Below are 43,243 nucleotides of genomic sequence, written 5' to 3' on the forward strand. Positions count from 1 at the left end.
GTATGTAAAAAAGTTCTTATAATCATTCGAATAAAAATAGTTTGCAAGTACTGTATTTACAAGTCTAATGATGCATTGGAAAGTCTACTATAGAACATGTGGTTGATAAGAGTATGTGTTATATATCTTAATTTTATGTTGTCTTTAAAAACATATATTCTATTTGTGTGTATAAGAAAGTCCTGCTCATGATGCAAAGACAAGTAATTTTCATTAACTATGTTTGCAAAATCTAGATTTTATACATTAATGTAGTCATACTATGAACATTTGAAATATATACTGTATGTGTTTGTATTATGATGAAATGTTTGCAAAGATAATAGTTCTTACTTTACATATATGAAAGAGAGTATTTCTAATGTAATTGTAATAATAAATAATTTTCAGAAACTAAGAGTGGTCTAGTATTGATGTAGTAAGATAATAATATTTAACATGTGTATTAATGTGGATATGTTCTGTTGTGTTTTTTATATTTTGTATTATATAAAATACATATGTTTATGAAAAAGTTGTCTTTCTAGTATTAATATGTGTTGGAAGAGCACTTTTAATGTAATTGCAAACACGTAGTTTCTATAAGCAATATTTAGAAAATTTTTTATATTAATATTATAAATATTACGTTGATAGATATATGCTGTATGTATTTGTATTGTAATGGAATATTTACAAAAGTAATTGTACTCTTTTAGCATATATAGAAAAATACTCCTAATATATTGCAGTAATAGGTAATTTTCATGAGCTATTTAGGGTGGTATAATGTTTATATAGTAAAATAATATTATATTAGCAGTTGCAAATTGATATATATTTACTTATCTTTATTATGTATTGCTAGTGCATGTATTTACAAAATAATCATCTAGTTTCTGTGCATTGAAAAAATAACTTCTAGTAGTTACATTTATAAAAGCTGCTGCTATGTAAATTGAAATTGTTGCAGCAGCTAAATATAATTGCACTGTAGGTTTTTATATTGTCTTACTAGCATTATAGTGTTAAATAACATACTGTCTATCAATGATAAAAATTTCTAATATTAGTAAAGAACATTGCAATTTTTTGATTGTTTGCTTCCTCTATTACTTCCTTATCTTTTAGTGACCCTCCAGGTTGAATGATTGCACTGATGCTGACAGATGCACTTAGTAATATACTGTCTGTAAATGGAAAAAACGCATCAGATGCTAAAACTGCTCCTGTACAATCTTGGGCTTTTTTTATTGCAATTTCAAGACTGTCAACACGGCTCATTTGACCAGCGCCAACTCCTATTGTACGGTGATCTTTTGCGATAACAATTGCATTGGACTTTACATGTTTACATACTTTCCATGCGAAAAGTAAGTTAGAAATAGTATCATCTGATACTGGAAAATTTGTTACTTGTATTAGGTCTTTCTCTGATAATTGATTACTGTTACTTTCTTGTAATAAAAACCCGTTGCTTACGTTTTTAATTATATATTTTGGCGGATTATATTGTGTAGATAATATAACTCGCACGTTTTTCTTTTTTTGTATAATTTCCAATGCTTTATCTGTAATAGATGGGCCAACTATTACTTCAATGAAAATTTTGTTAATTTCTTCTGCTATGTCTTCATTAATTTGTCTATTAAGTGCAACAATTCCACCAAAACTACTTTTTGTATCACAAGAAAAAGCCTTGTTATAGGCACTTGTAATGTCATCAGCGATTGCTGTTCCACAAGGATTACTATGTTTTATGATAGTTGCTGCTGGTTGTGTAAATTCTGATACTATATTTATGGCAGATTCTATGTCTACTATGTTGTTATAACTTAACTCTTTTCCATGTAGTTGTTCTAGTGGATATTTATTTTTTACACTACTATAAAATGCACCTTGTTGATGTGGATTCTCCCCACATCTCAGTGTTTGTATTTTTCTGCCATGTATAATGAATGTTTCTGGTAAAGTTTCGTTGCTATCTTTATTAATCCAACTATATATATTACTATCGTAAGATGAAGTTATAGCAAATACCTTTTTTGCTAGCTGTTTCCTGTATGCTAGAGTTGTAGTGTTTTGGTTATTAGCCATTTCTAATTTTAATGTTTCATAGTCATTGATGTCTGATACTACTGTTACATTATGAAAGTTTTTTGCTGCAGCTCTTAAGAGGGTGATCCCTCCTATGTCTATTTGTTCTATTATTTCACTTTCAGTTGAAGTTTCGAGACTTGCTATTTGGGAAAATGGATATAAATTTACTATAACTAGGTCTATTTCATATATTCCTAAATTTAAACATTCTGTAGCGTGATTATCTCGGTTACTTAATATTCCACCATGAATTTTTGGGTGCAAAGTTTTTACTCTTCCACTCATTATTTCTGGGAAATTTGTGTAATCAGAGACTTCTGTTACTTGTAATCCTGCATCTAGTAAAGTTTGACAAGTACTACTTGTTGCAATAATTTCTACTTTTTGTGCAATAAGAAACTTTGCAAGTTCTATAATATTTGTTTTATTATATACAGATATAATTGCTCTTTTGACTTTCATATTTTTCTGTAATTGACATCTACATAAAATAAATTACGCTTCATTTTGTTTAATCATTGCTAAAATTTGTGCTTCAGCAACCAATATGTTATCTACTTGTGCGTGACATTGGAATTTGCATGTATTTTTCCTTCTGTGTATCACATTTACTTCAATGATTAATGTATCTCCTGGAATGACAGGTTTACGAAATTTCGCAAGCTCTATTGACATGAAATATACTGAGTAATCATGTATATTCTCTTCGGCTTCACTTATAACACATACCATACATGCTTGTGCCATGGCTTCTACGATAAGTACACCAGGCATAATAGGGTTACCAGGAAAGTGACCAATAAAAAAAGGCTCATTAAAAGTCACATTTTTTACTGCTGTTGCAGACTCATTAGGTGTACATGCAATCACTTTATCAATCAGTAAAAAAGGATAGGAATGTGGTATCATTTTTATGATTTCTTGAATATTGAATTGCATATGAACTACCTAATTAACATATCACTTCTTTATTTCTATATTTGGTAACTCTTTATTTAGTCTTTCAAGTACTTCATTAGAAAAATCTATGCCGTCAGTAGCATAAAATACTTGGTTCTTTTTTATTAGAAATAAGATTAAGTTGATATTTTTTTCTTTTGCTATTTTTGTTGAGATATTTTTGATTTTGTTATAGACCATTTCCATGGCATTCATATACATGTTTTCTAGTTCTGCTCCTTTTACAGAGATGTCTTGTTGTAAATTTGATACTTTTGTTTTAAAGTCTGCAACTTTCTTTTCAAAAGCTTCAGAACTTAAAATGGTTTTTTGTTTGCTTAGTTCTTCTTCAACTTTATGCAATTCTTCTTCTCTTGCAGCGAAATCCTGTTGTAGTGCTGCACGTTTGTCATCTAATTGTGTTCTGATGCTTTTTACTGATAATGCTTCTGATATTATTATATCACGGTCAATAAAAGCTACAGGAATATTTTGATCATTTTTTGCTAAAGCCTGCTGATTTAGCACGATGGCTAATATGAAGATAGTTAAGAATAATTTTAATCGCATAGGATACCTCGTTTACTGCATTGAAAATCTTATCATGTCTGTAACATCATAGTCTTCTTTTAAGATAGGGAAACCAAAATCTAATCTCATTGGTCCAAATGGAGAGCGCCATGAAAAACCGAATCCAGCAGAAACCCTTAGTGATTTGTTTTCATAGTATTCTTTATCTGTGTAGTCAAGACCAAATAAGGTTGCTGCATCAATAAATAAAGAGCCTTTGATCCCTAAATCATCTGGTAACCCTATAGGGAAATCGACTTGATTTATCATGCTAAAATAGAACTTTCCACCTAACGCATCTAAAGTCTTTTTATCTCTTGGTCCGATCCCTGATACATGAAATCCTCTAATTTCATTACTACCTATTATGAAGCGTTGATTTATTTTTACTTGTTCATCGCTTTTGTATGAGAAGACATACCCCATAGAGGTTTTAATGCTTAGTAAGATATCATTGCTAATTTTTGGAAAGAGTTCTCTACTGTAATTAATTGAACCTTCAGTTTTAATATAGTGTAATGTACCACCTAACCCAGAGAAATTCTGACGGAGTTTAATGAGGTATCCATCTCTAATTTTGGATAAATTGTCAAACTTGCGGAATTGCAAAGCATAACCAATGGATGAATCAATGCTTTTACCACCTTGTTCTTTAATTAAATCAGATGCGGTATCTTTGATATTAAATATATTGACGTGCTTATAAGCGTAATTTAATGAGAGACCTAGGTCATCTGTTATGTCATGGGATGTGTGTAGCATAAAGCCAGCATTACTGCTACTAAAAGCGCTATCTGAATTACCTATAAATTTATTAGGACTATAGCTTTTTCCTCCTGGCTTATTTTGGTGTGCGTAGAATAAACCAAAACCTATAGCTGAGTCGGTATCTAAAAAATTTGGCATTACAATGTCAATACTGCTGGATAAAGAAGAAGTAGATTTTTCTGCTTGTAAGGATAATACCTTCCCAGTACCTAATAAGTTCCTCTCTTGTATATTTATTTTGCCTACAAGTCCAGTGACACTGGAAAACCCTGCAGATACAGCAAATGTACCAGTACCTCTTTCTTTGACTTGAAATGTCAAATCAACTAAGCTGTCATTTATCTTGTGGTTTTCTACATTGACAGATTCAAAAAAACCTAACCCTAATATATTTTTATAAGACCTATTAATAACACTTGCATTATATATATCACCTTCAGAAATGTTTAACTTCTGTCTAATTACTTGATCCAAAGTAGTCTTATTATTAGTGATATTTATCTTATTAATATAAACTTTGTTTCCTGTGTATATTATGTAATCTATGTCAACTGTGTCATTTTTTATGTTATACTCATATTTGACGTCTGAAAAAAAGTTGCCATTATTGCTTAAATGTTGTGTTATTTTTTCAATTGAATTATTAATGACTTCTCTGTTGAATGTGTCTCCACTTTTTGACATTACAAGTTTCTGGATTTCTTCCTTTAATTGTTGATGATTAGTGACTTGTTTATCTATAATTATATTACTATTGCCAAACTTATATCTTATTCCCTCTTCAACAGAAAAAATTAAGTTGATATTATGATCATCTCTTAGTTCTGGGACTACTGACTTAACTTTAAAATCTATAAAACCTTTGGATATATAGAAATTGTATAAACCTGCTTGGTCAAGCATTAATCTTTCAGAAGCAAATTTTGTGTTACTGCTGAATATTTTATAAATATAATGTTCAGTTGACTGTATGGCTTTTTTTAATATAGCATCTGAAAAAAATTTGTTACCAATAAATTTAATATTTTTTATTCTTGATGTTGGGCCTTCATTTATTTTAATAATGACATCTATTTTGTTATTTTCTAGTTCTTTTACTTCATAAGCAATTTTTGCACCTAACTTGCCCTTACTTTGGTATAGCATTAGTAAATTTGATATATCTTGTTGCAATTTTGATTTTGTAAACACTGCCAATTTTTTTAACTTTAAAATGTCATTTTGCAAATCTTTTTTGTTAAATTCTTTGTTACCATAGAAAGTAATGTTGTTAATAACAGGATTTTCCTTAACATTAATTACTAGGTAATTATCTTTGTTAACGTGTACATCAATATGTGAAAATAATTGTGTTGAGTGTAAGTTTTTAATGATTTGATCAATAGTTTCTTGTGTAACGTTATCTTCTAAGTTGATTTTTGAGTAGAAATATATAGTTTTATAATCCAGTCTATGGTTTCCATTTATTTGTACTTGCTTAACCTTAATATTTAAAACCTCTGCGCAAGCAAAAGAAGAGAAAAATAATATTAAAATAATAGTAATGTATTTCATAAAACTACTTAAACATACTTTTGATATCATTAAAAGTGACAAAAATCATTAAAGATAGAAGAAGCATTAACCCAATAGTGGATACATACCTCTGATATTTAGGGTTAAGTTGCTTACGTCGTAATATGGCTTGAACAAAATATTGAAAAATGTGTCCACCATCTAGCATAGGGATTGGTAGCAAATTCATTACACCTAGATTAATAGAAATCATAGCCATACACAGCAGTATTTCATTATGTTTCACTGATTCTCCAGAATATTGTGCAATGCGTATAGGCCCACCTAGCTCAGAAATACTACGCTTTCCTGTTAACATTTGCCCTAATACTTGAAAAATTGACTTTGACAAGAGGTAAGTATAGCTGATAGATTGAACAAAGGCACTGGGGATACTCAGCTTCTGTAATTCATAATTACTAAGTACATTACTCATTGTTATTCCTAAGAATGCTCTTTTCTTAGTTTGACTAAAACTCCCTTTTTCTTCTTTAATACTTGGTTTGATTTTGACTGTATGAATATGCCCATCTCTTGAATATTCTATAACTAGCTCTTGAGTATCTTTTACATATTTCTCAATATAATGTTTAATTTCTTCAAACCATTTGACATTATGGTCATTGATTTTCAAAATTATGTCTCCAGGTGCTAATCCAGCATGTTCTGCTGCACTGTCTTGTAATACACCACCAATAACAGAATTGTGCTTCATTATTCCTTTAGTAGTAAAGAACATCATAAGTACTATTATAGCAAATATTAAATTTGCTAATGGCCCAGCAAAAACAATAAGGAACTTTTTGAATAAAGGCTTTTCGCAAAATGCTCGTGATTTTTCTTCTGCTGATAAATGACTGGACCCACATTGAGAACTTGATGGATCTTCATCTCCTAACATCTTTACGTATCCGCCTATTGGAATAATACTAAACTTCCATCTTGTTCCAGATTTATCATTAATTCCGAATAATTCAGGACCGAATCCTATGGAAAAGACTTCAATTTTGACATTACATAGCTTTGCAACGATGTAATGACCATACTCATGAACAAAAACAATAACGGACATTATTATAAGAAATGACAGCAAATAGAATGACCCACTATTTAGTATATGATATATATTATCAATAATACTTGCCATAAATAGAACACTAGATGTCTAAAACTAATTGGATAATATAGTATATTTATATAGTTGACAACATAATATGTAATAATTTTAATTAGGCAATTTAGCTATGTTAAGCATAAATGTTATGGATGAATTATTAACGAAACGCAAAAAGTTGTTATATAGAAGTTTGCATAGAGGATGTAAAGAAATGGATATAATACTTGGTAATTTTGCGTCGTATTATATACATCTTTTATCTGACAAAGACATTGAGGCATATGAAAAAATTGTTGATACTAATGATCACCAGCTTTATAAATATATTACAGGAGAAGAATTGATACCACAAGACTTAGATAGTAACATTATGAGAAGTATTATCGCACTTAATGAGTCATTGGTAAAATCAAGGTTAGTATAGTAATTAATATAGATGTAATACATATTGATATTTTAAGTCATATTAATTGGTATTATAAAGTATTATAAAGGGGAGTTTTATTAATTATTGATTTACTATATAAATAATTTAGAATTTAAACCTGATGCGTTTTATATTTATATAGTAATAGGTTTAATACTTTATCATTGATCAATGTGAATTTGTTGTTAATAATTTGTTAGCTATACAAACTTATAGTTGCTATCTCTGGGTTTTTTATAGATTTAAATTTGGTATATTGTATAGTATAATTTATATAAATTATGTTTTTTAGTGTTAATGTGGATTTAATATACATTTTGATATCGGCTTTGCTTGGTGGAATTATTTTAAACTGTATGCCGTGTGTATTTCCAGTGTTATCATTAAAAATAATGTCACTGATTAAAAGTGCAAGATATAAGAAAAAAATGTCAGTGAAAGGTGAGGGTTTGTCATATACACTTGGGGTTATGACAAGTATGTTTGTACTATCTTCAGTGCTTTTGATGTTACGTCATTTTGGTCACTTAGTAAGTTGGGGATATCAAATGCAGTCTCCAATGTTAATTACACTCTTGATGTATATAATGTTTTTAATGGGGTTGTCTTTTTCTGGGTTTTATGATTTTCCGTTTATTTTTCCTAATTTAAATGGCATTAATACTAAGAGAGAAGGACTAATAGGTAGTTTTTTTGTTGGTGTATTGTCAACATTTATAGCTACTCCGTGTACTGTTCCTTTTATGGTATCTGCTGTAACTGTGGCTTTAAATCAACCAAGTGCTTATTCTTTGTTAATTTTTCAAGTTCTTGGTTTTGGGATGGCATTACCTTATTTATTATTATCATTTTTTCCAGGATTATTGAAAATTCTTCCTAAACCAGGTAGGTGGATGGAAATTTTACAGAGGTTTCTTGCTTTTCCACTGTATTTTTCTGCAGCATGGTTATTGTGTATCTTGGTAAAACAGAAGGGAACAGAAATATTATTTACTGTGTTATCGTGTGCTATATTATTTGTCATGGGGATATGGATTATGAAATTAGTAAAATCATGTAAACCTGTAAGTAAATTTGTGATTTGTTTGTGTTTGTTACTTCTTACAACTTCTCCTTTGTATTTTAAATCAGTGAAAGAGTTTGTAATGCAAAATAAAGAACCGAAGCGCATTACCACTATGGAATTTTCTCAAACAAAATTGGATCAACTTCTTAAGGAGAAAAAGACAGTGTTACTGTCTGTAGGTGCAGATTGGTGTTTAACTTGTAAAGTTAATGAACAGGTTTTTCAGTTAAGTACTGTACAAGCTTTATTTGCAAAGAAGAATGTTTATTATATGAAAGGTGATTTAACTACTAAGAATCCTGAAGTAACAGCTTATATTGATCAACTAGATAAGAATAGTATACCACTTTATGTGTTATATGTAGGTGGAGTTAAAGTGAAGGTATTACCGCAGGTTCTCAGTGAAAAGACAGTAATTGATATTATAAAGCAATATGTAGAATAATTTTTTTATTGCTAGTAATAATAATGCTTGTGTAATAGTTAATTGCGTTAATAATGTTTGTTATATTTGAAAGTTTAAAACAATATTGTATTGTTAAAATAAGCGTTTTATGAAAAAGATTTTTGTCAGTGTTCTTAATTTATATTTATCACTTTCAAAAATAATGATGATTAAATAATTATTACTGAGTGTTTAGAACTTGCAATGTTGTAATGTGTTACTCAGTTTATGTATGTTAATGAGTTACGGTAAATTACTAGAAAAATCATACAGATTTTGTAAATAAGGTTTTGATTATTACTACTGTTATATTAATGTTAAAATATTTACTAAATACAGGTTGTGCTGATTATTAGTTAGAGATAGTTTGATTGGTAGTAGGAGGCTGTATTTTATTAAAATGAGGAAGCATTTAAGAAACTTATTTGTGATTTTCTAAATTGTTGTTCGTAAGTACACCTGTTAAGTTCGATAATAGGTTGAAGTATTATTTGTATGGACTACAAGTTACTTTGATTATTGTATTAAATGAAAAACTAAGTTTTTAAAGTGGGAAAGGATATAAAAACTCATTGTCTAATTATTTTTAGTAATTAAACTTGTTATAAATCAAAGTAATTTAAAAACATTATTTACTTAACTGTATTGGATACTTATTGAGCAATAGCTTCATCTGCTTTTTGAAAAAATATGTACCATATTTTTTCGAAAAAACTTATTTTTTTTACAGTATCTGTTGCATATATAGGTATTATTTGTTCTGTAAACCCTGGTATTTGTATATGGAATTTACCAATTTCTTGCCCTTTTTTTATTGGTGCAGAGATTGTATTGTCATGTGAAAAAAAGGTTTTTACTGTGTCATATGAACCTTTGGGATATGAGATGGTGACATCTTTGTTAAAGGCGGCTCCTACATGTTTTGAGTTGCCTCCTCTTACTGCTATTTCCTTTACTTTGTTGTCTTTATTAAATATGGTTTTACTGCTAAAATTATTGAAGGAGTAATCTAGCAATTGTTTTATCTCAGATAAACGTTCTTCTTTAGTTTGTAGACCATTAATAAACATGAATATTTTTCTTCCTTCATGGTTTGCTGAAACTATAGCTCCATATCCTGTATCTGTATATGCTGCAATCATACAGTCAACCCTGTTATCATCTGGCAGTAGCATGTTGAGACTTTCTTGGTATATATTGTTGTACTTAAAATCCTTTTTAGAAAAGAGATGATAATATTCTGGGAAATCTTTAAGAAGATTTACTATTAAGGTTATTAAGTCACGTGCTGACATTACTTGATTTTGGTCTTGAGCTCCTATTACATTAGTGAAATGAGACTTTGTTAAATTAAGTTTTTGTGCGATGCGGTTCATTTCTTTCACAAACTCTTCTTGTGACCCTGATATACCTTCTGCGAGAGTAATACAAGCGTCATTTGCAGATGTTGTGATAATTCCATTGATTAAATCTCTTACTGCAACCAATTGTCCTGCTCTTAAAAAAATAGAATTACCACCTTTTTGCCACGCTTCCTTACTGGCTTTGAATTTGTCTTCCATTTTTACAAATCCAGCTTTTATGTAAGAAAATGTAACATATAAAGTCATTAGATTGCTCATGGAAGAAGATACAAATTGTTCATCAAGGTTATGTTCTAATAGCATTGTTTCAGAAAGAAAATCGAAAACTCCTGCTTGTGATGCTTTTGTTTGTACAGGTAATGCTATTGCACTATTGGCATGTAACTGAATACCAAGGAATAAGCAAGACAACAAAAGAACTACATAACGCAACATTATAAACATCATTAAATCTATGAGCTTTTATATATATCAATCTTTGTGTTATATCAATACATTAATTGATGTATCGATTTTTTTCTAAATTTTAGTCAGAGAACATTTTTGTTGCAACAATTTATACTAACTAATTTATTATTAAACTATTGGTTGAAAATATTTTTCATTTTATATTAAAAAAGTTATACTATTACGCTGTGTATAATGACATTTAATTTTGTGTTGATACAATTTTGTAATAGAGTTTATAACATTGATGTAATCATATATTATATAAACATCCAGTTAGGTTTAATGGTGTTTTATGCATAATATAATTAGTTATAGGAGTTTTGTCCCTAACGTAGATAGTACTGTATTTATTGCATCTACTGCTTCTATTGTAGGCAGTGTTTATATTGGTAGAGATGCTAGTATATGGTATAACTCGGTACTGAGAGGAGATGTTGGCCTAATTAGTATAGGTGAGGGTACTAATATTCAGGATAATACTGTAATACATGTTGATAGAAATAACGGTGATACAGAAGTTGGAAAGATGGTGACAGTTGGTCATGGGTGTGTATTACATGCTTGTCAAATACATGATTATGTATTTGTTGGTATGGGTTCCATTATTATGGATAAAGTGGTGATGGAAGAGAATACAATGTTGGCAGCTGGGTCTCTAGTTACAAAGGGTAAAGTCATTAAATCTGGTGAGCTGTGGGCTGGTAGGCCAGCCAAATTTTTTAGGATGCTTTCTAAGGAAGAGCTAAGTCACATTAAAGAATCTGCTGATAACTATATAAGATTAGCTCAAGAGTATTTAGAATTTAGGTAATCAAACTGTTTGTGCTGTATGTTGTAAAGTAAATCTCTCATCAAATTACTTGAGTGAGAATTAAAGTTTTTTGTTAAATGCTAATTGTTAAACATGAGATAAAAATGTGTTATGGTAACTTATTGTAGTTTTCATATAATAGAAATTCCATGATTTGTTGAATAAGAAGTAGTGAAACTATGGATCTTGTTGCTAGTTAAAATTATGTATTTTAATTCATAAATCATAGCAACTTCTTTTCAGAGGTCAAACATGAATACAGTATAAAAAATGGTACAGTTGATATAGATTGCATAATAAATACAGGAAACAAAGTTTGTATTAACAAGCAAATTTTAAAAGATTTTTTTAGAAGTATTTTACTTAATTAATGTGAATAAAGTGTAGATTTGTTGATGTGGAAGATTTAATAGGTAGTAAATTGTGATAATGTACTGTAGCATTTTGAAAATTGTTTTAAATATTCGAAATATTTATCGATAATGAATATAGTTTTTGTGGTAAAGTTAAGTTTTATTTGTTTTATAATAGAAACTCACGTTAGTAAAAAACTAGATTGCGTACTTTAATTAGTACTTCAATCACAATGGTATCGGTAAAGTTGACATCTGATTATATATTGAGGTTATTTTATAAGGTTTTTTTATCTTTAGTGTGTATGGAAAAACTGACTGTTAATTTACGTGACAAAGTTTATAAATTTTTACGGTGTTAGAGTTTTTATTAAGATTTAATATATGTATTATTTGGTAATTTAAACAGCGATATATTCTTAAATGAAATTAAATTTTTAGGATGTGTGTATAAAAAGTGAAATTTAAATGTTGAATTGCTATGATAATTTAAATCATAATTAGTTGTCGAATTGTATATGATTGCATATATAATCTAAGTCTGTATTGGGAATTTTTAAGGTACATTTTATGAGCGAGATACAAGTAAAGGCTGAGAATCTTGGTGGCGAGTCAATATTGGAGGCTCCTATTAGAGTTTCGGTAAATGTTGGTGATACGGTAAAGCAAGGTGATATGTTGTTTATCATAGAGACTGATAAGACTTCGCTTGAGATTGTCTCTCCTGAGGATGGTGTCGTTGGTGAAATATTTGTTACTGATGAAGCAATGATACAAAGAGGGCAAATATTGTGCACAATAAATACTGTGCAATCAAGTGCTGTTAAGTCATCTGATACTTCTTCTGCACATAATACTACTACTACAGTGGCTGATGACATGCAGCAATTTATACAGAAAAAAGATGCACCATCTGCAACAAAGCTTATGAAAGAAAATTCAATAGATCGAGATCAGATAAGTGGTTCTGGTATTGGTGGTAGAGTTACAAAGTCTGATGTTTTGAATTACATGAAATCTGGTATTTCTGAAGAAAGCAATATTGATCGATTGACTGTTGCTTCTGAAGAAAAAAGGGAAGAACGTGTCAAGATGAGTAAAATTAGACAGGTAATTGCTGCAAGATTAAAAGAATCTCAAAATACAGCTGCAATATTAACCACTTTTAATGAAGTTGATATGAAGAATGTTATGGATCTTCGAGCTAAGTATAGAGAAAATTTTGAGAAAAAATATAGTATAAAACTTGGTTTCATGTCGTTCTTTATAAAAGCAGTAATATTGGCATTAAAAGAGTTACCAGTAATCAATGCTGAAATATCAGGCAATGAAATTGTATATAAGCATTATTATGATATAGGTATTGCTGTAGGGACAGACAAAGGTTTAGTTGTGCCAGTAATACGTGATGCTGATAAAATGTCTTTTGCTGAGCTTGAATTAACGCTTACTGCTTTAGGGAAGAAAGCGAGAGATGGTAAGTTAGAGGTTTCTGATATGGCAGGTGCAACATTTACTATTACCAATGGAGGTGTATATGGATCATTGCTTTCTACTCCTATAATTAATCCTCCTCAATCTGGAATTTTAGGTATGCATTCAATACAGAAGCGTCCTGTTGCAGTTGATGACAAAACTATAGAGATTAGGCCAATGATGTATATTGCTCTATCTTATGATCATAGGATTGTTGATGGGCAAGGTGCTGTGACATTTTTGGTAAGAGTGAAACAATATATTGAAGATCCTAGCAGAATGTTTTTAGAAGTATAATCAGGTAAGGCTTTAGAATGTGTTGTTTAATATGATGATGGTTTATTTGTAGTTATGTGTTGTAATATTTTTAATAGAAGCGTAGCAATTAAAATTAAGAAAGAATATTTTTGCTATAAATTTAGTATAAAACTTTAATGTATTTTGCTTGATGATAATATGGTTCTTGTTAAATGGTGTGTTCAATGTATTCATTAAGTGTGAATTAATATGTTTGACATCTTAAGTAAGATATTTTGAGTAAGATAATCAGTAGTGCTTCTAAGTATGTTGTGTTATCTTGTGATTGTAGTAGTTTGTAAGTAATGTATAATTAAACCTGTTTAATCTATGTGTATGAAGTTGAAAGTTATTAGTTTTCGCAGTATAAATTTGGTTTACTGTTTATGATCATAAAGTTTTTAATAAGTGGGTCTAATGTATTTAAATTAAAGTAATGCAATGTGTTGAATTCCTGGGCAAGATATTTTGTAATATGAATTTGTAAGTTCTAAATGTGTTGCTACTGCTTTATAATCATGAATGGTTTGTAAGTGCCGTATTATAATATCTTTAGTTAAAGTGTAATAATATATTGAAAGTTCTAGTAGGATATTTTTTGTAAAATGTTAACATAAAGTTGAAAATACTCTGTATGTTGTGAGGTGTACTGATAAAGAATAGAGTTTTTTGTCATATAAAATAGAGCTGGTTTAAAAATTGTTAACAGTTGATAAAATTTTTGTAAACCTGTTGGATATGTATAAATAGTAGGCCCTTCTAGGATTTACTGTTTAAGTATCTGAATATATTTGTTTTGTTTCAAGCATTAAGGGTTTATATTTGTGTTAAGCCAGTGAGGGGGAAATTCTTTTATTGTAAATGTAGTGTTTTTATAGCACAAGTAGTAATGTGATTTAATGTAAAATTTAAGGTTATGAAAAAATATGAGTAATTTGGAAAGAAGTATTACTATTCATAGTAGAGAAGACTTTCAGTATATGCGTAATGCTGGAAGGCTCGCAGCTGAAGTATTGGATTTTATTACGTCATATGTAAAACCAGGAGTTTCTACTAATGAACTTAATAATTTGTGTCATGATTTTATTATTAATGCAGGTGCAATTCCTGCTCCTCTTGGCTATAGGGGGTATCCTAAATCTATTTGTACTTCAAAGAATTTTGTTGTTTGTCATGGTATACCTGATGATTCTCCTTTAAAAAATGGTGATATTGTCAATATAGACGTTACTGTTATAGTGGATGGATGGCATGGTGATACTAGTAGGATGTATTGGGTTGGTGAACCATCAATAAAAGCAAAGCGCTTATGTGAGGCTGCATATAAAGCACTAATGGTAGCAATTGAACAAGTAATGCCTGGGCAAAGGCTTAATCAAATTGGTTTTGCTATTGAAAAAGAAATGAAGAAATATGGATATTCTATCGTTCGTGATTATTGTGGTCATGGTCTAGGTAAGGTGTTTCATGCTTCTCCGAATGTTGTGCATTATTATGATCCAGATGATACTGTGATTATTAGAGAAGGAATGTTTTTTACAATAGAACCAATGATAAATGCTGGGAAATGTGATACTATACTTAATAAGAAAGATGGATGGACTGTTACAACTAGAGATTTGTCTTTATCAGCGCAGTTTGAACATTCCTTGGGTGTTACTGAGGATAGTGTAGAAATATTTACATTGTCTCCACAAAATATGCATTGTCCTCCTTATACGTGTTAATTTATTATGGATACTGTAATTTCTTTGTACAATAGTGCTGTTAATTTTTTATCTGATTATGATATAGAGAACCCAAAGCGTGATATAGAAATAATAATAAAGCATCTTATCAATACTAAAAGCTTAGTAACTATACTTGATCCATATATGTCTGTTGATGGGTGTGATGTGGAGATGTTTTGGGAAATGATAAAGCAACGTGCTGCTAATGTTCCTGTATCACATATTATAGGTAAAAGTGAATTTTGGAGTACAGAATTTATTGTAAATTCTAATGTTTTAGATCCTAGACCAGATAGTGAAACAATAATTTCTTCTGTGCTTACAATGTATCCTTGTAGAAATCGTAGGTTGGTAATAGGGGATTTTGGTACAGGTAGTGGGTGTTTATTAGCTGTTTTGTTATTAAAGTATAGGAATGCTATTGGCATAGCTATTGAAAAGAGCGTGAAAGCATATAGGGTTGCATGTCAGAATTTTAAAAATCATAAGTTATCTAGTAGAGTAAAAGTTAGGTTGTCTTCTTGGGATAATTGTTATGATGTGTTTGATTTAATAGTTAGTAACCCTCCATATATTAAGAGAAGTAAAATTGCAAAATTACAGCCTGAAGTAAGATTATATGAACCGATGATTGCTTTAGATGGTGGACCAGTAGGGTTGGAAATTTATTCGCAGATTTTCTTCGTTATAAAAAGGTGCCTAAAGAAAAATGGTGTTGCTATTTTAGAGATAGGTGAAGATCAACGTCAAATTCATAGGATGGTACATAAATATGGGTTAAAATTCTGTGATTATCGTAATGACTTATCTGGGAGATTACGTTGTATAGTAGTCAAGCAGGTGTAAAATCAAAAAGTATTCTAAAATCATAACTTATGTTTTAAATGTTTAGATATTTTACTAAGTTTTTATCTATCGATGATTGCTCATTTATTAAGAAATTAGAGTTTGATGTCAAGTGATTATTTATATTATATTTATGTGTTATATTTCTTTATTAAAACTTTAATATTATTGTGTTAGCCCACTTATTTTGTGCAATCTGTATAAGTTGTTAAGTTTATTTCTTTATTACACATTAGTTTTTTATATATTTTCTTTCAGTAGTAACTAATGTATCAGTAAAATGTAATGCTAGTTTGTCTAACTTGTACAATCTAGAAATTGTAAAGTTTGTTAATCATTATTAATAATAGCAATAAAGACACTATTAAGTTTTTGTATCATTTTTTTAGTCATATTGTATAAATAATATAATACTAGTTTATTTATATATGGTTGTCATGGCAGTTTGTTAACTGGTGGTGATGGTGTAATAAAACTGCATTGATTTTTTTATATCTTTTTTAAATAATAACTGTATAAAACAATACTAAATACTATGATTTTAATTTATCATCTATATGAATTTTCAGTAACTGTATATTTTGGCTATTGATAAATGACATTGAGTAACCCATGTTATTAAACTTTGTGTAGTTTTTTTGGTAATTAATTATATTAATGAACGTAGTGTTAAATAGCTTGATTTGTAGCTATATTGATCACTATAGTTGTATGTATGGCCGTTGTGAGTGTTGACACTGTTAAATTTTATAATATTTACTAGTGGTAACTATGTAAATTAAGTGCAGATATTATAGCTCTAACTTGCCTGATTCATACAATCTGTATAAATCATCACAGCCACCTATGTGTTTACCATTGATAAATATTTGAGGTAATGTCCTCATTCCGTTGGATTTTTGTATCATTTCTTCTAGCAATGTACTATTATTTGTAACGTCAATTTCTTCAAAGGAAATGTTTTTTTTGTTGAATAAAGCTTTTGCTTTAGTACAATAAGGGCAGAGGTCTTTAATATATATTATAACTTTTGTCACTATAGTATCTCTAAAATTAACTGAAAATACTAGATATCATAGTAATCGGAAAGAGTAAAGGTAGGAATTTTAATAATGAAGGTAATATATGGTTATCCTAGTGAGAAAAGAGATCTCAGTAGTGTTCTTGCATTTGGGAATTTTGATGGAGTGCATTTAGGACATAGAGCTATAGTTGACGCTGTGAAAAATATTTCAATTAAAGAAAATATAGCCTCTGCAATTATTACATTTGTTCCACATCCTGCTGAGTATTTACATGGTAAAAAAAATTTTCTTTTGTTGAGTTTTGAGCAAAAGATAGAATTGTTTAAAAGCTGTGGGATAGATTATCTATATGTTATTGATTTTGACAAAAATTTTTCACATCTATCTCCTGATACTTTTATAAAAGATGTATTGGTCAATGGCTGCAATGTAAAATATATTGTAACAGGACATGATTGTTTTTTTGGTTATAGATGCTCAGGGAATATAGCTTTGTTATATACCTATGCAGGTATTTGTAATTATAAGGTTGTGAAAATAAATCCTGTTTTTATAAATGATGGTATATTATGTTCTTCTTCTTTGATTAGAGAATATTTGTCTGAAGGAAAATTAGATTTAGCAAATAAAGTTTTAGGTAGGCCATATCAAATTAGTGGTAAAGTAATAAGAGGGTTAGCAAGAGGACGTGTTATTGGATTCCCTACAGTTAATATTGCTCTTGAACGTATGTTAATACCTAGAGCTGGAGTGTATTCTGCATGTATAAGGATTGATAATAATACTACATGGTTGAATGGTATAGTAAATATTGGCTTAAGGCCTACATTTAATGATTTGAATTCTCCTATTTTAGAGATGCATATTTTTGATTTTAGTGATGATATATATGATCAATATGTCACTATTCAATTATTGCATTTTATACGTACTGAACGTAAATTTGATACTGTTGATCAATTAAAACAGCAAATTAATGATGATATTGTTCAAGTAAAAAAATTTTGATGAAAAAATATTTAGTAATAGTATGTTTAATAATTTTCATAGATCAGCTAAGTAAATGGTATGTAGTAAATTTGATAGGAGATAAAGGTGTAATAGAGCTACTAAGCTTCTTGCGCTTTACTACAATGTGGAATGCTGGAATTAGTTTTGGTATGTTAAGTAGCTTTGAGTATAGTAATATTGTTTTTTGTAGTATCTCAGTTTTGATTACTTGTATTTTATGCTACTTATTTGTAGTACAATCGTATTATAGGTTACCTCTTGCAATTATTATTGGAGGATCAATAGGGAATATCATAGATAGAATAAAATATGGTGCTGTTTATGATTTTATAGATTTTTATATTAATAACTGGCATTGGCCTGTATTCAATCTGGCAGATTCTTTTATATTTTTAGGTGTAGTAATAATAATAGCAAAAAGCAAAACTACATGAAGCAGATTAATTGTAACCGCTATGACACTTTAAATTTGCAACATCTCTTTTGTATAGGAAAATTATACAACACTAATAAAAAGCTTACAGTGAAATACAGGCTTAAACATTAGAATCATTATTGAGTCTACTGATGACAACCTTGGCTGGACTGTTGAGACACTGCTATAATTTCACAAGAGGCTAGACTAGCAACATCTACATCAGCTGCTGAGAGAACTGCTGAAAAAATGTTTGGTACTATTTCTTTATCTCCTTTTGCTTCTTCTAAGGTTTGTTGATTAGATAATATGATAACATGATTTTGTTTGTCTGGGATGATAATGTTCTTTACAGCATACGTTAAAAATGAAAGTACGAAAATACCAAGAGTTGCAGCAGCTGCAATAGCAAATGGATTGCTAAAGTCTAGTATATTATTAAAGAATTTACTTGGATCAGTGCCCATTACCTTTCCAAGAAATGCTCCAAAGAGAAGAAGAGAAACTCCTGCTACTACAAGAACTGAGAAAGAAAAAGTACTTGACTCATATCCAAAGTGATGTTTAATAGAATTTTTTTTGATTTCCTGCCTTTTAGATAAACACATACTTGCTGCTATTGTTAAGCAGGCAATTAAAAGAACTGCAAGGCTAACTAATCCTGCTATTACACGTGGATCTGTTAATTGCAGTTCATGGAACCTGTCCATGCACGCAACAGCACAAAACAAGAATGTAGCTAAACTTAACACTGCAAAAATCGCAGCTGTTCTTTCTAGAGGTTGAAAATTCTTTATACTAGTAGGACTACCCATAAATAAATACCATTAAGGTGAAACACTTCAAAATTTTAACTAATTAGTATTACTTTGTCAAGAGCTGCAGATTGTCGACAACTATACTGTTAATAGTAATTACTCCAATAACACTATCTAATATTTAGGATTATATCTACTTTTATTAAGTAAGTAAAATTGTATTTTTATTTAAAAAAATGAAATTGAATAATTCAGTAGGAATACATGAGGTACTGATTATTTTAATTAATTGAATTTTAATTCATTGATATGTGTACCTATTGTCATTTTTTAAATATACCTTGCATTATTAGAGATAGCAATAATCCTGTGAAGAAAATTTGATATAGTGATCACTAATTTGTTACTTAAACATAAGCGAAACTTTATACTATACCAGTAGAAGTTTATAACATTGTGCTAGCTTCTTAGTAAATTAATATTTTTTGCTTAATTAAGCTACTTAGACTTGGTTATATAAACTGATAGAATACCTATAACACAACTTGGGTACTTACCCAAGTATGTGTTTTTTAGCATCTATTTGTTTACCATTTATGTTATTGTTTTTTCCTACTTCAATTATTACTAATTCATTAGATAAAATTTTCTTGGCAATTTTATTTACTTCTTCTATTGTTATTGCCTTGTAGTGGGAATTATATTTATTAATATAACTTGGGTCCAGGCCGTGTAACTGTAAGCCTAATAATATATCACTAACATTATTATTGTTTAACATGGATAAAATAAAAGAATTAGTAATACTAGATTTTGCGATTGCAAAAGTGTCTTCATCAACTCCATATTTCCTAATACGCTCTATAATATCTGTTAAAACAGATATACATTTTGTTACTGTAGTATTATCAGTGAATATTCTACCAAGTAACACATTGCTATGATCCATATTATCTAGTGAACTACTGCTATGGTAGGTTAATCCTAACTTGTCTCTTAGTTCTATCATTAATATTGAATTCAGACTTAGTCCGCCTAGCATAGTATTGAACAAGTTTGATGCGTGGTAATCTTTATCATGATATGGTACTGTATCTGTAGCAAACATTATGATACTTTGTGGTACGTTTCTCTGTACATATAATAATAGGTTTTCTTTATTGACAGTCGTATCTGGTATGGTGGTTTTGTTATTACCAGATGGCAATTTGGAAAGAATATATTTATCTAGTAAATCTGATAATTGCACTGGATCTACATCTCCTGCTGCGCTGATAACGATTTGTTCCCTGTCAAAACTATTTTTTATATATAATGAAACATCTTCCTGGCTAATGTTATTAATTGTATTTAATGTTCCATAAATTTTGTTAGAATATGGATGCCCCTTGAATATGGCATGATTTATTTCCGTTTCAGCTATAAATTCAGGAGAAGCATATAACGATTTAACATGTGCACTCTGCTCTGCTATTATTCTGTTGAATATTTCTTGATCTGTGACAGTGTTAAATATGCAATCACTGAGTAAACCTAAGGCCTCTTCAAAATTTTCTGATAAGGTTTTTAATGATATATAAAAATTATCTTGGTCTATATCGAATTTTAAATCTATACCTTTGCTTTCTAATTGTTGTGCAAAGCTGAGAGCATAGTTGTTTTTTGATCCTTCATTTAATATTTTTGATGTAAAGTATGCAAGCCCTTGCTTATCAAAAGCATCGTAGGCGTATCCTGCTTTCTTGAATGCAAATTTTAAGGAAATTGTTGGTAGGTTGTGATGTTCAACATATAGATAGTTTATTTTATTTTTAGTTGTAGCTTCTTTTATGTTGATATTGAGATCATTTGCATGTGCATTAAATGAAAAGAAAATTAATATTAATATGTAACACAATATATTTCTCATAACTATTCTCCCTTAGGTAATAAATGCCCGGTTAATCTTATATTGTTTTGAAAGATATTTTCCATAGTGGAGGTAACATCTTGGATACTTACTTTGTCTATAGTATCGTAAATGTTACTAATTTCTGATAACGGTACTCCTAGTATTAGATGCATGCCGTAGAAATATGATATGAAAGTTAGTCCATCAAATGCATAAGTTAAATGTGCTTTTACTTTATACTTTGCACTTTCTAAATATTCTGCTGGAATTCCATTTTCTAAATAGTTATTTATGCATTTATGAATTTCTTGCTCTACAGTTTCTGTGGAAATTCCGTTTTTAGGTACAGCTTCAATGGAAAGGTAATTATCACTGTCAGTTAAGTAATTATAGTCTGTTTTTATCGATGTAACTGTTGGATTGTTAATTACCAAGTCATTGTAAAGCAGGCTGAATTTACCATTACCAAGTATTTCTGCTAACATCATGTTAAGTATGTAGTTTTTATTTGTAATACCATTTGGTACTTGATACATTAAGAACAACTCTGGAATTTCTACTGAACTATCTTTTAATGTTAAAGTCATGTTTGTTTTGTGTGGTGGTTCTACTCTAAGTTGACTTGAAGGTTTCTTATTATTAGATGGTATTTTCCCATAGTATTGTTTTGCAAGTGTGATTACTTCTTGTGGATCTGCATCTCCAGTTACAATTAATATAGCATTATTAGGACTATAATGTAGTTTGTAAAATGCTTCGGCAACTTCTTTGTTATAGTTGCTAATTTCATGTTCCCATCCTACTACTGGTCTACCGTACCCATTGTAATAGAATGCATTTTCCATTTCTTCTTCTAATATGCTTTTTGCTTGGCTTTCAACTCTCATTTTTCTTTCTTCTAAGACTACCTTTTGTTCTCTTATTAGCGCTTTATCGGTAACCTTGAAGTTTTGCATCCTGTCTGATTCAATATCCATTGCAAGAGATAGATATTGTTTTGGTATTAATTCGTAGTATATAGTGCAAAATTGAGATGTACTTGCATTGAAATTCCCACCTATATTACTGAGTGTATTAATGAGGTTAGGAAATTTCTCTGTTCCACTAAACATTAAATGTTCAAAAAAATGTGCTAATCCAGAGTATCCTACTGGATCATCAGTTCCACCTACTTTGTATAGCACCATATGCATAACTGCTGGTGCACGATGATTTGGAATCACATATACTTCCATTCCGTTATCTAATTTTTCATGTGTAACTTTAATGTTAAAGGATAAAGCATGATTGGCTATTGTTAAGAAAGCTATGAAAAAACAAGTAAAAAATTTCATCATTACTATAACCTTGCAATTGTTTATTTGGGAGTTTATATGATAATTTAATAATATCAAGTTATATAAAAAAAATAAGGATAATGTCTTTTTATTGTGAAATTGTTAATAACAGTTACAAAATTTAGGTGATAGTAATGCTTTAATTAAGTATTATTAATGTTTAATAGTATTTTTATATCTAGTAGTTAAATTGATTGAAAGCTTTTGATAAGATTTTGTTATTAAAAACAGTTAACTGAAGTTTTTAAAAATTTATTGTGCCTTGTATATATCAGTTCTGGAAGGTTACAAACTGCAATTTAGGTGTGGTGTTCTTGAATAGCTTATAATTGAAAAAAATATGTTGAATGGATAAAGATCTTTGCTCAATATTAATCTAATGCGGATTATTTTTTAAGTCAGTTCATAATGTGCTGTGTATGAAGTTTATTGTTTATCCTTTATACTTAAAGAATACATATGAAAGGGTAATAAGTTTTACATCAGAAGTTTCAGGATCTGTTTCTATATCTGGATCTATAAAGAATGATACTGGCATTATAGTTTGTTGATGGGGGTATAATGTTTGTTTAGTAAAACAAAAGCAAGCTACCTTATTAAAATATTTTCCTGCTTTATGTGGTGTAACATTATATACAGCCATTCCTGAAGTATCTTCGTCAGATAGATTCTCTGCTCTATAGAAAATTAATTTTTGTTCTCCTGGTTTTACAAATACATGAGATACTTCTGGATAAAATTTCCATGGCAGTTGTTTATTTATATCTGCATTAAACCTGACTTTAATAATGGTGTTACCTATTTTAGAATTTGATATATTACTTGTTCTTACTGTGCCTCCATAGCCTGTTACTTTGCAAAATATACTATATAGTGGTACAGAAGCGTACACTAAGCATATCATAGACAGTATTATTGCTATTAATCCATAAATAGTGTTTCTTATCTTTGGTTTCATTTTATTTGATCTTTAATTTGATTTAACATTAAACTTGCTGCTTTCTGTTCAGCTAGTTTTTTATTGTTACCAGTTGCCTGTATTGTTTTGTATAATGGAATTCTTAATTCTACTGTGAATGTTGGATTGTGGTCTGGCCCGGATTTATCTATGATATGATATGTAGGAGCAGGTAACCTTTTTCCTTGTATAAGTTCTTGTAGTATAGTTTTTGCATCTTGAGGTGGAATGTCCATATGTGTTGCAGCATGTTTCCAGAATGAATGAATGAAATTTTGTGCGTCTGCTAAACCTCCATCAAGATATATTGCACCTATTAATGCCTCTAATGCGTTTTCTAGGTTATTGGGATTATTAGCACCACCACAAGTTCTTTCTCCATCTGACATGATGATAAATTGTCCTAAGTTTATAGATTGTGCTACTTTTACTAACTGATTACCACATACTAAAGCTGTTTTTTTTTTAGCAAGATTGCCTTCTGTATCCTTGGGAAAAATGTTAAATAGCATTTCAGATATTACTACGTTGAGTACTGCATCTCCTAAGAATTCTAATCTCTCATAGTTAAATTTAAGGGAATCCTTTGATATTGTACTTGGATGAGTTAATGCTTCATGTAGTAGTTGAGGATTTTTAAAATGATATTTTATAGTTTTTGATATGGTTTCTATCATGTTGTTTTAATTGTAGTGGTATGTATTATGTTTAAATTCTGATTTTTTTATAGTAATGTTGTTTTGAATATTATAAAACTTAATATAAATTGTAAAATCTGGATTGATTATATTTAATCCAGCAATTGTTATAGGATTTACATTAAAGATTACAACTGCTTGTGTTTGTGTTTTTTTGTCTTGTAGAGTGATTATCTTATTATTGTCTACTGTGCTTATATTTGTGAAAATTATGTCTTCTGTGTTTTTAATGTCAGAGCTTAATAGATTAATAATAGGATTGTTAATGATAGAATAAGAATATTCTTCTAGTTCTTTGTCGTAATAAGAAATAGTTGTTCCTTGTATTATAATAGAAGCTGGAGTAGGGGGGTAATAGTCCCACTTTAATAATCCTGGTTTTTTCATTATTACCATCCCGTACTGAGCTACATTATTGGTAGAACTTGTTTGTACAAACTCTGCTTTGAGAGAATGTATAGCATTGAAATATGAAAGTGCTTCTGCTTTAATTTCCTCACTTGAATATGCATGTACGCTGAAAAAACATACTATAAAAAAAAATATATATACTACGCTAATTTTCATATTACTGTTTTAGCTTGACTGTAACAAACATTGATATATTATCTCTGCTTATCAGTAATGCTGCAGATTTATTTTTACGTACTTTTTTCATAACGTTTTTAAAATCTTCAAGATTGTTAATTGGTGATTGATTAATTTGTAATATAATATCACCTTTTCTTATATTTTTGGTTGAAGCGTTACTTGTATAATCTACATTTAATATCACTACTCCTTTCACTTCTTCTTCTGCAGTATCATTAGACATGATTTGGTTATGTTTTATATTACCTACTGTTAACCCTAGTTCATGTGATTGAACTGAGTCCTTAGGAAATTCGTTTTCTGAAGGATCAGGATTTTCAAATTTTCCTATTTTTACTGATACATTTATAATATTACCATTGCGTGATACAACTAATGTTACCTCATTATTTGCTTCTGATCTTAACACTAATTGGTGTAATTGTGATATTGAATTAATTTTAGTACCATTAAATTCAAGAATGATATCACCTGGAAGTAATTTTGCTTTATCTGCTGGGCTACCTTTAACTATATTTGTAATTAAAGCTCCACTTACTTCTTTTAATTTAAATGGTTCTACTAACTCTTCAGTTATTGGTTGCATAACTACTCCGAGCCAACCGTGTTCTACTTTTTTACCTTGAGATAATACCTTGATAATAGGAACAGCGCTGTTTGATGGTATAGCAAATCCAACTCCTATATTACCTCCTCCTTTTTGTGTTGATAGTATTGCTGTATTAATACCAATAACTTTACCGTCTACGTTAAATAGTGGCCCTCCGGAATTACCTTTATTAATAGCTGCATCAGTTTGTAAGAACTCTGTTGCTGTTCCAATATTAAGATCTCTTGCGCGTGCAGAAATGATACCGATACTTGCGGAACCACCAAGGCCAAATGGATTACCTATAGCAACTACCCAGTCTCCAACCATTGCTGTATCAGAATCTCCAAAATCTAAATAAGGAAGTTTTTCATTAACTTCAACTTTTAATACTGCTAAGTCTGTTTGTGGATCTACTCCTAAAATTTTAGCGGGAATTGATTTGTTGTTACTGAATGTAATATATACTTCTTTTGCGTTATGTACAACATGGTAGTTAGTAACAATGATTCCAGATTCATCTACTACAAACCCTGAACCTGCACTTAATATTTCTTGTGGTACATCTTTTTTTATTTGTTTACCTTCTAATATACTACGTAATAATTCTTCAATAGTTATTAGTGGGAATTGTTCATTTGTTACATCATGTACTATACTAACATTAACAACTGCTGGTGTAGATTCTTTGATTAGTTTTGAAAAGCCCGACCTAGGATCATATTGTTCTGCGTCCTGAGCTATTAAATTACTTATAGGAATGTTTGCTAATATTAGTGTCAGTAATAATAAAAATATTCTCATTGATTAATTACCTCTTTCTTTATTAAATAAATTAATAAAATCATTGTTAGGTGATAAAATTATCCTTGTATTTTTTCCATTAAAAGCATGTCTATATGCTTGCATTGTTCTGTAGAAAGTAAAAAAATTTGGGTCAACTTTTAACGCATCATTGTAAATTTTTGAAGCTTTGGCTTCTCCATTCCCTCTAATGATTTGTGCTTCTTTAATTGCATCTGCAATGATAATACGAGTTTGAAGGTCTGCATCTGATTTAATACGTTGAGAAGCTTCTTCTCCTTCTGCTCTAATTTCTTTTGCTTCTTTTTCCCTATCTGTTTGCATACGCCTGAATATAGCTGTGCTGTTTTCTTCTGGGAGATCTGCACGTTTAATTCTGACATCTATCATTTCTATGCCGAATTTTTCAGATTCTTTGCTAACTCCTTCTTGTATTATTATCATAACTTCTGATCTTGCTTCATTTAAGAAGTTAATAAGTGATACGTTACCTATTTTTTCACGGATATTTGATTCAATAATAGAACTCAGTCTGTTTTTTAATCCTGTTTCAGTTCTAACTGTTTGGTAGAATTTGACAGGATCTACAATTCTATATTTTGCATAAGAGTCAACAATAAACCTTTTTTGATCTGCAGCAATGACTTCTCTTGAGTCAGAGCTAATGTCAATTATTCTTTTATCAACGTAGACAACTTTTTGTATGAAAGGTAATTTGAAATATAGTCCACTATCATGTATTTGTTTAACTACACGTCCAAACTGTAGGACTATTGATTGATGGGCTTCATCTACAATGAATATAGAATTTAGTGATATGACTACTATTACAACAGTTAAGAATCCTAATATCAACTTAAATGGTTTACTACTCATAAATTTACCTACTATTTTTAGGATCTGCTAGTGGAAAATAAGAAAGCATGCCTTTGAGGTCATCACTTACTACCACTTTGTCATTTTTATTCAGTATTTCTTCCATCGTTTCTAGATATAATCTATTTCTTACTGCATCTGGCTGTTGTGCATATTCATTATATAGTGCAGTAAATCTTTTTGCATTACCTTCAGCTGCGTTAACTACTTCACTTTCATATGCTTCTGCATCTAGTTTAATTTTTATAGCTTCACCTTTAGCTCGTGGTAATACTTGATTGCGGTATGCATATGCTTCATTAATCAATTTTTCTTTATCCGCTCTTGCACTTTGTACATCTCTAAAAGAACTAATAACTTTTTCTGGAGGATCAACTTTTTTAAGTTGAATTGATAAAACTTCAACTCCCATCTCGTAATGATCTAGAATATTTTGTAATAATGTTTTTGTTTCTTGTGATATTACAGCTCTTCCTTTACCTTCAATTGCAAAAGATATAGAACTTTTTCCAATGACTTCACGCATTGCACTTTCAGCTGCATTTTTTACTGTATCTCCTACTTGATTATCCCTGACTTTAAATAAGTAGTTGTATGCATTATTGATGCGCCAATGTACATCAAAGTTTATGTTAACTATGTTTTCATCTCCAGTTAACATTACACCTTCTCCATGATCTGAAGTACTATCTGTATAAAACTTTGAACCTATTTCTTCTCTATTGATTGTTTTAACTTTGAGTTTAATGATTTGTCCTATTGGTGATGGAAAATGGTAACGTAACCCAGGACCTACGGTATCGTGATATTTACCAAATAGTAATTCTACAGCTTCTTCTTCAGGTTCAACCATATAAAACCCAGAAGCCATGTATAGGGACATAATGACTAAAAATGCTATTATGAATTGAATTTTTCCGTGGCTATTATTTCTTTTCTTATTGTGTAGAAAAGAGTTTAGTGTATTGTTAAAACGATTAATAATCTTATTAATGTCATTGGAATTTTTATATCCTTTCCCTTGGTTGTCTTCTCTATTGTTACTGCTCCAAGGATCATGATCATCAAACATATGCATGCCAACCTATTTCACTAAATGTTTTGTTCATTATTAAAACACTCCATACTGTATTTATATACAACAAAATATAACTATTGTTAACATTAAAAATATCTAAGTTACTACAGTATAAGTGCTGCAAAAATTAAAAATAGCCTCATTGTGCATAGCAATGTGTTAAAAATCTATTAAAAATACTTATGTGTGTCAAAATTTATTTTTTTAATGATTGGATATAGAAAAAATTAATATTAATAATTTAAGATTTTTTAAGATAATTATTAATAGCATGTATAGATCTATTAAATTTTTAATATGGAGTTGTTATGTAAAGTATAACTTGCTCATATGTATTTATATTAGTATTTTTGTTGAAAAACTGAAATAAAAGTATTATATAATTAAATTTATTTATTAATCAAATGAATAATGATTATAAGTACATATAGATGCTAAATATTACGGATAAGAAATGTATTTGTAAAATTAAAATATATTAATTTTTTGTCTACATTAAATATTTGATACAAACATCTAAAATGCTAAACTATTAATAATAGTTGACTTTTTAAACGATTTATATGTATAGAAAAACCGAAGGACTCTGCATAACATATTCAGTAGTAAAGTTTTTTGGTACAATTAGTTAAGCAGTAGTTTTGTACATGAGTGTTTTGTTAGTATAAATCCGAATGGTTTTTTCTAAAATTATGGAAAAAACATAGAATGGTTTGCTATATAAACTAATTTTTAGGAAAAGTCTTTTATTTCTTTAATAAACATTATAGAGTGTTTTGTTAGTATTGTTGTTTAATAAATTTGTGAGGGATTAATAATGGTGTATAGTATAAGTAAATACTTATTGTTTTTTATATTCATAACGTTTTTTATATTGCCTACTAATAATGCTTTTAGTAGTGCTTCTAAACAAAGTACTACTGATGATGATACAGTTACTAAAGTAATATGTAATGTTGTTGTGTTTGTACAAAAATTAGGTCTTCCTATAATGACTGGGGTAATACTTGGTTCAAGTATTATGGCAATATTTGGTAGGTTACCATGGCCAGCTATTGTAATGTTAGTTGTATTTACTGCAATATTCTTTGGTGCAGGTAAGTTGATATCTAAATTTGCTGGTGGAATAGATAGTGTTAAAGATGGAGGACAATTTGATTGCGGTAAAGTAGCAGGAACAAGTTCTTAATTAGTAATTGTAAAATTACAATATTATTTATTCTTTAAGAATAGCTATGTTAATTATGTTAACTATTTTTCTGATATATAAAACTCTATTTCTGAAAATTCTTCACAAATTGAGTTGATTAGATGAATACATGTCATTAAATTAGCAAGTCAGTTATACTATGAATAATGTTAATTTTTAACATATATTTAGTTATAACTGACTTCTAATATTTCTATAACTACTAAAGTAGTTATATTATTATTTTAAAATAAATTAAATGTTGTAAGGGTTAATTTTAAATATAGATTTATTAATACACTGCTTTTTAAGACATAATATTTACATTTAATTTAATAGTAGTTATTTTAATTTGTTAATAATTTATTATTCTTTTTTGTTACATTCAAAATGTAGCAATCATTAAATTTGTAAAAAAATGCTTAAGTTGTGGTTTCCACTAGCGTTGTTGGGACACAGCATTAAAGTTCAAAATAAAAAAGATATAATATGTATCTTATTTTAAAAACGCATAGCCAATACTTAAACTTATATTAAAAGCAAATAAGTTTTAAGGATCATTTTTCATTGTGATTAAGAAAAATTGAATAGTACACTAAATTGTATTGCTAGTTTTAAACTAGTATTTTGGCAAGTTCTTTGTCAGAATTGATTTTTAGTACACTATAATAGTTTTCAAGTGTTTTATTGGATAAGACTATCATATATTATGGAGTTACTTATGAGTACTAGAAATGCTGATTTTAATTATATTCTTATTTTTTATCACTTTGTTTTTTGTAGGTTTGTTTCTTTATATTTATAAATAGTTGCACTACCGTTGGTAGTGTTCAAAAACATCATCAATTTACATTATATTAATTATTTTATGTTCTACTTAGGGCTGTTATACAATAGTTGGTTGAGAGATATTGTTGATTCTTAATATATCAATATTGTTATTATATTAGTGGCATGAATATTTGTTAATGGGGTTATGATGAAATAGTAAACTTTTTATATCACTATGATTGTTTTATCTGTCAAAAATTATAAGTAAGTTTTTAAGTTTACAGATAAGCATTGGAAGAATTAGTATACAATAAGTTCTTTGTATTTATGTTTTGATGTAACAGTTAACACTGATATCTTCTGCATGTCTGTTGTAAGTTGTAGTGTTTGGTTTGTTATTGTTAAATAATAGATATATATCATTTGCTGCAAATAAATTGCTTTTATATAAGTGCTATAAGTCTTATCAGTGGAAGTGTTGTGTTAAAATCAATAGTGATAGTTATATGTAAGCTATAGTGTTGGTAATGAATGTTGTACTATTAAAAGTTTTAATTGCTCATTGGAACAATGTCAATTACATTTTCAGTGATGTGTTAGTGAAATAAGGTTTACTAATAAAATCTGAACCAAGTGTTAAATATCCAACTGCTGCTAGAAGTGTGTATGTAATGTTATTGAGTGGTTTAGGATTAATTAGGTATAAGTTATATGTTAAGAGCTGTTTTTGTTTTTCTAGTAATTGTGGGGTTTATTGGTGTTGCACCATTAACTTTTGCAAGTGCTACTACGCAAGGTAGTAATGCTGATGCTCAAGATGAAGTAAGTAAGGTTATATGTAATGTTATAGTATTTGTGCAAAAGTTAGGGCTACCAATTATGACAGGTGTAATACTTGGGTCAAGCATTATGGCAATATTTGGAAGATTACCTTGGCCAGCAATAGTAATGTTAGTTGTATTTACAGCAATATTTTTTGGTGCTGGTAAATTAGTGAAAAAATTTGTTGATGGTGTGAATAATAATCTCACTGGTGGATCAGATTGCTCTGGGACTTCAACACCTTCGGGAGGTAAGTAGCTGTAGAATGTGGCTAACCTTGTAAATCATAAATTTGTTAAAGGAGATGAATCTTATGTTGAGAATAATAATATTATTTTTTACCATTGTTGGATTTATCAGTGCTGCGCCATTAGCTTTTGCAAGTGCTAATGCTGCGAAAAGTACTAATGAACAAGATGAAGTAAGTAAAGTTATATGTAATGTTATATTGTTTGTACAAAAATTAGGTTTACCAATTATGACTGGTGTAATACTTGGTTCAAGTATTATGGCAATATTTGGAAAATTACCTTGGCCAGCAATAGTAATGTTGGTTGTATTTACAGCAATATTTTTCGGTGCTGGTAAGTTGGTGAATAAGTTTGTAAATGGAGTTAATAACAATTTAACTAGTGGATCAGATTGTACTTCAACTCCAGCAACAAAGTAAAAATAAAACGTATTAGCCCCTTAATATAGATTTATATTTGAGGATTGTAGAATATATAAGTTGGAGTATTGTTTAATTATATGTAACTGCTGGTGGTGTGTATGATGGTAGACAGAATAATGCTAATTCAGTGTATTAAATAGATAAGTTGTATTTATACAAGAGTTAGTGTTACAAATTCTGACGTGTGACAGTAATTGATTCAAGTATTGAGCAATATTGTAAGATTAACTAGGCAGGCAATAGTAATGTTGGTTGTGTTTACAGCAATATTTTTTGGTGCTGGTAAGTTGGTGAGTAAGTTTGTGGTTGGAGTTAAAATAGTCTAATCTACCGGATCAGATTGCTCTGCAAATTCAGCAGCACAAGCAAACAGGTAGCTAGATAATAGGTATAAATAAAGTGTGTATATATTAGCCTTATAAAATCTTGTTATAGGAGGTAAATCTTGTGTTGAAAATGATTATTATGTTTACTTATTGTTGGGTTTATTAGTGCTATGCCATTAGCTTTTGCAAGTGCTAATGCGAAAAGTACTGAACAAGATGAAGTAAGTAAGGTTATATGTAATGTTATATTGTTTGTGCAAAGATTAGGTTTAGCAATTATGACTGGTGTAATACTTGGTTCAAGTATTATGGCAATATTTGGAAAATTACCTTGTCCAGCAATAGTAATGTTGGTTGTGTTTACAGCAATATTTTTTGGTGCTGGTAAGTTGGTGAGTAAGTTTGTAAATGGAGTTAATAACAATTTAACTAGTGGGTCAGATTGTACTTCAACTCCGTCTGCAGCAGGTAAGTAAATAAACTTTAGTATGTATTATCATTGGTAAACTTATTAAGAGCATAAGTTCTGTAACTATTTCAAAAATATAAATTGTATAGTGCAGCTGCTAGTGGTTCTGATAGTATTGATTAGTAGACACAATGATGATAATTTAGTGTATTGAGTTGATAAATTGTATTTATGCAAAAGTTAGTGTTACAAGTTCTAACGGGTGTGGTAATTGATTCAAGTGTTGAACAATATTTTAAAAGTTACCTTAGCAGCATGTATAAGTGTGAGTTGTGGTCATTTTTTGTTATTGTGAAGTAAGTTCTCTTCTGGGATGTACAAGGAGCTTGGTTGCTAAGATAGCAATAAAGCTGTATTGGGAGAATTTTGCTTTATCAATAGAATAAAGATGTATTTGTGAGATATACTATAGCTTTAGTTGTTATAGAAATGTAGTGTTTGTTGTAGTATGTATTGTTGATTTTGTGTTTTTGATGTTCATTTTAGTGTAATGAGTGCTTCTTAATTTAATATTGAGTTTGTGAGTTTATTCTGTATTTATACTATTATTTACTATGCTTTTAGTGTAATATGAACTGCTACTAATGTTCATGGTTAGTGTTGTGTAGAAAATAAGTGTGGGATTATTGGTTTTTATACTATAAATTTCATATGAGTTGTCCATTAGTGATCAATTTAATTTTAGCATAAAGGAAAATTTAATTTTATATTTAGATAATGATTAGCAGATATTGTCTTTATAGAGTTAGTTTTACTGATGGATGTTTGTTAAATATTTATAGGGTTGAAAAGGGTTTCCTATATGTCTTTTATTAAAGAAATGATTGGACGTTCTTCTGATATGCATAATTTTTCTGCGAAGGGACGAGATGGTATCTGTAATAAAGGAGATTTTGTTCCTTCAGCTTGTCATTATGATGAGAATACAATATTGAATAAGAATGGAGAGCTTGTACAAATAATAAAAGTAGAAGATTATGTATTGACACATCATGTTAACGAGAAAGATTTAAGAGCAGCGGTACGTAATAGTATAGTTAATAGTATTAAAGTTCCTGAAGTTTCTTTTTGGATATATACGGTAAGGAAGCAACATAGTTTTAATTTATTACAATGTAAAACAAATGATGTTTCTGATGTTTTAGGTAGTGCTCATGTTGATAATATAAGTAAACGTGTGACGTATATTAATGAGTTGTATATAGCAGTTGTTACTAATCATTTGCCTGAAAGTATGAAAGGTGTGCTTGGTGCGTTGTCATTTTCTTATATAAAGAACAAACATAAAGATTTTTTGAAAAATAAAGTAGTTAGATTAAATAAAATTACTGCAAGTATCTTAGAGAATTTAAAAAAGTTTGAGGCAAAAAAACTAGGATTGGTGGTGGTTGATGAAGAAAAGGTGAGATCAGAATTAATAGAGTTCTTATATTATTTAACTGTGATGCATCATAAGGAATGTTTCCTTGATGTTGCAGATATTTCTAGCATATGTAGTAACCATGACATCAATATAGGATTTAATACATTTAAAGTGTCATGTGATAATGTTCAAAAGTTTGGTGCAATCTTAGCAATTAAAGACTATCAAGAGTCACCATTAGATGCAGTAGATGAATGCCTTCAGCAAGATTATGAGTTTATAATAGTTGAAATTATCAAGTTTGTAAAAAGTAAAAATGCATTAAAACTTTTTCAGAAACAAGCTACATTTTTAGAGTTTAGTAATGATGTGCAATTAAGAAAATTATCTAATATAGATGATTTTGTATCGGTTGATGCAAATTCTTATTTGAATTTCTGTGAAAGGAAAATAAATTTTGTGATAATGTCAAATACTTTGTCACAGCTTCGTGGTAATATAGATAAAACTATTAGCTCGTTGGCTTCACTTGGTATTGTTTGTGTAAGGTGTGATTTGACTATAGAAGATGATTTTTGGTCACACCTGCCTGGAAATTTTGCTTATGTTTTAAATTTTAAGTGTACTTTAGTGAAATATGCTTGTGCATTTTCTTTGTTACACTATTTTCCTTCAGGTGCACTTCAAGGTAATAAGTGGGGACAGGCAGTTACTATGTTCTTTTCTAATAAGGGTAGACCTTATTTCTTTAGTTTTCATGTTATGGATAAAGGAAATACTTTGATGGTTGGTAGCCCACAATCTTCAGTTACTATGCTATTGAACTTTTTATTATCAGAATCTAGAAAATTAAATACGAGAATTATTTCATTGGATTACACTGGTAAGTCTATTATTTTTGTTAAAGCCATAGGTGGTAAATATTATAGAGCAGATCATAGACGTGACTATCAGGAAATGTCATTTAATTTCTTTCAACTTGAAGATAGTGACCTTAATCGTAAAATAGTTGCTGGTGTTTTACAAAGAATGTTAAATGTTAAGAATGTCAGTGAAGAAGTAAAGGATTCAATAAGTAAAATAGTAGATCATATTTTTACTTTACCAATTGAATCTAGGACTATAAGCAACATTGCTGATCATATAAGTGGATTGGGTAAGAATGTTAATCAATGGTTAAATAATGGAGAGTTTGCACATTTGTTGAAAGAGGATTCTAACATTGATTGGAAAGCAAAAGTGTTAGGCTTAAATGTTGGGATTGTATTTTCTAAACCTCAGTGTGCTTCTGTAGTTGTTTATTATTTTTTGAATATGTTAATTAATTATCTTGATGGATCTCCTACTATTTTAGTAATAGATGAAGCATGGATTTTAGATTACATTTTTATAAATGATAAGGAATTTGATGAGTGGATTAATACAATGAATCAACTAAATGTTGTCGTTGTATTTGCTGGTGAAAATATTCCTGCTATTGTTTCTAGTAATATTATTTATAGATTTAATCAATATGTTGAAACGCAAATTTTCATGCCAAATTCAGTATCAACTAATAAAATGTACATGAAAGCATTTAACTTATCAAAGTCAGAATGTAATACTATGTTTCAAATGCCATCTCAAGAAGGATATTTTTTTATAAAGCAAGATAGTGCTTCAGTGGTATTGTCTTTTAACTTACCAAATATACCAGAAACTAATATTCTTGTTGCTAATAAAAATACAATTCGATATATGTATGAATCTATTAGTAGCCATGGAGATGATGTCAAAGAATGGTTACCTACGTTCTATAAGAAGTGTAGTGCTTAGTGCTTTACGTTGCTTATTATAAGATTTAAATAAAAGTTGATATTTTTTTGTTGTATATTATATAAGCAGTTCTAAATATTTAAAATGAACTAGGATATGTGATTGTATTCATTTTATTGTGTAATGCTGCATGTAAAGCATGTGATAGATATGTCTTGTATATCTTTGTGTTGTACAGGTAATGTTGGTGAAAGTAGTTAAAATTTTATTATATGAGAAATATAGGAGTACAAATATTAACAGTGATATTACATATAGTAGTTTAATGTGATCTAAAACACTGTTTTATATCTAAAAGATTTGAATGCCTTAGTTATGTAGAATTTGTTGTCTTTTAAACTGATGTTTGTAAAGAACTACGGATTTGAAAATCTAACAACTATAAAATTGTCGAAGTATAATACTGTTAATCACTGATGATTATATTATAACTATAATGGTAGTACACATATTATTGTACTGTTCAACTCAACGTTTTAATTAGTATATTTTGTATACAGATGTCAATAATTATACTATAGTTCTGTTTTATTGTCTATTAATCAAGAAATTTCATAAAATAGCGTTAAATTTTTATTTAGTAATTACTGATAAATCATTATTTGTTATGTTATATCAATAGATTTGTTATAGTATGGTGACATATATGCAAAGAGGATTGTGATGTGAAATTATATTTTTTCCAAATGTAATTGAGTATACAATTTATGTTTTATGGGAAAATCTTGTTTCAATGTAAATAAATTATGATATATCTGATAAATGAAATATTTTTGTTTCTATATTCTAGGAAATATCCTTCAGGAGATATGGGTTTTTTTAATGTTTTGCGTTAATAATAGCTAAGTATGTTTATGGGAAGATGGTGGTGTAAAAATATAGTCTTGTACTTAGCAATATTATTGTTTTCCTTTTATCCGATTCTGGGTAAAGCTGAATATGTTACCCCTGAAGAATTAGGTATGTATTTTGGGCTGTACAATGGAAAAGATTTTTCATCTAAAGAGTTTATAAAGGGTTTCGGCTATAAAGTAGATTTAGTTACTTATTTGAAGCACTTCTATGGATATTGGTTTGGTATTCATTTTTCTGATAACAATAAAATTTTTAATTACTTGGAAAATGATAGTGTATATATCAAGTTTGCTGGACATAATCAAATAAGAAGCCCGTCTTTTTATGAGTATTATCGTGGAGATTATAAAGATCTAGAAAATATTTATGCTGCTCAACTGGGTATAAATCCTGATAGGGATAGTCGTACATTAAGTGAGCATGATATAATGTTTATGCAACTGTCTGCTTACTGGGGAAAAGTTGAAGAGCATGCTATTCCTATAGGTAGTTGTAAATCTATTTATAAGAGTAAAACTCCTGGATTGTATAGAAGTCTTTCAGCTAGAGCGTTTTTAACTAAAGATGGTGTTCACAAGATGGTGTGTGTGTGTCTTACAGATGACTGTAACCCAAATACACGCTGTCTTTTTGGACAAGTACGTTGTAAAAAAGTGAAAAAGTCTGTCGATCCTCCTCCTTTTTGTAGTATGTTAGATTCAGCAAATATAGTTTCTATTACTCCTTTAAAGTTTTCTAAGCAGACTTTTTTTAGACCTGGTGTTAGAATACATATTTATTCTGGTTCTGGAAAACCTTATGTGCAAGATCTGTATGCTCAATCTTATAAGATAGGTGATAAAACTTCTTATGACATTTCATATGCTGGGATTCCTTATAAATTTCAGATCTACAAAGCTGGTTATGATATAGTATGTGCGGAATATATTAATAATGGAGTACCAGAGAAAAAGGTATGTCTTCCTTCCCCAGGATTAGTGCGTCCTAAAATAACTCCTGGTTCTGGTGGTATACATATTCAGTATCAAGATTGTCAAGGATTACCTAGTTGTGATGTTGATGTATCCCCAGGCACAAAGGATAGCAATATGTTTTTTTCTGTAATAAAGCCTAAAGTTAGCTTAGATGATTACAAGTTGGTTAAGCAGTATGAATGTGAGGATGGTCAAGTTGTTCATGATGTAGGCAAATGTTCAGGCGGATCTGTTAAGGAACTAGGATATGCAAGTGATAATAATGGTAATGTTACTTGTGTTGTTGATATGCCTTTTGTACGTATGAAATATTCTCTTAAGAAAAATAATAGGGATTTATGGTTGAATCGATATGAAAAGATGTTTTTGGGTTATGGGGTTGTTACAGATAAAACTGATGATGGAAAAAAATCTGAAAGCTATGTAATGTGTGATTATGAGTCTGCAATAAATATTGCAAATATGCAGCAAGAGAAACTCGATAAAGTTAGAAGTGTAAAACAGGATGTATTTTTTGATATTGCAGGTCATTATGATCCTAAGGGCAGTCCGTGTGTGAGTAATGTATTGTATAAATATGATAGTACTAGGTTTTATAAGAAAGGGAGAGGAGTATCTTGTAAGGATGGTGCTGCGTCAAATAATTTGATTAGTGGATTTGATGGTTGTAGCTCACTTTATGACAGTGATGATGATTTTACTAATTTCTTTCATGAAGAGGATAGTGAGTTGGATAAAATTAAACCTTTAAATCCAATTTTACAGGGTATGTGTGTTAGTAATTTTCCATCTTATAGTTATGGGAAAAGGTCTATAGATAGAAAAGTATTACAAAATGCTTATAAATTGAGTATAGATAAAAAAAATTCTACTTGTGATTTTCTTAAAATAGAAGCATGGGGTGGAGGAGCATCTGGAATGTCAAGATCTGGTAAATCTGGTAGACCTGGTAACTATGTTATGGGGATATTGAAATTTGATAAAAGTGTGGTTGATAAGAAATTAATCATTGATATTGGTACTGGAGGTACAGGGTCAAACCATTTAAACAATGCTGGTGGGGATACTATTGTAAAATTATGTGATGATGATGAAAACTGTACAATAAAATTAGTTGCTAATGGTGGTGGTGCAGATGGTAATTATTTAAAAGATAATTCTGAAGGAGTTGATAAGTTAATACATTATAGATTTGCTACTGGATTGCGTGATTCAGGGCAAGGTGAAATATTAATACCATATCAAAGTCCAGATGCACCTTATGGTAAATTACAGAAGGATAGTAAAGAATGTAACTGTAATAGTAATACTTTAGAGAAAAATTCTAATAAATATTTTGGTGCAGGAGGATGTTCTAGTATTTATAATTGTGCTCAAGAGGGTGCTAATGGTATGGTCAAACTGACTTGTGAAAAATGGTCAGGTTCTGTTGGAAAAATAAAACTAATAGATGAAAATAGTTGTAGCAATGTTTTGACCACATTTATAGAAAAGGTTAATAAATCAACAGATAGCATGCCAGATAAAGTAAAAGAATTCTTGGGTAAAATAAGTGACGTTGCTTTTTGTAGAAAAGTGCGGAACATGGTAGGTTTGATAACTGCTTTGCATGATTATTTTTCTGTAATTGATACCTTATTTAGTAGCGAAAATATATCAGAACATGGTTTACCAGGTTTTCGTAGAAAGTTATTAACTGAGTTAAGTAATGAGAAGGTTCAGTTAGCATTGAAAGAGTTGGGAATTTATGATGATCCTGAAACTATACTTTTATACATTGACGCTATTAACTTTAATTATGGTATTAATACATCAAGACTACCAAAAGGTTTGTTGAACTATTATGTTGCTGATGATAAGTTTGACTATGATCTTTCAAAGCATGATGTAGGGTATAGTACATTACCTGATGATGACGCAATGATGTTTAATGTTGTTGATGAGGACCCAGAGAAGTGGTTTAGTGTAAAATTACAGAATCAACAATTTGTACAGAAGTATGGTGAATTTATTGATTTTATACATAAAAGTGTAACTACAGATAAAAATGTTCATAAGAAAAACAATATCGTTGTTTCTTGGATGTATAATTTTTTTGGTGCTGATAAACAAATTTTTGATAGTTATGCTGCTCCTTTTGTTGAATTGATGTTAGGCATAGACCTAGACAAATTTATGAAATGGAAACAATGTGGTGATGCTAATGTCAAGTTGTTTGATGCTATAGGTCTATATAAAGATAAATTACCTGTAGAAATACAAGAGTTTATTGAAAAAATAAGTAATCCAGGTTTTTGTGTAGGATTTTCTGGTATGACGTTACTCAGTGAATATGTATCTGAATTAGAGAGTTATATGAGTGACAACTTATTTAATAGTCTGAATAAAAATAATATAATAAATAGGAGATCTAATAAGGTAAGTAATATAATTGAGCAGTTGGACGATAGTGTTGGTAATAACTATAGAATTTTTCGTGATGTTGGTATTTCGAATAGTATACGAGAGATAACTTTATTAATTGATGCGGTAGTGTTTAATTATGTAATGTCTAAACTGAATATTAGGAGTGCTCAAATAGATAATGTGTTTTCATTATTAAGTGATGTAAGTGTAGTGTACACTGATGGATTCCCTTATGATACAATTGTAGAGTTACTGCGGAATAGTATGAAATATGGGCAAGATGGTGTGTTTAGAACCAGTATGATAGGATTGTGGTCTTATACTTCATATTATGCTTTTAGTATTAGATGGAGTGTTGAATATTTTAAATCTTTTGTGAAATTGTTGTTGGGAATAGATCTTAAATCTGTAAAACTACAAAGATGTGATCAAGACCTAGTTGATTTGTTTGATATGTTCAGCACTAGCAATTACACATTGAGTAGTACGTTGCAAGATTTTGTAAAAAAAACAAATGATAAAAATTTCTGTAAGAAGATGTTACAATACCCAGAGTTAGGACGTGTGTTGTTGGAATATAAAAATATATTGGAAGATATATTATATTCAAGTGGTGTATTATATTCAAATGATATGTTCGATGATATATTCAATGATACTTCTAGTATTAGTGCGCAGTTATCAGATATAATGGGGTTACGTTCTAGGATTAAATATCTTTTAAATGATCCAGCTATATATGCAATTTTTACTGACGTTGGTATTACGAATACTCAAAAACAAATACCTTTGATTATTGATGCAGTTATATTTAATACAGTGGCATTGAATACGATAACTAGCCAGTCTAGTGTGAGAAAATTGGTTTCATTTGTTGTTAAAGATAAATCTTTTAGCATTGTTAAATCTGGTGATACAGTTCGGAAAGGTAATGTAAGAACCTATAAGATGAAATTAACTAGTACTGTTACAAAGTTTCCTGAGAGTGTTATCTTGGAATTATGGAAAAATGCTAACAATATGCAATATGGAAATCATGGTAATTACAGGACGAATATAATTGCAATATGGTCTTGTATGTTATATCTTGCTTCTCGAACATCATGGAGTAATGAAGAATTTGAATCTTTTGTAAACTTGATGTTGGAAATAGATGTAAAAAATATACAGCTGCTACAGTGTGATACTGATAATGAATTAACTAACTTTTTGAAAGTGTTAAGTAATAACACAAGTAAGTTACCTTTAAAATTGCAAAGTTTTGCAAAAAAAATAAATGAAAAGCGTTTTTGTGAGAAGCTGTTACAACTTGATGAATTCAGAACTACCTTATTGGAATACATGAAAGTGTTACAGAATATATTATATCTGAAAAATTTATCTAAATATTCTGTTGATAGTGTAATGCGACAAAGCATTGATAAGGACCTACTCACTGTAGAAAAATTACGTTTTGATATTATAAATCTTTTGAATGATAAAACTGTACTTAAAATTTTTACTGATGTAGGAATTAATGGTGATAAAGAGGAAATAGCTTTGTCTATTGATGCAGTTATATTTAATGCATTTGTTAAAAATGAGTCTTTTGATGATAAAGGACTAAATGCATTGGTAGAAGAACTTGGCAAGAGTTATAATACTTATAATAGTCCTACATTCTTTCCTGCTAGTACTATTTTTAGATTAAAGTATGACGCTAAAGAAATGTCCTATGTGCATAGAACTAATATAGTTGCATTGTGGTCTTGTATGTTAACTATTCTTCCTAAAAAAATGTTAACCAGGCAAAGTTTTATTAATTTTGTAAAACTGACGTTAGACAAGTCCTTAGATAGTGAATATTTAGATCCGTGTAATCAATTATTTTCTGAATTTATTACGTACTATCATAAGGTTGGAAAAAATGGTAATTTGCCTGAGAAGGTTATGGGTCATCTGAATGCAATAAAACAAGGAAAGATTTGTGCACAATTATCAGCGTTATCAGAACTTCCAAAGTTTGCAGATATGCTTGAAAAATACACTGGTCTTGTGCGAGAGTTGATGCGTCAAACGTTTGTAGAGCGGCGACCTAGTAACCCTGAATATTGGGTGCAAAAGTTAAAAACACCATATGATTTTATATCAGACTTTACTTATCAGCCAAAAGTATATCGCATTTTTGCTGATAACGGTATTGCAGTGAAGCAGGGAGATATAGTTGCATTATTTCATGCAGCTATGCTTGGTACTATGATTGATTCTTTTGATTGGGTCTATAGGAGTGCTCCTAAAAATATTACATTCGTAATATACAATATGTATAGATTTAATACATATGGTAGTGTTTTTGATCTTAACTATCATGTATCTGTACTGTTTTTAGCTGAACGGATGAGATCTGGGAGTAAGATTATACCGTTGGCTTATTATGCATTTTCTATGATGGGATGGGATGTAGAGAAGTTTAGGAATTTTGCGGAATACGTTAGTGGGATCAGAGCATCTGGTTATGAAGTGCATTATTGGAGTTAATTAAGTAGTTGAATACACTGTTATTTATTGGCTTGTTATGTGTTATGAGAAGTCACGATTCCTCCTTTTTTGAGGATACTGTAAATAGATCTATATGAAAAATTCGTAATTTTGTTATTCAAATTGTGCAGGTGATACTGAAGATTTTATAAATGGATTTTCAAGAGTTATAAGTATAAGTAGCAAATAAGTTTAAGATTATGATATGCGATAAAGTTTTTGTCTGTACAAGATATAAGTGGATGAGATGCTATTTTACAAATTGTTATTCAAAATCTGACATATAATGCTGAAAGTTCTACAGCAAGTTTCTGTTTGTAAGTGTTCTAAAAAATTACAGAAAGAGATATATGGTCTATTTAGCAATATAAAGAGTATAGTTGAAATTTTTTCTGTACTGTAAAATGTGGATTTTTGTTATAGTACAAAAATTTACAGTGGTATTGTATTGATGTTTTACTATGTGGAATGGTAAGGAAGTATGATTTACGATACTCATGAAGTGGTGAATATAGTGTGATTGAGGATATAAAGAGTATAGTTGAAATTTTTTCTGTGCTGTAAAATGTGGATTTTTTGTTATAGTACAAAAATTTACAGTGGTATTGTATTGATGTTTTACTATGTGGAATGGTAAGGAAGTATGATTTACGATACTCATGAAGTGGTGAATATAGTGTGATTGAGGATATAAAGAGTATAGTTGAAATTTTTTCTGTGCTGTAAAATGTGGATTTTTT

The 43,243-nt window shown here is 29.5% G+C and carries 30 protein-coding genes; 14 read left to right on the forward strand and 16 right to left on the reverse strand.

The window, feature by feature from the left end:
- Positions 1 to 1,026: 1,026 nt before the first annotated feature.
- From purH to rseP, 5 genes are read right to left on the reverse strand one after another with little or no spacing between them, the layout of a single operon-like run.
- A complete protein-coding gene (gene purH / locus DRF75_RS02785; protein WP_045170700.1) occupies positions 1,027 to 2,541 on the reverse strand; it encodes a bifunctional phosphoribosylaminoimidazolecarboxamide formyltransferase/IMP cyclohydrolase in 1,515 nt (504 codons plus the stop codon).
- A gap of 33 nt (positions 2,542 to 2,574) precedes the next feature.
- The gene (gene fabZ, locus DRF75_RS02790; protein ID WP_045170699.1) at positions 2,575 to 3,018 is read right to left on the reverse strand and encodes a 3-hydroxyacyl-ACP dehydratase FabZ; all 444 of its coding nucleotides are present in this window, start codon (positions 3,016 to 3,018) and stop codon (positions 2,575 to 2,577) included.
- Between the two features lie 21 nt (positions 3,019 to 3,039).
- Complete coding sequence (locus DRF75_RS02795; protein ID WP_045170698.1) at positions 3,040 to 3,588, reverse strand: OmpH/Skp family outer membrane protein; 549 nt, start codon at positions 3,586 to 3,588, stop codon at positions 3,040 to 3,042.
- A gap of 12 nt (positions 3,589 to 3,600) precedes the next feature.
- A complete protein-coding gene (bamA, locus tag DRF75_RS02800; protein ID WP_045170717.1) occupies positions 3,601 to 5,910 on the reverse strand; it encodes an outer membrane protein assembly factor BamA in 2,310 nt (769 codons plus the stop codon).
- Positions 5,911 to 5,914: 4 nt separating this feature from the next.
- Positions 5,915 to 7,057: an RIP metalloprotease RseP gene (gene rseP / locus DRF75_RS02805; RefSeq protein ID WP_045170697.1), complete on the reverse strand. Its 1,143-nt coding sequence runs from the start codon at positions 7,055 to 7,057 to the stop codon at positions 5,915 to 5,917.
- Positions 7,058 to 7,154: 97 nt separating this feature from the next.
- Here rseP and DRF75_RS02810 point away from each other — a divergent pair, with 97 nt between their 5' ends.
- Positions 7,155 to 7,451, forward strand: a complete 297-nt coding sequence (locus DRF75_RS02810) for a succinate dehydrogenase assembly factor 2 (RefSeq protein ID WP_410521729.1) — start codon at positions 7,155 to 7,157, stop codon at positions 7,449 to 7,451.
- A 302-nt stretch (positions 7,452 to 7,753) separates the two neighbouring features.
- The gene (locus DRF75_RS02815; protein WP_235424700.1) at positions 7,754 to 8,965 is read left to right on the forward strand and encodes a protein-disulfide reductase DsbD family protein; all 1,212 of its coding nucleotides are present in this window, start codon (positions 7,754 to 7,756) and stop codon (positions 8,963 to 8,965) included.
- A gap of 653 nt (positions 8,966 to 9,618) precedes the next feature.
- Here the strand turns inward: DRF75_RS02815 and DRF75_RS02820 are convergent.
- On the reverse strand, positions 9,619 to 10,764 hold the full coding sequence (locus DRF75_RS02820; RefSeq protein ID WP_129992623.1) for a D-alanyl-D-alanine carboxypeptidase family protein: 1,146 nt from the start codon (positions 10,762 to 10,764) through the stop codon (positions 9,619 to 9,621).
- 307 nt (positions 10,765 to 11,071) lie between these two features.
- Here DRF75_RS02820 and DRF75_RS02825 point away from each other — a divergent pair, with 307 nt between their 5' ends.
- The 4 genes from DRF75_RS02825 to prmC all read left to right on the forward strand — a co-directional run bounded on the left by DRF75_RS02825 (position 11,072) and on the right by prmC (position 16,292).
- A complete protein-coding gene (locus tag DRF75_RS02825) occupies positions 11,072 to 11,590 on the forward strand; it encodes a gamma carbonic anhydrase family protein (protein WP_129992624.1) in 519 nt (172 codons plus the stop codon).
- Between the two features lie 923 nt (positions 11,591 to 12,513).
- A complete protein-coding gene (odhB, locus tag DRF75_RS02830; RefSeq protein ID WP_129992625.1) occupies positions 12,514 to 13,716 on the forward strand; it encodes a 2-oxoglutarate dehydrogenase complex dihydrolipoyllysine-residue succinyltransferase in 1,203 nt (400 codons plus the stop codon).
- Between the two features lie 926 nt (positions 13,717 to 14,642).
- Positions 14,643 to 15,443 carry a type I methionyl aminopeptidase gene (gene map, locus DRF75_RS02835; protein WP_129992626.1) on the forward strand — a complete coding sequence of 267 codons (801 nt, stop codon included), beginning with the start codon at positions 14,643 to 14,645 and terminating at the stop codon, positions 15,441 to 15,443.
- A gap of 6 nt (positions 15,444 to 15,449) precedes the next feature.
- Complete coding sequence (gene prmC / locus DRF75_RS02840; RefSeq protein ID WP_129992627.1) at positions 15,450 to 16,292, forward strand: peptide chain release factor N(5)-glutamine methyltransferase; 843 nt, start codon at positions 15,450 to 15,452, stop codon at positions 16,290 to 16,292.
- 791 nt (positions 16,293 to 17,083) lie between these two features.
- On the opposite strand, the gene grxC is transcribed toward prmC, so the two are convergent.
- Positions 17,084 to 17,329 carry a glutaredoxin 3 gene (grxC, locus tag DRF75_RS02845; RefSeq protein ID WP_045170742.1) on the reverse strand — a complete coding sequence of 82 codons (246 nt, stop codon included), beginning with the start codon at positions 17,327 to 17,329 and terminating at the stop codon, positions 17,084 to 17,086.
- Between the two features lie 75 nt (positions 17,330 to 17,404).
- Between grxC and DRF75_RS02850 the strand changes: the two genes are divergently transcribed.
- Together DRF75_RS02850 and lspA are read left to right on the forward strand one after the other, a co-directional pair.
- Positions 17,405 to 18,325: a bifunctional riboflavin kinase/FAD synthetase gene (locus DRF75_RS02850; protein ID WP_129992628.1), complete on the forward strand. Its 921-nt coding sequence runs from the start codon at positions 17,405 to 17,407 to the stop codon at positions 18,323 to 18,325.
- Positions 18,325 to 18,762 (forward strand): signal peptidase II, encoded by a 438-nt coding sequence (gene lspA / locus DRF75_RS02855; RefSeq protein WP_045170740.1) that lies wholly within the window; start codon positions 18,325 to 18,327, stop codon positions 18,760 to 18,762. The genes DRF75_RS02850 and lspA overlap by 1 nt, the downstream gene beginning before the upstream one ends.
- A gap of 127 nt (positions 18,763 to 18,889) precedes the next feature.
- Here lspA and DRF75_RS02860 read toward each other — a convergent pair whose 3' ends face one another.
- The 9 genes from DRF75_RS02860 to hflK all read right to left on the reverse strand — a co-directional run bounded on the left by DRF75_RS02860 (position 18,890) and on the right by hflK (position 28,317).
- A complete protein-coding gene (locus tag DRF75_RS02860; RefSeq protein ID WP_129992629.1) occupies positions 18,890 to 19,558 on the reverse strand; it encodes a hypothetical protein in 669 nt (222 codons plus the stop codon).
- A gap of 496 nt (positions 19,559 to 20,054) precedes the next feature.
- Entirely contained in the window at positions 20,055 to 21,410 is a 1,356-nt protein-coding gene (locus tag DRF75_RS02865) for a M16 family metallopeptidase (protein WP_045170738.1), read from the reverse strand.
- Between the two features lie 2 nt (positions 21,411 to 21,412).
- Positions 21,413 to 22,726 (reverse strand): M16 family metallopeptidase, encoded by a 1,314-nt coding sequence (locus tag DRF75_RS02870; RefSeq protein ID WP_240729885.1) that lies wholly within the window; start codon positions 22,724 to 22,726, stop codon positions 21,413 to 21,415.
- 436 nt (positions 22,727 to 23,162) lie between these two features.
- Positions 23,163 to 23,687: a cytochrome c oxidase assembly protein gene (locus DRF75_RS02875; RefSeq protein WP_045170736.1), complete on the reverse strand. Its 525-nt coding sequence runs from the start codon at positions 23,685 to 23,687 to the stop codon at positions 23,163 to 23,165.
- A complete protein-coding gene (rnc, locus tag DRF75_RS02880; protein WP_045170735.1) occupies positions 23,684 to 24,364 on the reverse strand; it encodes a ribonuclease III in 681 nt (226 codons plus the stop codon). Before rnc ends, DRF75_RS02875 begins: the two co-directional genes overlap by 4 nt.
- 6 nt (positions 24,365 to 24,370) lie before the next feature.
- The gene (locus tag DRF75_RS02885) at positions 24,371 to 24,952 is read right to left on the reverse strand and encodes a LolA family protein (protein ID WP_045170734.1); all 582 of its coding nucleotides are present in this window, start codon (positions 24,950 to 24,952) and stop codon (positions 24,371 to 24,373) included.
- A gap of 1 nt (position 24,953) precedes the next feature.
- On the reverse strand, positions 24,954 to 26,369 hold the full coding sequence (locus DRF75_RS02890; protein ID WP_045170733.1) for a Do family serine endopeptidase: 1,416 nt from the start codon (positions 26,367 to 26,369) through the stop codon (positions 24,954 to 24,956).
- 3 nt (positions 26,370 to 26,372) lie between these two features.
- Entirely contained in the window at positions 26,373 to 27,245 is an 873-nt protein-coding gene (hflC, locus tag DRF75_RS02895) for a protease modulator HflC (protein ID WP_129992631.1), read from the reverse strand.
- Between the two features lie 4 nt (positions 27,246 to 27,249).
- Positions 27,250 to 28,317 carry an FtsH protease activity modulator HflK gene (hflK, locus tag DRF75_RS02900; protein ID WP_045170731.1) on the reverse strand — a complete coding sequence of 356 codons (1,068 nt, stop codon included), beginning with the start codon at positions 28,315 to 28,317 and terminating at the stop codon, positions 27,250 to 27,252.
- 823 nt (positions 28,318 to 29,140) lie between these two features.
- Between hflK and DRF75_RS02905 the strand changes: the two genes are divergently transcribed.
- The 6 genes from DRF75_RS02905 (at position 29,141) to etpE (ending at position 42,503) form a co-directional block, all read left to right on the forward strand.
- Positions 29,141 to 29,512 (forward strand): TrbC/VirB2 family protein, encoded by a 372-nt coding sequence (locus DRF75_RS02905; RefSeq protein WP_129992632.1) that lies wholly within the window; start codon positions 29,141 to 29,143, stop codon positions 29,510 to 29,512.
- Positions 29,513 to 30,994: 1,482 nt separating this feature from the next.
- A complete protein-coding gene (locus DRF75_RS02910) occupies positions 30,995 to 31,363 on the forward strand; it encodes a TrbC/VirB2 family protein (RefSeq protein ID WP_129992633.1) in 369 nt (122 codons plus the stop codon).
- A 55-nt stretch (positions 31,364 to 31,418) separates the two neighbouring features.
- Positions 31,419 to 31,775 carry a TrbC/VirB2 family protein gene (locus DRF75_RS02915; protein ID WP_129992634.1) on the forward strand — a complete coding sequence of 119 codons (357 nt, stop codon included), beginning with the start codon at positions 31,419 to 31,421 and terminating at the stop codon, positions 31,773 to 31,775.
- Between the two features lie 499 nt (positions 31,776 to 32,274).
- Positions 32,275 to 32,580 (forward strand): TrbC/VirB2 family protein, encoded by a 306-nt coding sequence (locus tag DRF75_RS02920; RefSeq protein WP_045170726.1) that lies wholly within the window; start codon positions 32,275 to 32,277, stop codon positions 32,578 to 32,580.
- 795 nt (positions 32,581 to 33,375) lie between these two features.
- Positions 33,376 to 35,751: a VirB4 family type IV secretion/conjugal transfer ATPase gene (locus DRF75_RS02925; protein WP_045170723.1), complete on the forward strand. Its 2,376-nt coding sequence runs from the start codon at positions 33,376 to 33,378 to the stop codon at positions 35,749 to 35,751.
- Between the two features lie 854 nt (positions 35,752 to 36,605).
- Positions 36,606 to 42,503 carry an entry-triggering protein EtpE gene (gene etpE, locus DRF75_RS02930; RefSeq protein WP_205745106.1) on the forward strand — a complete coding sequence of 1,966 codons (5,898 nt, stop codon included), beginning with the start codon at positions 36,606 to 36,608 and terminating at the stop codon, positions 42,501 to 42,503.
- The last annotated feature ends 740 nt before the right edge of the window (positions 42,504 to 43,243 follow it).

This window comes from Ehrlichia minasensis (assembly GCF_004181775.1).
GTDB classification, from domain to species: domain Bacteria; phylum Pseudomonadota; class Alphaproteobacteria; order Rickettsiales; family Anaplasmataceae; genus Ehrlichia; species Ehrlichia minasensis.

What these genes read in the sequence shown, in the direction of transcription:
- purH (WP_045170700.1), bottom strand. Translation starts at nt 2,541, where the DNA reads ATGAAAGTCAAAAGAGCAATTATATCTGTATATAATAAAACAAATATT.
- fabZ (WP_045170699.1), bottom strand. Translation starts at nt 3,018, where the DNA reads ATGCAATTCAATATTCAAGAAATCATAAAAATGATACCACATTCCTAT.
- DRF75_RS02795 (WP_045170698.1), bottom strand. Translation starts at nt 3,588, where the DNA reads ATGCGATTAAAATTATTCTTAACTATCTTCATATTAGCCATCGTGCTA.
- bamA (WP_045170717.1), bottom strand. Translation starts at nt 5,910, where the DNA reads ATGAAATACATTACTATTATTTTAATATTATTTTTCTCTTCTTTTGCT.
- rseP (WP_045170697.1), bottom strand. Translation starts at nt 7,057, where the DNA reads ATGGCAAGTATTATTGATAATATATATCATATACTAAATAGTGGGTCA.
- DRF75_RS02810 (WP_410521729.1), top strand. Translation starts at nt 7,155, where the DNA reads ATGTTAAGCATAAATGTTATGGATGAATTATTAACGAAACGCAAAAAG.
- DRF75_RS02820 (WP_129992623.1), bottom strand. Translation starts at nt 10,764, where the DNA reads ATGTTGCGTTATGTAGTTCTTTTGTTGTCTTGCTTATTCCTTGGTATT.
- DRF75_RS02825 (WP_129992624.1), top strand. Translation starts at nt 11,072, where the DNA reads ATGCATAATATAATTAGTTATAGGAGTTTTGTCCCTAACGTAGATAGT.
- odhB (WP_129992625.1), top strand. Translation starts at nt 12,514, where the DNA reads ATGAGCGAGATACAAGTAAAGGCTGAGAATCTTGGTGGCGAGTCAATA.
- map (WP_129992626.1), top strand. Translation starts at nt 14,643, where the DNA reads ATGAGTAATTTGGAAAGAAGTATTACTATTCATAGTAGAGAAGACTTT.
- prmC (WP_129992627.1), top strand. Translation starts at nt 15,450, where the DNA reads ATGGATACTGTAATTTCTTTGTACAATAGTGCTGTTAATTTTTTATCT.
- DRF75_RS02850 (WP_129992628.1), top strand. Translation starts at nt 17,405, where the DNA reads ATGAAGGTAATATATGGTTATCCTAGTGAGAAAAGAGATCTCAGTAGT.
- lspA (WP_045170740.1), top strand. Translation starts at nt 18,325, where the DNA reads ATGAAAAAATATTTAGTAATAGTATGTTTAATAATTTTCATAGATCAG.
- DRF75_RS02860 (WP_129992629.1), bottom strand. Translation starts at nt 19,558, where the DNA reads ATGGGTAGTCCTACTAGTATAAAGAATTTTCAACCTCTAGAAAGAACA.
- DRF75_RS02865 (WP_045170738.1), bottom strand. Translation starts at nt 21,410, where the DNA reads ATGAGAAATATATTGTGTTACATATTAATATTAATTTTCTTTTCATTT.
- DRF75_RS02870 (WP_240729885.1), bottom strand. Translation starts at nt 22,726, where the DNA reads ATGAAATTTTTTACTTGTTTTTTCATAGCTTTCTTAACAATAGCCAAT.
- DRF75_RS02875 (WP_045170736.1), bottom strand. Translation starts at nt 23,687, where the DNA reads ATGAAACCAAAGATAAGAAACACTATTTATGGATTAATAGCAATAATA.
- rnc (WP_045170735.1), bottom strand. Translation starts at nt 24,364, where the DNA reads ATGATAGAAACCATATCAAAAACTATAAAATATCATTTTAAAAATCCT.
- DRF75_RS02885 (WP_045170734.1), bottom strand. Translation starts at nt 24,952, where the DNA reads ATGAAAATTAGCGTAGTATATATATTTTTTTTTATAGTATGTTTTTTC.
- DRF75_RS02890 (WP_045170733.1), bottom strand. Translation starts at nt 26,369, where the DNA reads ATGAGAATATTTTTATTATTACTGACACTAATATTAGCAAACATTCCT.
- hflC (WP_129992631.1), bottom strand. Translation starts at nt 27,245, where the DNA reads ATGAGTAGTAAACCATTTAAGTTGATATTAGGATTCTTAACTGTTGTA.
- hflK (WP_045170731.1), bottom strand. Translation starts at nt 28,317, where the DNA reads ATGTTTGATGATCATGATCCTTGGAGCAGTAACAATAGAGAAGACAAC.
- DRF75_RS02905 (WP_129992632.1), top strand. Translation starts at nt 29,141, where the DNA reads ATGGTGTATAGTATAAGTAAATACTTATTGTTTTTTATATTCATAACG.
- DRF75_RS02910 (WP_129992633.1), top strand. Translation starts at nt 30,995, where the DNA reads ATGTTAAGAGCTGTTTTTGTTTTTCTAGTAATTGTGGGGTTTATTGGT.
- DRF75_RS02915 (WP_129992634.1), top strand. Translation starts at nt 31,419, where the DNA reads ATGTTGAGAATAATAATATTATTTTTTACCATTGTTGGATTTATCAGT.
- DRF75_RS02920 (WP_045170726.1), top strand. Translation starts at nt 32,275, where the DNA reads ATGCCATTAGCTTTTGCAAGTGCTAATGCGAAAAGTACTGAACAAGAT.
- DRF75_RS02925 (WP_045170723.1), top strand. Translation starts at nt 33,376, where the DNA reads ATGTCTTTTATTAAAGAAATGATTGGACGTTCTTCTGATATGCATAAT.
- etpE (WP_205745106.1), top strand. Translation starts at nt 36,606, where the DNA reads ATGGGAAGATGGTGGTGTAAAAATATAGTCTTGTACTTAGCAATATTA.